The organism is Nocardia sp. NPDC058518, assembly GCF_042719655.1.
Classification (GTDB): Bacteria; Actinomycetota; Actinomycetes; order Mycobacteriales; family Mycobacteriaceae; genus Nocardia.
Genome location: NZ_JBHXNJ010000008.1, coordinates 134495 through 189516, shown reverse-complemented (window position 1 = coordinate 189516; position 55022 = coordinate 134495). Strand labels below are relative to the sequence as shown.

At 68.1% G+C, this 55022-nt stretch carries 56 protein-coding genes; 17 read left to right on the top strand and 39 right to left on the bottom strand.

All coding sequences use genetic code 11. The annotated features are described in order from the left end of the window. Positions 1-186 precede the first annotated feature (186 nt). From ACFWPX_RS16960 to ACFWPX_RS16870, 19 genes are all read right to left on the bottom strand, one after another. A complete protein-coding gene (locus tag ACFWPX_RS16960) occupies positions 187-900 on the bottom strand; it encodes an MBL fold metallo-hydrolase (RefSeq protein WP_378928145.1) in 714 nt (237 codons plus the stop codon). A gap of 133 nt (positions 901-1033) precedes the next feature. Further along, the gene (locus ACFWPX_RS16955) at positions 1034-1783 is read right to left on the bottom strand and encodes an adenosylcobinamide-GDP ribazoletransferase (protein ID WP_378928143.1); all 750 of its coding nucleotides are present in this window, start codon (positions 1781-1783) and stop codon (positions 1034-1036) included. Between the two features lie 31 nt (positions 1784-1814). Then, a complete protein-coding gene (gene cobT / locus ACFWPX_RS16950; RefSeq protein ID WP_378928141.1) occupies positions 1815-2930 on the bottom strand; it encodes a nicotinate-nucleotide--dimethylbenzimidazole phosphoribosyltransferase in 1116 nt (371 codons plus the stop codon). A 39-nt stretch (positions 2931-2969) separates the two neighbouring features. Continuing rightward, complete coding sequence (locus ACFWPX_RS16945) at positions 2970-3491, bottom strand: bifunctional adenosylcobinamide kinase/adenosylcobinamide-phosphate guanylyltransferase (protein WP_378928140.1); 522 nt, start codon at positions 3489-3491, stop codon at positions 2970-2972. Between the two features lie 97 nt (positions 3492-3588). Continuing rightward, the gene (locus ACFWPX_RS16940; protein WP_378928139.1) at positions 3589-4599 is read right to left on the bottom strand and encodes an alpha/beta hydrolase; all 1011 of its coding nucleotides are present in this window, start codon (positions 4597-4599) and stop codon (positions 3589-3591) included. 64 nt (positions 4600-4663) lie between these two features. Continuing rightward, positions 4664-5215, bottom strand: a complete 552-nt coding sequence (locus tag ACFWPX_RS16935; protein ID WP_378921803.1) for a pyridoxamine 5'-phosphate oxidase family protein — start codon at positions 5213-5215, stop codon at positions 4664-4666. After that, positions 5215-6756, bottom strand: coding sequence for a phytoene desaturase family protein (locus ACFWPX_RS16930; RefSeq protein WP_378921802.1), 1542 nt, complete (start codon positions 6754-6756; stop codon positions 5215-5217). The genes ACFWPX_RS16935 and ACFWPX_RS16930 overlap by 1 nt, the downstream gene beginning before the upstream one ends. Beyond that, positions 6749-7501 (bottom strand): SDR family NAD(P)-dependent oxidoreductase, encoded by a 753-nt coding sequence (locus ACFWPX_RS16925; RefSeq protein ID WP_378928137.1) that lies wholly within the window; start codon positions 7499-7501, stop codon positions 6749-6751. Before ACFWPX_RS16925 ends, ACFWPX_RS16930 begins: the two co-directional genes overlap by 8 nt. Then, complete coding sequence (locus ACFWPX_RS16920) at positions 7485-7877, bottom strand: lipocalin-like domain-containing protein (protein ID WP_378928136.1); 393 nt, start codon at positions 7875-7877, stop codon at positions 7485-7487. Before ACFWPX_RS16920 ends, ACFWPX_RS16925 begins: the two co-directional genes overlap by 17 nt. A 3-nt stretch (positions 7878-7880) precedes the next feature. After that, positions 7881-8048, bottom strand: coding sequence for a hypothetical protein (locus ACFWPX_RS16915; protein ID WP_378928134.1), 168 nt, complete (start codon positions 8046-8048; stop codon positions 7881-7883). 8 nt (positions 8049-8056) lie between these two features. Beyond that, positions 8057-9640, bottom strand: a complete 1584-nt coding sequence (locus ACFWPX_RS16910) for an acyl-CoA carboxylase subunit beta (RefSeq protein WP_378928133.1) — start codon at positions 9638-9640, stop codon at positions 8057-8059. A gap of 16 nt (positions 9641-9656) precedes the next feature. After that, the gene (locus ACFWPX_RS16905) at positions 9657-10514 is read right to left on the bottom strand and encodes an alpha/beta hydrolase (protein WP_378928132.1); all 858 of its coding nucleotides are present in this window, start codon (positions 10512-10514) and stop codon (positions 9657-9659) included. After that, a complete protein-coding gene (locus tag ACFWPX_RS16900; RefSeq protein WP_378928131.1) occupies positions 10511-11461 on the bottom strand; it encodes an aromatase/cyclase in 951 nt (316 codons plus the stop codon). Before ACFWPX_RS16900 ends, ACFWPX_RS16905 begins: the two co-directional genes overlap by 4 nt. A 13-nt stretch (positions 11462-11474) precedes the next feature. Next, positions 11475-12251 carry a 3-oxoacyl-ACP reductase FabG gene (gene fabG / locus ACFWPX_RS16895; RefSeq protein ID WP_378928130.1) on the bottom strand — a complete coding sequence of 259 codons (777 nt, stop codon included), beginning with the start codon at positions 12249-12251 and terminating at the stop codon, positions 11475-11477. An 11-nt stretch (positions 12252-12262) separates the two neighbouring features. After that, positions 12263-12520 (bottom strand): acyl carrier protein, encoded by a 258-nt coding sequence (locus ACFWPX_RS16890; protein ID WP_378921787.1) that lies wholly within the window; start codon positions 12518-12520, stop codon positions 12263-12265. After that, positions 12517-13761: a ketosynthase chain-length factor gene (locus tag ACFWPX_RS16885; RefSeq protein WP_378928129.1), complete on the bottom strand. Its 1245-nt coding sequence runs from the start codon at positions 13759-13761 to the stop codon at positions 12517-12519. Before ACFWPX_RS16885 ends, ACFWPX_RS16890 begins: the two co-directional genes overlap by 4 nt. After that, complete coding sequence (locus ACFWPX_RS16880; RefSeq protein WP_378928128.1) at positions 13758-15029, bottom strand: beta-ketoacyl-[acyl-carrier-protein] synthase family protein; 1272 nt, start codon at positions 15027-15029, stop codon at positions 13758-13760. The genes ACFWPX_RS16885 and ACFWPX_RS16880 overlap by 4 nt, the downstream gene beginning before the upstream one ends. Continuing rightward, entirely contained in the window at positions 15026-15646 is a 621-nt protein-coding gene (locus tag ACFWPX_RS16875; RefSeq protein WP_378928127.1) for a TcmI family type II polyketide cyclase, read from the bottom strand. Before ACFWPX_RS16875 ends, ACFWPX_RS16880 begins: the two co-directional genes overlap by 4 nt. Positions 15647-15668: 22 nt before the next feature. Next, complete coding sequence (locus ACFWPX_RS16870; protein ID WP_378928126.1) at positions 15669-17399, bottom strand: biotin carboxylase N-terminal domain-containing protein; 1731 nt, start codon at positions 17397-17399, stop codon at positions 15669-15671. A gap of 300 nt (positions 17400-17699) precedes the next feature. On the opposite strand from ACFWPX_RS16870, the gene ACFWPX_RS16865 reads away from it, so the two are divergent. The 3 genes from ACFWPX_RS16865 to ACFWPX_RS16855 are packed head-to-tail and all read left to right on the top strand — an operon-like array spanning position 17700 to position 19183. Further along, a complete protein-coding gene (locus ACFWPX_RS16865) occupies positions 17700-18158 on the top strand; it encodes a MarR family winged helix-turn-helix transcriptional regulator (RefSeq protein ID WP_378921779.1) in 459 nt (152 codons plus the stop codon). A 20-nt stretch (positions 18159-18178) separates the two neighbouring features. Beyond that, positions 18179-18667: a hypothetical protein gene (locus ACFWPX_RS16860; RefSeq protein ID WP_378928125.1), complete on the top strand. Its 489-nt coding sequence runs from the start codon at positions 18179-18181 to the stop codon at positions 18665-18667. Positions 18668-18670: 3 nt separating this feature from the next. Next, positions 18671-19183 (top strand): nuclear transport factor 2 family protein, encoded by a 513-nt coding sequence (locus ACFWPX_RS16855; RefSeq protein WP_378928124.1) that lies wholly within the window; start codon positions 18671-18673, stop codon positions 19181-19183. Between the two features lie 52 nt (positions 19184-19235). On the opposite strand, the gene ACFWPX_RS16850 is transcribed toward ACFWPX_RS16855, so the two are convergent. Continuing rightward, positions 19236-19976: a response regulator transcription factor gene (locus ACFWPX_RS16850; protein ID WP_378928123.1), complete on the bottom strand. Its 741-nt coding sequence runs from the start codon at positions 19974-19976 to the stop codon at positions 19236-19238. A 188-nt stretch (positions 19977-20164) separates the two neighbouring features. Next, a complete protein-coding gene (locus tag ACFWPX_RS16845; RefSeq protein ID WP_378928122.1) occupies positions 20165-21118 on the bottom strand; it encodes a helix-turn-helix domain-containing protein in 954 nt (317 codons plus the stop codon). 85 nt (positions 21119-21203) lie between these two features. On the opposite strand from ACFWPX_RS16845, the gene ACFWPX_RS16840 reads away from it, so the two are divergent. Then, the gene (locus ACFWPX_RS16840; protein ID WP_378921772.1) at positions 21204-21371 is read left to right on the top strand and encodes a hypothetical protein; all 168 of its coding nucleotides are present in this window, start codon (positions 21204-21206) and stop codon (positions 21369-21371) included. A gap of 58 nt (positions 21372-21429) precedes the next feature. Here the strand turns inward: ACFWPX_RS16840 and ACFWPX_RS16835 are convergent, their stop codons facing one another. Beyond that, positions 21430-22029 carry a DUF3043 domain-containing protein gene (locus ACFWPX_RS16835; protein WP_378921824.1) on the bottom strand — a complete coding sequence of 200 codons (600 nt, stop codon included), beginning with the start codon at positions 22027-22029 and terminating at the stop codon, positions 21430-21432. A 315-nt stretch (positions 22030-22344) separates the two neighbouring features. On the opposite strand from ACFWPX_RS16835, the gene ACFWPX_RS16830 reads away from it, so the two are divergent. Together ACFWPX_RS16830 and ACFWPX_RS16825 are read left to right on the top strand one after the other, a co-directional pair. Next, entirely contained in the window at positions 22345-22701 is a 357-nt protein-coding gene (locus tag ACFWPX_RS16830) for an iron-sulfur cluster assembly accessory protein (protein ID WP_056816608.1), read from the top strand. Between the two features lie 232 nt (positions 22702-22933). Continuing rightward, positions 22934-23860: a carbohydrate kinase family protein gene (locus ACFWPX_RS16825; RefSeq protein WP_378921823.1), complete on the top strand. Its 927-nt coding sequence runs from the start codon at positions 22934-22936 to the stop codon at positions 23858-23860. A gap of 58 nt (positions 23861-23918) precedes the next feature. On the opposite strand, the gene asnB is transcribed toward ACFWPX_RS16825, so the two are convergent. Then, on the bottom strand, positions 23919-25862 hold the full coding sequence (asnB, locus tag ACFWPX_RS16820; protein ID WP_378921821.1) for an asparagine synthase (glutamine-hydrolyzing): 1944 nt from the start codon (positions 25860-25862) through the stop codon (positions 23919-23921). Positions 25863-26345: 483 nt separating this feature from the next. On the opposite strand from asnB, the gene ACFWPX_RS16815 reads away from it, so the two are divergent. Together ACFWPX_RS16815 and ACFWPX_RS16810 are read left to right on the top strand one after the other, a co-directional pair. Then, a complete protein-coding gene (locus tag ACFWPX_RS16815) occupies positions 26346-27335 on the top strand; it encodes a cytochrome c oxidase subunit II (RefSeq protein ID WP_378921819.1) in 990 nt (329 codons plus the stop codon). A gap of 10 nt (positions 27336-27345) precedes the next feature. Further along, the gene (locus ACFWPX_RS16810; RefSeq protein ID WP_101463622.1) at positions 27346-27762 is read left to right on the top strand and encodes a cytochrome c oxidase subunit 4; all 417 of its coding nucleotides are present in this window, start codon (positions 27346-27348) and stop codon (positions 27760-27762) included. 136 nt (positions 27763-27898) lie between these two features. Here ACFWPX_RS16810 and ACFWPX_RS16805 read toward each other — a convergent pair whose 3' ends face one another. From ACFWPX_RS16805 to ACFWPX_RS16740, 14 genes are all read right to left on the bottom strand, one after another. Then, a complete protein-coding gene (locus ACFWPX_RS16805) occupies positions 27899-29395 on the bottom strand; it encodes an MFS transporter (protein WP_378928121.1) in 1497 nt (498 codons plus the stop codon). A gap of 293 nt (positions 29396-29688) precedes the next feature. Continuing rightward, positions 29689-30960 (bottom strand): FAD-binding oxidoreductase, encoded by a 1272-nt coding sequence (locus ACFWPX_RS16800; protein WP_378921769.1) that lies wholly within the window; start codon positions 30958-30960, stop codon positions 29689-29691. A 51-nt stretch (positions 30961-31011) separates the two neighbouring features. Beyond that, a complete protein-coding gene (locus ACFWPX_RS16795) occupies positions 31012-32565 on the bottom strand; it encodes an alkaline phosphatase D family protein (RefSeq protein WP_378928120.1) in 1554 nt (517 codons plus the stop codon). A gap of 97 nt (positions 32566-32662) precedes the next feature. Continuing rightward, on the bottom strand, positions 32663-34042 hold the full coding sequence (locus ACFWPX_RS16790; protein WP_378928118.1) for an ABC1 kinase family protein: 1380 nt from the start codon (positions 34040-34042) through the stop codon (positions 32663-32665). Positions 34043-34225: 183 nt separating this feature from the next. After that, positions 34226-34954: a lysophospholipid acyltransferase family protein gene (locus ACFWPX_RS16785; protein ID WP_378928116.1), complete on the bottom strand. Its 729-nt coding sequence runs from the start codon at positions 34952-34954 to the stop codon at positions 34226-34228. A gap of 117 nt (positions 34955-35071) precedes the next feature. Then, entirely contained in the window at positions 35072-36067 is a 996-nt protein-coding gene (locus ACFWPX_RS16780; RefSeq protein WP_378921761.1) for an ROK family protein, read from the bottom strand. Further along, positions 36064-36666 (bottom strand): hypothetical protein, encoded by a 603-nt coding sequence (locus ACFWPX_RS16775; protein WP_378921759.1) that lies wholly within the window; start codon positions 36664-36666, stop codon positions 36064-36066. Before ACFWPX_RS16775 ends, ACFWPX_RS16780 begins: the two co-directional genes overlap by 4 nt. Next, on the bottom strand, positions 36656-37906 hold the full coding sequence (locus ACFWPX_RS16770) for an ArsA family ATPase (RefSeq protein WP_378928226.1): 1251 nt from the start codon (positions 37904-37906) through the stop codon (positions 36656-36658). Before ACFWPX_RS16770 ends, ACFWPX_RS16775 begins: the two co-directional genes overlap by 11 nt. Positions 37907-37932: 26 nt before the next feature. Then, positions 37933-38370, bottom strand: coding sequence for an SRPBCC family protein (locus ACFWPX_RS16765; RefSeq protein ID WP_378921757.1), 438 nt, complete (start codon positions 38368-38370; stop codon positions 37933-37935). Positions 38371-38409: 39 nt separating this feature from the next. Further along, positions 38410-38805 (bottom strand): polyketide cyclase / dehydrase and lipid transport, encoded by a 396-nt coding sequence (locus tag ACFWPX_RS16760; protein WP_378928115.1) that lies wholly within the window; start codon positions 38803-38805, stop codon positions 38410-38412. Between the two features lie 43 nt (positions 38806-38848). After that, positions 38849-39976, bottom strand: coding sequence for a glycosyltransferase family 4 protein (locus ACFWPX_RS16755; protein ID WP_378921753.1), 1128 nt, complete (start codon positions 39974-39976; stop codon positions 38849-38851). Positions 39977-40076: 100 nt separating this feature from the next. Then, positions 40077-41084 carry a peptidase MA family metallohydrolase gene (locus ACFWPX_RS16750; protein WP_378928114.1) on the bottom strand — a complete coding sequence of 336 codons (1008 nt, stop codon included), beginning with the start codon at positions 41082-41084 and terminating at the stop codon, positions 40077-40079. A 9-nt stretch (positions 41085-41093) separates the two neighbouring features. Then, a complete protein-coding gene (locus ACFWPX_RS16745) occupies positions 41094-42158 on the bottom strand; it encodes an NlpC/P60 family protein (protein ID WP_378928113.1) in 1065 nt (354 codons plus the stop codon). Positions 42159-42382: 224 nt separating this feature from the next. Next, on the bottom strand, positions 42383-42952 hold the full coding sequence (locus ACFWPX_RS16740; RefSeq protein ID WP_378921747.1) for a C40 family peptidase: 570 nt from the start codon (positions 42950-42952) through the stop codon (positions 42383-42385). A gap of 673 nt (positions 42953-43625) precedes the next feature. Between ACFWPX_RS16740 and ACFWPX_RS16735 the strand changes: the two genes are divergently transcribed. The 5 genes from ACFWPX_RS16735 (at position 43626) to ACFWPX_RS16715 (ending at position 48781) form a co-directional block, all read left to right on the top strand. Beyond that, complete coding sequence (locus tag ACFWPX_RS16735) at positions 43626-44906, top strand: ATP-binding protein (protein ID WP_378921745.1); 1281 nt, start codon at positions 43626-43628, stop codon at positions 44904-44906. An 8-nt stretch (positions 44907-44914) separates the two neighbouring features. Further along, positions 44915-45964, top strand: a complete 1050-nt coding sequence (locus ACFWPX_RS16730) for a tetratricopeptide repeat protein (protein WP_378928112.1) — start codon at positions 44915-44917, stop codon at positions 45962-45964. A 69-nt stretch (positions 45965-46033) separates the two neighbouring features. Beyond that, complete coding sequence (locus ACFWPX_RS16725) at positions 46034-47839, top strand: DEDD exonuclease domain-containing protein (protein WP_378928111.1); 1806 nt, start codon at positions 46034-46036, stop codon at positions 47837-47839. A 110-nt stretch (positions 47840-47949) separates the two neighbouring features. Further along, a complete protein-coding gene (locus ACFWPX_RS16720; RefSeq protein WP_378928110.1) occupies positions 47950-48501 on the top strand; it encodes a hypothetical protein in 552 nt (183 codons plus the stop codon). A gap of 4 nt (positions 48502-48505) precedes the next feature. Beyond that, positions 48506-48781, top strand: a complete 276-nt coding sequence (locus tag ACFWPX_RS16715; protein WP_378921737.1) for an Lrp/AsnC family transcriptional regulator — start codon at positions 48506-48508, stop codon at positions 48779-48781. A 9-nt stretch (positions 48782-48790) separates the two neighbouring features. Here the strand turns inward: ACFWPX_RS16715 and trpD are convergent, their stop codons facing one another. Further along, complete coding sequence (trpD, locus tag ACFWPX_RS16710; protein WP_378921735.1) at positions 48791-49852, bottom strand: anthranilate phosphoribosyltransferase; 1062 nt, start codon at positions 49850-49852, stop codon at positions 48791-48793. A gap of 92 nt (positions 49853-49944) precedes the next feature. Further along, a complete protein-coding gene (locus ACFWPX_RS16705; RefSeq protein WP_378921734.1) occupies positions 49945-50361 on the bottom strand; it encodes a hypothetical protein in 417 nt (138 codons plus the stop codon). Between the two features lie 179 nt (positions 50362-50540). Here ACFWPX_RS16705 and ACFWPX_RS16700 point away from each other — a divergent pair, with 179 nt between their 5' ends. The 4 genes from ACFWPX_RS16700 (at position 50541) to ACFWPX_RS16685 (ending at position 54902) form a co-directional block, all read left to right on the top strand. Continuing rightward, positions 50541-51152 (top strand): heme-copper oxidase subunit III, encoded by a 612-nt coding sequence (locus ACFWPX_RS16700; RefSeq protein WP_378921732.1) that lies wholly within the window; start codon positions 50541-50543, stop codon positions 51150-51152. A gap of 57 nt (positions 51153-51209) precedes the next feature. Continuing rightward, positions 51210-52082, top strand: a complete 873-nt coding sequence (locus ACFWPX_RS16695; RefSeq protein WP_378928109.1) for a c-type cytochrome — start codon at positions 51210-51212, stop codon at positions 52080-52082. A 73-nt stretch (positions 52083-52155) separates the two neighbouring features. Beyond that, positions 52156-53295: a ubiquinol-cytochrome c reductase iron-sulfur subunit gene (locus ACFWPX_RS16690; protein WP_378921728.1), complete on the top strand. Its 1140-nt coding sequence runs from the start codon at positions 52156-52158 to the stop codon at positions 53293-53295. Further along, a complete protein-coding gene (locus ACFWPX_RS16685) occupies positions 53292-54902 on the top strand; it encodes a cytochrome bc complex cytochrome b subunit (protein ID WP_378921726.1) in 1611 nt (536 codons plus the stop codon). The genes ACFWPX_RS16690 and ACFWPX_RS16685 overlap by 4 nt, the downstream gene beginning before the upstream one ends. The last annotated feature ends 120 nt before the right edge of the window (positions 54903-55022 follow it).

The following is a 55022-nucleotide window of genomic DNA, read 5'->3' as shown; positions in this document are numbered from 1 at the left end:
GCGGGGCCCCCCCCCCCCTTCTGGTCTGTGGCCTTGTGCTCTTCTTTTTCTTTTTGGTGCTGGTTTTTGTTCTCTCCCCCCTCGCCCCCGCCCCCGCCCCGGCCACTTCGTGGCCGTCCCTCCCTAAGGGTCGGGAGTGCGGTGGTGGGGAGTGCGGTCATGGCGGACCTGGGTTTACGGGAGTTGTTATCCCGGCATCAACGCTTGCCATTCGCCGAGGGACTTCGGGCGCAGGACGTAGTTGCTGTCGCACACGGAAGTCAGTGCGGCGCTCGGGGCTTCGGAGTACCAGTGGCCGGGGTAGACGACTGGGTTGCCGTCGAGGGCGGCGAGCTGGCGCAGGCTGCGGAACATCTCTTCGGAGTCGCCGCCGGGGAAGTCGGTGCGGCCGCAGCCGTCGATGAACAGGGTGTCGCCGGAGATGAGGCGACCGTCGAACAGGAAGCACTGGCTGCCCGGGGTGTGGCCGGGCGTGTGGAGTAACTCGATGTCGAAGGCGCCGACCTTCACCTTGTCGCCGTGGTCGTGGCCGGTCAGCTCGCTCGGCGCGATGCCGGTGGTCTGGGCGACCCAGTCCAGTTCGAGCTTGTTGACGTGCACCGGGACGCTGGTCTTCTCGAGCAGTTCGGCCACGCCACCGAGGGTGAAACCGAGCATCGTGCCGCCCACATGGTCGGGATGATGGTGGGTGGCGAGTACGCCGGACACGCGCATGCCGTCGGCCGCCGCGACGTCGACGAGGTCGGCTGCCTGGTAGGCGGGATCGACCAGCAGGGTCTCGCCGGTCTCCCGGTCGCCGATCAGATACGCGAAGTTGCGCATCTGCGTGGCGATCGGATCGCCGACGGCGTAATCCCGGCCGGACAGCAGCTGGCGGAAGTAGAGGCGCTCGGATGACATGCGCTCCACTGTATTGCCACCGGTGTGCTGGCGACCCACCCGAGTACCGTTGACCGGACGGTCTGTGGGACCACACAACCGTCGATGTCCCGGACTTGTGGACAGTCGGAGTTTGGGGTGAGTTCGTGATCGGCTATAACGCCAGCGAGAAGCCCACCGCGGCAACCGAAACCGTGATTTCGATGACAGTTCCGAGAATATCGCCGGAGAGGCCTTCGAAACGGCGGACGCAGTGGCGGGTGATCGCGACGGTCAGCGCGAGGGCGGCGATCACCACGACGGGGCCGAGCCAGAGGTTGGCTGGGACCGCCGCGACCGCGGTGACAACCGCGAGCGCCGACCAGATCAGCACGGCGCCGCGGCGCTGAGTGCCCGCGACCAACGCGCCGAAACCCGCGTCGGGGGCGGCGGGGATGTCGGTGCGGCAGGCCAGGACGACGGCGACTCGGCCCGCGGCGACGGCGAGGACGATCGCGACCCAGCGCTGCTGATCGGCCAAGGTCGCGAAGGCGACTGATTGGACAGCGATGGCGAAAATGAGGGCGGCGACGCCGAACGGGCCCGCGCCGCCGGACTTCATGATCTCGCGAGCGCGTGCGGGTGGGCCGTAGCTCCCGAGGCCGTCGACGGTGTCGGCCAGTCCGTCGAGGTGCATGCCCCGGGTGAGCATGGCGAGCAGACCTACGGTGAGCAGACCGGCGAGCAGGCTGGTCAGGCCCGCGCCGACCAGCAGCCAGAGGCCGGCCGCCGCGGCCGCTCCCAGCGCCAGGCCGATCAGGGGGGCGAGGGTGATCGCGTGGCCGGCGGTCCGCCGGTCCACCTTCGCGGGGCCCGGCACCGGGATGACCGTGAGCCAGGAGATTGCCAGTCTCAGGGCGTTCACGGCGAGGTCTCGACCGCCGAGCCGAACCTGCTCACTTCGCGAGGTCGACGGTGTCCGATTCCGCGGCGCCCGTGCTGACGCCCGCGTCGGCGAACGTCGACATCTCGGCGAGGGTGGCGACGGCGGCGCGCAGGATCGGGAGGGCGGTGAGGGCGCCGGAGCCTTCGCCGAGGCGCATCTCGAGATCGATCAGCGGGGTCAGGCGCAGGTGCTTCAAGGCCAGGTCGTGGGCAGGCTCGGTGGAGCGGTGGGCCGGGAGCCACCAGGCTTTCGCGCCCGCGGCGATGTCTTCGGCGACCAGGGCCGCGGCGGTGACCACGACGCCATCGAGCAGAACAGGGGTGCGGCGGATGGCGGCCTGGGCGAGGAAACCGGCCATGGCGGCGAAGTCGGCGCCCGCGGCGACACGGAGCAGGTCGACGGGGTCGGTGGCGACGGGGCGGGCGCGGCGCATGCCGTCGCGGATGGCGGCGACCTTGCGAATCCAGCCCTGGTCGTCGACGCCGGTGCCGCGGCCGACCGCGGCGACGGGTTCGGTGCCGGTGAGGATGGCGATGAGGACGGTGGCGGGGGTGGTGTTGCCGATCCCCATGTCACCGGCGATGAGCAGGTCGGCGCCCGCGTCGATCTCCTCGTCGGCGATCGCGCGGCCCGCGGCCAGCGCGGCGGTGACCTCGGCTTCGGTGAGGGCGTCCTCGCGGTCGATGGAACCGCTCGACCGGCGCACCTTGTGCTGGGACACCGAGGGTTCGGTGTCCCCGTCGACGGCGATGTCGACGACGCGCACGGTCGCGCCCGCCACGGCGGCCAGTGCGTTCACTGCCGCGCCGCCCGCCAGGAAATTGGCCACCATCTGCGCGGTGACCTCGCTCGGGTACGCCGAAACACCGTGCTTCGCCACGCCGTGGTCACCCGCGAACAGCACCACCCTGGCGCGTTCGAACTGCGCGGGCGGGCACACGCCCTGGCAAGCGGCGACCCAGTTACCGAGTTCCTCGAGCCGGCCCAGCGATCCGGCCGGTTTGGTGAGCTGCGTCTGACGCTGCTCGGCCGCCGCGCGCACCTGCGCGTCCGGGGCCGCGACCGGGTCGAATCCGTGAGTCACTGGCAAGCCTTTCGGAAGTGGTACGGGGTGTTCGACGCTCATCTTGCCCGGATCACGGCGCGCGGCGCCGACCGACCCGGCTCATTTCAATCGAATCGGCAGCCCGGCGACGATGAGATACGCCTCGTCACATGCCTGCGCGAGACGCTGGTTCAGCGTGCCGATCTCGTCGCGGAACAGCCGCCCCGAGCGGGTCGCGGGAATGACGCCCATTCCCACCTCGGGCGTTACGATCACCAACCGCTCGCGGTAGCCCTCGACGGCGTCGACGAGCACATCGCAGTCGGGGCCGACGGTGCCGCGCGGCGCGTCCCAGGCCGCGCGGGCATCCAGCCGCGCGGTGAGCCAGGTGCCGATGTCATCGAGCAGGGTCGCGGGCGCCCCGGTGGCGAGGACCGTTGCGGGCTCGGTGTTCTCGACGGTCGTCCAGTGCGCGGGGCGCCGGTCGCGGTGGACGGCGATCCGGTCGGCGAAGTCGTGATCGGCGGGATCGAGGACAGCGGTAGCGAGATAGCGGACCGCGTGCGCGTCGGCCAGCAGGCCCTCGGCATAGGCCGACTTGCCGGACCGCGCACCACCGAGCACGAGGATGCGAGTGGACATCCGAGCACCGTAGCTGCCCACTGATTTCGCAAGAACATGGGTAACTCCCCAACTGCCCAGAAGTTGAACCGCATTTACCGTCGGCCCGGCACGAAACTCATCGACCACCTGCGACCGGCAAAATACCCGGAGAGGCGGAAAGAGCGTCCAGGATCATGGGGCGGGCGGTGGTGAGGGACTGTTGCCAGTACGGCCAGGTGTGGGTGCCGTTGGTGAAGTCGACGCGGGCCGGGATGCCGAGTGCGGCGGTGCGGTCGCGGAAGACGCTCGCCGTGACCACGGCGAATGCCTCGATCCCCGCCGCGTTGATCGTGTTACCGACGCCGCTCGGGAGGTCGAGGGGCCCGGGTACACCGTTGCCGCTCGTCACGTACAGCGGCAGGCCGCGCAGCAGTTCGGCCTGGACGGTGGCGTCGTTGCGGCTCCACGCGGGGTCGCCCGCGGCGCCCCACATGTCGTCGATGTTGAACCTGCCCTCATCGAGCATGGCCGCGCGCATGACCTGGTTCCACATCGGGGCCGCCGGGTTGAGGAAACCGGAGAACGACCCGGCGAACCGGAACTGGTCGCGATGGTGGGCGGCCAGTGTCATCGCGGCATTGCCGCCCATGGAGACGCCGACGATGGCGTTGTTCGTGCGGGAGACGCCGTATCCGGCCAGGAAGTCGGGCAGTTCGCGGGTGAGGAACGTCTCCCACTTGTAGGTCGTCGGTTGACCGTTGGTGCTGCTCGGCCGGTACCAGTCGGTGTAGAAGCTGGAGTGGCCGCCGACCGGGAACACCACAGTGACATCGTCACCGGCGAATTGGCGCAGCGCGTCGGTGTCGGTGGTCCACTGGCTGTGGTCGGCGGGGGCGCGCAGACCGTCGAGCAGGTACAGCGCCGAGCTGCCGCCGCGCGCGGCCCACTGCACCTGGACCTTGATCGGGCCCATGCTCGACGGCACGACCAGTTCCTCGAAACCCCCTGCGGGCGTGTGTATTACCGGTGCCGTGAACGGCACGGCACCGGCCGCGGACGTGCCGGTGAACGACACGACCACGGCCGCCGTAGCGATCGTGAGAGCTCTGCTCAGCCGACGCGAATTTCCCCACCCGGTGCGAAACACACAGCCAGCTTGGCCAGTTCCGGTTGATCGAGTCAAGCCGACTGTGTGGCTTCACAACTGGAGCTCAGCCGGTTCGGCGGGCCGAATGATAGGGACGGCATTCGGTGATGGAGCGGCCGTCGTAACTGAACTCCAGGAATACCCGCCAGAGCTGGCGGACCCGATGATCGGCCCACAATCCACGGGTCGGTTCGATGCGGTAGAACACCTGCTGGCCTTCGTCGGGGAGTTTGACATTGTCGTAGAGGGACATATCGGCGAGCCAGGGGAACTGCTCGAAGCTCAGTGTGACGGCCCGCTGGATTTCGGCGGGATCGGTGACCAGGGTGGCGCGGCCCTGGATCTGCACCGAATGAATGGCGTGGCGACCCGCGAAACCGCCGGGCGGAATATGGCTCACCACATAGCTGACATTCGGATTCTGTTGCATCTGAGCGTGTTTGCGATTGAACTGAAAGGTGTGCATGTAGGCGATGAGGCCGTCGGCGGCGATGTGCATGGCCGACGTCGACGGTGCGCCGTGCTCGTCGATGGTGGCCAGCGCGGCGAGTTCCTCGGTGCGCAGCAGTTCGGTGATCGCTTCCTGGACTTCGGCGGGGCCGGGTTCGGTGCTCATCAGGCGCCCATCCCCAGATCGCCGAGGACCGCCAGCGCGGCGGCTCTGGCACCACCGGTGACACCCTGCCCGGGATGGGTCGACGGCCCGACGAGATAGAACCCCTCGGCGGGCAGCCGGTAACCCATGTTCGGCAGCGGTCGCATCCCCATGAACTGGAACAGCTGGCAGCCGAAATGGCCGGGATCGCCGTCCACCCAGGCCTCGTTGTAGCGCTCCATGTCCAGTGGACTGTGGACCACCCGTGACAGCACCTGATCGGGACCGATGTTCGTGGTCATCCCCGCGAAGGTGGCGAAGACCTGATCGAAGATCTCCTCCTTGCGGCTGTCCCAATCGCCCTCGGCCAGCTCCATCGGGGCATAACCGAGCAGGTAGAGCGTGTGATGCGGGGCGGGTGCCCTGGTCGGATCCCAGCGGGTGGCGGTCGAGACGGTCGGGATGGTGTGCACCGGTTCGCCGTATTTGAGCTGGTCGAAGGTGCGCAGCAAGTCGGGCAGATCCAGGGCGACCTCCTGGAATCCGGCCTCGGTGACCTCGGGCCCCGCCCGGAATTCGGGCGCCTCGCTCAGCACGAGATGTCCCGCGACCAAACGGAAACTGGCCGATTTGATCCGGTCGACCTTGCGCTCCCACTCGGCGCCGAACCGGTGGTCCACCATCGCGGGCAGCTGCTTGATATTGAGGTCGGCCAGCACGGCGCGGCGCGCGGTGAACTCGGTGCCGTCGGCGCAGCGCACCCCGCTCACCCGGTCGCCGTCGAAATGGAACTGCTCGACCTTCGCGCCGGTGTGGATGGTGCCGCCGTAGCCACGCAGCGCCGCGGCGAGCGCGTCGGACAACGACTGCGAGCCGCCCACCGCGAAACCCATGCCGTAGCGGTGGATGAACGGGACCATCAGCAGCAGGAACGCGCCGGTGCCGCCCTCATCCGGCGAGATGAGCAGCTCCGAGACCCAACGGCACAGGGCCGCTTTGACTTTCGGGTGCACGAACCATTCGTGGCAGACGTCGAGGTAGCTCATCATGAGCACCCGCATCGTCTCCTGGCCGACCTCGGACTGTTCGAGCTGTGCGAACAGCGCACCGAGCGGAGCCGGTGGATTGAACATCGCGGGCAGCAGCTGGTCGAGCAGCGGACTGGCGAATGCGTAGAAACGCAAGTAGTTCTCGGCGTCGACGGGGGAGATCCGCGCGATCGTCTCGGCCGTTTTGTACACGTCGTGATAGAAGGCGATGAAGTCGTCGTCGGGGAACACCACCGACATGCTGGGGTCGGGATAGACATAGCTCAGCCCGTGCTCGGCGAGCAGGCCCAGTTCGTCGTCGACGATCATCGGGTTGCCGTGGATGAAGATGTGCGCGGCGGCGTGCAGGTCGTGCTGGTGACCGGGCAGGGTCACCGCTTCGCTGACGACGCCACCACCGATCTCCGATTTCGATTCCAGCACCACCACATCCAGGCCCGCCTTGGCGAGGTAGGCAGCGGCGGTCAGGCCGTTGTGGCCCGCGCCGACGACGATCACGTCATGTTCAGCCATGGTGTGCTCCCAGTCCGTAGCCGCCGTCGATGTCCCAGATGGAGCCGGTGACGAAACCGGCACCGGCGGAGTCGAGCAGAGTCAGCACCGGCGCCGCGACCTCGTCGGCGGTCGCGATGCGTTTGATGACATTCGTGGCGACGACGCCCGCCTCGAGTCCGGGAATCGCCTCGGCGCCCGCGCGGAAACCGGGGGTCTCGGTAATGCCGGCGCACACACTGTTCACCCGAATTCCCATGGGGCCCAGCTCACTTGCCCACGTCGGAACGAGGTACTGCAACGCGGCCTTGGTAGCGCCGTAGATCCCGGTGCCGGGTCCGGGTTTGCGGCCGATGGAGGAGGAGATGACCGCGATCGACGAGCCGGTCTGCTCGGCCAGCACGGGCGCCGCCGCGGCGACGGTGGCGATGGTGCCGCGCAGGTTGACGTCGATGATCCGGTTGACCTGCTCCATCGGCTGGGCGAAAACCACACCGGGAATGAGGATTCCGGCATTGCACACCAGTAGATCCAGCCCACCGAACTGCTCGACCGCGTGGTCGACGGCCCGGTGCGCGGTGTCCGGGTCGGCGATGTCACCACTGATCCAGGCCGCGTCGAGGGTGCCCGCCGCCTCGGCCAGTTCCTTCTCGCGGCGTCCGGTGAGCACCACCTTGGCGCCCTCGGCGACCAGCGCCGCCGCGATCGCGTAGCCGATGCCTTCGCTCGATCCGGTGATCAGAGCGGTCTTACCTTCGAATCGCATGCTTCTCCTGTGCTGCTTCGGCCTTGCGCCACTGCACAATGCGGCCGTTGTCGGGGGTGGTGCGGATGGTGAGCAGACCGTCGGTCAGCTCGGCGATGCGGACTTGTTCCTCGCCGACCCAGTCGGTGCGCGAGCAGACGAGGATGTGATGGCGCAGCACACCGTCCTCGATGCGCCAGGTACCCGCGTAACCCATGAACGCGGGTTCGCCAGGGGCGGTGCGCATCATCGCGACCGAGAGGTGCCCGGACGCGGTGTAGGTGAGGAACCCGGCGGGCTCGGCGCCGAGTGGGCCTGTCGTCGGCGCGCCCGTGGGATCGGTGTCGTGGAACGACGCGAGTTGCCAGGTGCCGATCAGGTCGTCGGGCCGGGGCACGGGCTACCGCCAGCCACGCGGATTGCGAAACCTGGTGTAAGGCGCCGCAACCCGGCGGATGGATAGCTCCGCTGCCGGCTCGTCGTAGGTGAGCAACACCGCGGCGACGGCGGCGATCATCTCTTCGCTCAGCTCGATCCGCGGATCGACCAGTGCTATGGAATCGGACATGGGTCCTCCTACTGGGGTGGGTTGCCGTGTTTGCGGACCGGCGGCTCGGAGTGCTTGGCGCGCAGCATGTTCAGTGACCGGATCAGGATCGAGCGGGTATCGGCGGGGTCGATCACGTCGTCGACCAGGCCGCGCTCGGCGGCGTAGTAGGGGTGCATCAGCTCGCGTGCGTACCGGGCGACGAGCTCGGTCCTGGCCGCGTCGGGGTCGTCGGCGGCGGCGATCTGTTTGCGGAACACCACATTCGCGGCGCCCTGCGCACCCATCACCGCGATCTCGTTGGTCGGCCAGGCCAGCGCCAGATCGGTACCGACGCTGCGCGAGTCCATGACGATGTAGGCGCCGCCGTAGGCCTTGCGCAGCACGATCGAGATCCGCGGCACGGTCGCGTTGCAGTAGGCGTAGAGCAGTTTCGCGCCGTGCCGGATGATGCCGTTGTGCTCCTGTCCGACACCGGGCAGGAACCCCGGCACGTCCAGCAGCGTGATCAGCGGGATATTCATCGCGTCGCACATCTGGACGAAGCGCGCCGCCTTCTCGCTGGCGCTGATGTCGAGCGTGCCCGCCAGGCAGTTCGGCTGGTTGGCGACGAAACCGACGGTGTGACCGTCCATTCGGGCCAGGGCGATGACGATATTGCCTGCCCAGCGTTCCTGGATCTCCAGATACGCACCGTCGTCGACGATTTCGGCGATCACCGCGCGGATGTCGTAGGGCGTGGTCCCGGTGTCGGGGACGAGGTCGCTGAGCGCGGGGCAGGATCGGTCGACCGGGTCGTCGGTCGGCACCAGCGGCGGCAGTTCCCGATTGTTCTGTGGCAGAAAGGAGAGCAGATAGCGCACATCGGCGAGGCAGGTCGCCTCGTCATCGTGGACGAAATGCGCGACACCGGAACGCTCGGCATGGATGTCGGCGCCGCCGAGCCCGTCGAGGGTCACCGATTCGCCCGTGACCGCGGTGACCACGTCGGGTCCGGTGATGAACATCTGCGCGGTGCCGCGCACCATGAGCACGAAGTCGGTCAGCGCGGGGGAGTAGGCCGCCCCGCCCGCGCAGGGGCCGAGCATGACGCTGATCTGCGGAATCACTCCGGAGGCAGCGGTGTTGCGCCGGAAGATGCCGCCGTACCCCGCCAGCGCGGCGACACCTTCCTGGATCCGAGCGCCCGCACCGTCGTTCAGCGATACCAGCGGCGCTCCCGCGCTGATCGCCAGATCCATGACCTTGTGGATCTTTTCGGCGTGCGCCTCGCCCAGCGCACCACCGAAGATCCGGAAGTCGTGGGCGTAGACGAAGGTGGTCCGCCCGTCGACGGTGCCCCAGCCCGCGACCACGCCGTCGGTGTAGGGCCTGCTGTGCTCGAGGCCGAACCCGGTGGCCCGATGCCTGCGCAGCGGTTCGAGTTCGGTGAACGAGCCCGGGTCGAGCAGCAGCGAGATACGTTCGCGGGCAGTGAGTTTGCCTTTGGCGTGCTGGCGCTCAGTCGCGGCCGGGTCGGGCCCGAGCTCGGCCAGTTCCTTGCGCAGACGTAGTTCGTCGAGCCGGTTCACGTCACCCTCGGAGGTGAACGGAAGCGTGTATTCCTCGGTCACAGCGGTGTCCTCTCACTCAGGCCGCGGCGCGGTCGAGCAGGCAGGTTTCGAAGAAGGCCAGCGCGCTCGTGTGATAAGCCCGTGCCGCCCAGCCCAGGCTGATGTTGTGGCCGGCCTGCGGAACACGGGTCAAGCCGCGGCGGGGTGCCGAGGCCAGCAGGGCGGCCAGGTCGGCGAGCGCGACATCGTCGGTGCGCCACCACTTCTCCTGCTCGGCGAAGCTGAACCGCACCGGAATCCGGATGCGATCGGCCAGTTCGGCGAAGGTCTGTGGCCAGGCGGCGGCGTCGACCAGTTCCAGGATCGGTGTCGAGTCCACCGCCGCGCCCGCCCTGGCGAAGGTGCCGGGCGGATACAACTGGAGGTCGCCCCAATTGCGTTGCCACATCTTGGTTTCGGTGTCCTCGTTGTAGAGGTGCCCACAGCCCGAGACGTCGACGCCGCGGAACTCGCCCTCGGTCGCCAGGGTGAGGGCGAGCTTGCCGCCGAAGGAGTGGCCGAGCAGGAACATCCCGGCGCCGGTCTCGTTGTCGGTGGTGAAGTCGGCGAGCGCGGCACGCACGGTGTCGGCCTGGTCGGTCAGGGATTGACCGTCCGGCAGGGCGTCGGCGGAGGCGCCGTAGCCGGGACGGTCCAGTGCCAGCACCGCGTAGCCCAGCCGGGTGGCGGTGCTGAGCAGCGAGACGTCCGGGTGGGCGCGGCCGTGGAAATAGGCGGCGGACATGCCGGCCCCGTGCAGCGCGACGATGGTGGCCCGGGGCAGGGCGAGCGCGGGTGTGCTGAGCAGCCCGGATATCGGAATTCCCGCCGCGTCCAGGGTTATCCGGTGCACGCCCGGCGAGAGGACCGCCGCACTCGCCTCGACGGAGCTCATGACCGTTCCTCGGCGAATTTCTTGGCGTGGCGCAGGGTCGCCATGCTGTTGGTGCTCAGCGCCCGCTGCACGTACTCCCGCGCCGTCGCCACATCGGCATCGGGACCGAGCACCGCGGTGATGTTGTCGGTGTTGATCACCACGCTGTGCTGCGACGACACCGCCACCCCGCCCTCGGTCGGCCGCACCGTCCAGTACCCGGTGTGCAGTGTCATCAGCGCGGGCATGGTGAGCTGCTTGTAGGCGATCATGGTGTCCGGGAACACGATTCGATACGACATCGTGCGGTGCTGGGAACCGTCCATCGCCACCGTGTCCATCGCCAGTGACTGGATGCCGGGGCCCGGTTCGATCAGCTCGACCCCCGCCACGTGCGGCAGCCGCTCGGGCCACAGCTGGGCCTCGCTGATGAACCCGAACACGTCGGCGGCGGTACCGGCCACCTCGACGGTGTCGGTGAAGGAGAACGTCGCGTCGGTGCCCGCGTCACCGAGTTCGATATTGCGCTTCAGCGCCGCGAGCTCGGTGCGCGAATTGCGGTCGACCACCTGGTCGATCCAGCTCAGCTGGTCTTCGTCGGTGGCCTGGTAGTCGTGCAGCAGCCGGACGTTGCTCTGGTTCACCGACAGCGCTTCGATGATCCAGGTACCGCCCATCGCGGCGATCGGCGGGCTGCTGACCTCCTGGCGGAACTCGATGCGGCGTTGCTCGGGATCGAGTACCCGCCGCGACACCCAGTGCTTGACGTCCTCGCCCGCCGTGGCCCAGATTCGGATGCGCTGTTCGCGTTCGTCGTTGTCGAGGTAGTCGGCGAAGATGGTAGGCGGGAACAACTGTGGCCAGTTCTGCACCTCGGCGAGCAGCCGGTAGACGGTGGCCGCCGACGCGGCGATCTCGATCGAGTGCTCGGCACGGCCGGTAGCGGTGACGGATACGGATGCGGACATGATCGATCCCCTTTCAGTAGTTCCCGAGTCCGCCACAGACATTCATCGCCTGGGCGGTGATGGAGGCGGCGGTGTCGGAGGCGAGGTAGCCGACCAGGCCCGCCACTTCCTCCGGAGTGCAGTAGCGGCCGAGCGGGATCTTGGCGGTGAACTTGGCCATCACCGCGTCCTCGGTGCTCTGCTGCAAGCTGGCGTAGTTGCGTCGAACCTGTTGCGCCATCGGCGTTTCCACGTAGCCGGGGCACACCGCGTTGACGGTGATGCCGGTCGGGGCGAGCTCGTTGCCGAGCGCCTTGGTGAACCCGACGACACCGTGCTTGGACGCCGAGTACGGCGCACCGAGGACCACGCCCTGCTTGCCCGCGGTCGAGGCGATATTGATGATCCGGCCGCGACTGCGGTGCCGCATCCCGCCGGTGTTGAGCACCTCACGCGTCATCCGGAAGACGCTGTTGAGGTTGGTGTCGATGACGTTGTCCCAGATCTCGTCGAGCAGGTCGGCGGTGACGCCGCCGCCGCTGATGCCCGCGTTGTTGACCAGCACGTCGACCGGGCCGAACCGGGCGGTGGCGGCCTCGATGAACTCGTGCACCGACTCACCCGAGCGCACGTCGACGGCGCTGCCGTCCACCTCGAGGCCGGCTTCGGTGAACTCCTTGACGGTGGTGGCCACGTTCTCCGCGGTGCGTGCGCCGAGGTAGACGGTGTGTCCGTTCGAGGCGAGCAGCCGGGCCACGGCCAGCCCGATACCACTGGTGGCGCCGGTGACCACTGCGTGTGCTTTCGACATGATGACTCCTGCTAGGGGGTGCGAACGGGGAGGAGGGCGTTCACCGCGTCGAGGAAGGCGCGCGGTGTGGTCGCTTCGATGACGGTCGAATCGTCGAGGGTCACCCCGAATTCGCGTTCGACGCGACTGGCGGTCTCGAGCATGGCCAGCGAGTCGTAGCCGAGGTCGTCGAAGGTGAGGTCGAGGATGTCGGATTCCAGGTCGACGTTCTCGGGTTCGCCGGAACCTTCGAGGAGGATCCTGGTCAGGTCGTCGAGGGTGAATGTCATGAGATTTCCCTTCCTTCGGGTGCGGTCAGGACCATGGCGGAGTTGAATCCGCCGTAGCCGCGTGCCAGGACGAGTGCGGCACGCACCGTCGCGTGCCGCACCCCACCGACCACCAGGTCCAGTGGTGAGTCGGAGTTCGGGGTGACGTTGATCGTCGGCGGGATCTCGCCGGTCGACATGGTGAGCAGGGCGGTGGCGACATCCAGCGGGCCCGCGCCCGAATACAGCCGTCCTGTCATGGTTTTCGGTGCGGTGACGGGAACGCCGCGGTGGCCGAAGACCGCGGTGATCGCCTCGGCCTCGATCTGGTCGTGCTCGGGCAGGCCCGCGGCGTCGGCGAACACCACGTCGATATCGCTGGGTGCGAGTCCGGAATCGGCGAGCGCCCGCTCGATCGCGGCGCGCAGGGCCGGTTCGCGGCCGGTGCTCGGTGCGGGATCGAAAGTGGCCGCGTATCCCGCGATTTCGCCGTAGCTGCGGGCGCCACGCGCGGTGGCGGCGGCCGCGGACTCGAGGATCAGGATCGCGCCGCCCTCACCCGGAACATGGCCCGCCGCACGCGAATCGAACGGCAGATAGGCGGCTTCGGGATCGGTGCCCGCGTGCAGCCGGCCGCTCGTCCACAGCGCCGCCCACCCCCACGGGCACAGCGTGGCGTCCATCGCGCCCGACACCATCAGCGCGGTGCCTTTGCGAATCTGCCTGCGCGCGTGCGCGATCGCGTCGAGCCCGCCCGCCTGGTCACTGACCAGGACACCGCTGGGCCCTTTCATACCGTGACGAATGGAGATCTGACCGCTGTTGACCGCGTAGAACCAGGCGAAGGACTGATACGCGCTGACGAAGCGGCTACCCCGGCTCCACAGATTGCCGAGCTCCTTCTGCGCGAATTCGAATCCACCCGACGACGAGGCGGTGAGCACGCCCATGTCGAAGTCGTCGAGTTTGTCGGTGTCGACACCGGCATCGGCCAGTGCCCATTCCGCCGCGACGAGAGCGAGGCGGGTCACCTGATCTGTCTGGGGGAGAAGGCGATTGGGCAGGTACTGCTTGGGATCGAAGTCGTCGATCTCGCCTGCCAGGGTGGCCGGATAGCCCGCCGGATCGAAGCGGGTGAGCCGGCCGATGCCGCTGCGGCCCGCGCGCACCGCGTCCCAATAGGGCTGGGTGCCCAGACCATTGGGTGCGGTGATGCCGATGCCGGTGACCACCGCGCGGGTGTCGTCGAGTACCGCGGTCATGCCGCCACTTCCTTCGGGGTCGTCAGGACCATCGCGCTCTGGAAGCCGCCGAAGCCGCTGCCCACCGTGAGGACGGTGTCGGTGCGGTGCTCACGGGCGGTGATCGGCACGTAGTCCAGGTCGCATTCGGGGTCGGCGGTGTGCAGATTCGCCGTCGGCGGCACCACATCGGCGCCGATCGCCAGGACCGAGGCCGCGATCTCGATGGAGCCGATCGCGCCGAGCGAATGCCCGACCATGGACTTGATCGAGCTCACCGGGGTGTCATAGGCGTGCGAGCCCAGACTGCGCTTGAACGCGGCGGTTTCGTGCCGGTCGTTCTGTTTGGTGCCCGAGCCGTGCGCGTTGATGTAGTCGATCGAGTCACCGGGCATCCTGGCCTCGCCAAGCGCCACCCGGATGGCCTCGGCCATCTCGGCGCCGTCCGGGCGCAAGCCGGTCATGTGATAGGCGTTCGCGCGGGTGGCGTAGCCGGCGATCTCGGCGTAGATGTGCGCACCGCGCCGCCGGGCCGCGGACAGTTCCTCGAGGACGAACAGGGCCGCGCCCTCGCCGAGGACGAAACCGGTGCGCGAGGCATCGAAGGGCCGGGACGCGGTTTCGGGGGCATCGTGGCGCGGGGTGGTCGCCTTGATCGCGTCGAAGCAGGCCATGGTGATCGGCGAGATCGGCGCGTCGGAGGCGCCGGTGACCATGATGTCCACCGAGCCCTCGGCGATGAGCTGGGCGGCGTAGCCGACCGAGTCGAGACCGGAGGTGCAGCCCGAGGACACCACGGTCGCAGGGCCCTGGGCACCGACCGCGAAGGCCACCTCGGCGGCGAACGAGCCGGGGGACAGGTGATGGTAGAGGTGCTGGTCGGCGTACTTCTGGTCGACCAGTTCCAGCCGCCCGCCATTGCTGATGACGCGGTAGTCCTGCTCCAGGCGCATCGTCGCGCCGACCGCGCTGCCCAGCGCGACCCCGATCGAATACGGGTCGATGCTGTCGAATTCGAGTCCGCTGTCGGCCACCGCGCTGCGCGCGCCGACGACGGCGAACTGTGCGGCACGGTCGAGCCGCTGGATCTCGTGGGGGGTCAGGCCGTGCAGTTCGGGGTCGAAGTCGACCTCGGCCGCGACCTTGGACCGGAACTGTTCGGGATCGAAGAAGCTGATCCGCCGGGTGGCGGTGCGGCCGGCGGTGAGCAGTTCCCAGAACTGCTTGGTGCCGACTCCGCCGGGGGCGATCACCTCCATTCCGGTGATGACGACGCGCCGGGTGTTCACTGTGCCTCCCAGTGGTAGAAGCGGTGTGCGACCGCGTCGGCCGGCTTGCGCCAGCTCGTCGAGTCGTACTTGTCGATCAAGGGGTCGAGGTCGTCGCAGATCTGGATGAAGCGTGGGTCGGCCTGCTTCCAGGCCTGCGCGATCACCTCACCGCCGTCGGGGGTCTCGAAGTCCTGCAGGTGGAAATAGACGCCGCCGAGAGCGAAGAGCTGCCTGCGCCGGGTGCCCATCCGATGCGGGACGTCGGTGGTGTCGAAGTCGGCGAACAGCTGCGCGACCTGCGGGCGGCGTTCGGGGACGAGGCGATTCACGACGAGGGTGCTGAACATGGCGGGGTCCACCGGGCCGGGCAGCCAGTGGTAGTAGCGCTGGGCACGCGCCGTCGTGTCGAACGGTGCGATGTCGCCACCCACGTCGGGGCCGTCGGGCTCGCCGGACAGGGGCGTATCGCTGTCGACGATGTGGATGAACAGGTCGTCGTGATAGTGGAACAGCTGGCGGCGAACGATTTTCGCGTCCGTCGGGGTGGCCGCGGCATCGTGCTCGGCGAACTTCGCCGCCAGGCGGTCGCGGGCCGCGGTGGTGGTCGTCCTGGCGACCGTGACTGTCGTATGCATCCGGTGTCGGCTCCTCTGCGGTTCAGTTCTGGATCCGGCACAGCACGGCGCCGCTGCCGATGCTGGTGCCGATGTCGGTGATCAGGCCGACGACAGTGCCTGCCTTGTGCGCGGTGACCGGTTGTTCCATCTTCATCGCCTCGATCACCGCGATGAGCTGCCCGGATGCCACGGAATCACCTTCGGCGGCAGCAATTTTCACGAGCGTCCCGGCCATCGGGGCGGTCAGTGAGTCGCCGCTCGGTGTCGTGGTGGCGTTCGCGCGGTTGGGGCGGGGCGAGGGCCGGGACGCCGGTTTGTGGCCGCGCGCGGGCAGGGTCACCTCCACCCGCTTGCCCCGGACTTCGAGCACCACCGTCTCGCGCGGCGCCGAGGCACCGGGCGTGGCGGCGGTATCCGGGTAGGGCTCGATGACGTTGTCGAACTCGGTCTCGATCCAGCGGGTGTGCACGCGGAAAGGCGCGTCGGTGAAGTCGGGGTCGGTGACCACCGCGCGGTGCAGTGGCAGCACGGTCGCGATGCCATCGATCTGGAACTCGCTCAACGCGCGCGCCGCCCGTTGCAGCGCCTGGGTCCGGTCCTCGCCGGTGACGATGAGCTTGGCCAGCAGCGAATCCCAGTTCGCACCGACCGTGGTGCCCGCCTCGACCCCGGAGTCGACCCGCACCCCCGGCCCGCTCGGGGTCCGGTAGCCGGTGATGGTGCCCGGCATCGGCGTGAAGTTGCGCCCGGCGTCCTCGCAGTTGATACGGAATTCGATCGAGTGACCACGCGTGGGGGGATCGGGGTAGTCGAGGAGACCACCCGCGGCGATGCGCAACTGCTCGCGGACCAGGTCGATACCCGTGACCTCCTCCGAGACCGGGTGCTCCACCTGCAATCGGGTGTTGACCTCGAGGAAGGACAGGGTGCCGTCGGCGCCTATCAGGAACTCGCAGGTGCCCGCGCCGCGGTAGCCCGCGGCACGCAGGATTGCTTTGGAGGACTCGACCAGCGCACTGTGCTGCGCGGGCGTGAGGAACGGCGCGGGCGCCTCCTCGACGAGCTTCTGATGACGGCGCTGGAGCGAGCAATCCCTGGTCGAGACCACGACCACGGTGCCTGCCTCATCGGCAAGGCACTGGGTCTCCACGTGTCGCGGGGAATCCAGATAGCGTTCGACGAAGCATTCGCCGCGACCGAACGCGGCCGTGGCCTCGCGGACCGCCGAGGCGAAGCACTCCGGGATCTCCTCGAGCGTGCGGGCCACCTTGAGCCCGCGACCACCGCCGCCGTACGCGGCTTTGATGGCGACCGGCAGCCCGTGTGTACGGGCGAACGCCACGACCTCGTCCGGATCCGACACCGGGCCGGGAGTGCCCGCCACGATCGGTGCCCCCGCCGCGACCGCGATCGTGCGGGCGGTGACCTTGTCGCCGAGATCGCGGATCACCGAGGGCGGCGGACCGATCCAGATCAGGCCGGCCGCGAGGACCGCGGCGGCGAAATCCGCGTTCTCCGACAGGAAGCCGTAGCCGGGGTGTACCGCGTCGGCACCCGCGGCCCGTGCCGCGGCGAGCACGGCCTCGACATTCAGATAACTGGACTGCGCGGTGTCGCCGCCCAGTGCGTAGGCTTCGTCAGCGGTGCGGACATGCAGTGCGTCGCGGTCGGGATCGGCGTACACCGCCACTGCGGTGATCCCGGCATCGCGGCAGGCTCGTGCGATTCTTACGGCGATCTCACCGCGGTTGGCGATCAACACTCTACGCACGGTGCCTCCTGAAAGTTGTTGGGACGCTTCACCAATCGTCCGTAGCGAAGATCACCACATGGTGAACGGAACCTCCGGGAATCTTCAGGAGCTGCCCGGTCATGGCCCCGCACTCTGTGGGATTCGTCCAATTCATCCGGGCTGGTTCAGGTTTCGCTCCGCCCGGTTGCCTGCCGCCCGCGCCGGCCTTAGCATCGCGCGCTGTCACCGGGTCGACCGGGGGTCGGCTACCGGTCGCGATTACATGGCTTGCCATGTAATCTGGCGGTAGCCGCAGATCAACGACGATGGAAGGTGGGTATGGAACCGCTCGAGACGCTACCGATGGATCGGAGCAACTCCCTGGGGTACGTGATCAACCATCTGGCGCGGCTTATGGAACAGGCACTGCGCGATCGCATCGCCGGGCACGGCGTGGTGCCCGGGCAGTTCGCACAACTGCTCGCGCTGTACGAGGAGGAGGGGATCTCGCAGCTGCAACTCTGCGAGAAGGTCCGGATCGACCAGTCGACGATGGCCCACACGCTCAAGCGGATGGAGCGCGACGGCCTCATCCAGCGCACCGCCGACCCGCAGGACGGCCGGCGAGCGCTGATCTACCTCACCGACCGATCCCGTCGATTGCGCACCGCGCTGATCGATGCGGCTGGGGAGGTGAACGGCATCGCGACCTCGGGGTTCCCCGACGTCCGCGGTGACGACTTCATCCGCATGGTTCGACAGGCGATCGGCAACCTCGAGGCCGATCGGGCCACATGACCATCGAAGAGAGGTAAACCATGCTCTCCCGCATCCATCCCGTCGCGGGCACGATCGGATTACTCACCATCCTCACCTTCTGGACCTCGACGGTGGTGAGCGAGCTCAGTGGTTCCAAGGACGCGATCATCGCGGTGAAGCAGACCATCCCGTGGGCCCTGCCGATCCTGGTTCTCGCGCTCGCCGCCACCGGCGGCACCGGCTTCCGGCTGGCAGGCGACTCGACGATGCCCGCCATCGTCGCGAAGAAGCACCGGATGCCCTTCATCGCAGGCAATGGGCTGCTCGTGCTCATTCCCTCGGCGATCACCCTTTCGGTCCTCGCGGGCCGTGACGAGTTCGGGCCGTTGTTTTACGGCGTGCAGGCGCTCGAACTCGTCGCCGGTGCTACGAATATCGTGCTCATGTCACTCAACATTCGCGACGGCTTCCGCATCACGGGCCGTTTCGACAAGCCGAAATCGGAAAATCCAACCGCTACCATCGGTAGCGAGGAATCTCAGGGATAAATGATGAACGACACCATTCTCCGTGCCGAGCTGGAATCGCTGCGCGCGGAAGTCCGTGAATTGCGCGACCATCGTGAGATCGCGGCCCTCTTCGATACATTCTTCTTTTTCGAAGATCGCAAATCGATGGACGACGCGTGGGCGGAAGCCATTTTCACCGACGATGTCCTGCTCGAATTGCCGCCCGAGGATTATCGGGGCATCGAGGGAATTGCCGCACACATGACCTATGTGGTCAATCTGTTCGGCCCGACGCATCACACCACCACCGATTGCCACGCCGATATCGACGGTGATTCCGCCGCGGTGCGGCTCAATCTCACCGCCACCCATAAGCACGTGGTGCCGGGTGAGGCGCCGCTGCTGGTGTGGGGCTACCTCGATGCCGATGTCCGGCGCACCGCCGTCGGCTGGCGGATCGCCCGGATGAAGTTCATCAAGGTGCTGCGCACCGGCGAGGCGCCTCCCGGATTCGCGTTCGACGAGAACCTGAACGTGGTCGCGGTCAGCAGCTGAGTCAGCGAAGCCGCCGGCTCCTCGGGAGCCGGCGGCTTTCGTCGTACCTCGCTCAGGCTCGCGGCATCAGCTTGAAGCCGACACCGCGGACCGCGACGATCCAATCGCTGGCTCCCAGCTTCGCCCGCAGGCTGCTGACGTGCGTGTCCACCGTGTGCTGCGACCAGGAACCGTCCCAGACCTCACCCAGGATCTGCTTGCGCGACACCACGATTCCCGGCCTGCGCGACAGCATCAGCAGCAGGTCGAACTCTTTCCTGGTGAGTGCGAGCGCGCGGCCGTGCAGGGTCGCCTCGCGGGCACCCTCGTCCACGCGCAGCGCGCCACAGTTGGTGGTGGTCCGGCCGCTCTCCGGCTGCGGGCTGACCCGTCGCATGAGCGAGTCGATGCGGGCCATGAGTTCCCTGATGCCGAACGGGCGGGTGACATAGTCGTCGGCGCCCGAGCGCAGGCCGAGTACGCAGTCCAATTCGGAATTGCGATCGGTGACAACGATGATCGGAATCGTATGTCGCGCCCGGATGGAACGGCATACCTCGAATCCGTCGAAATCGGGGAGATCGGGATCGAGCAGAACCAGATCGGCGCGATCGAACAGCTTCAGCGCCATTCTTCCGGTGTCGACGGTGGCGACCTGGTGGCCATATCGGGGGAGTTCGCTGTCGAGCGATCCGACGGCATCCGAACCCGCCGCGATAAGAATTCGCCACGAGCGATCCGCGGCTATGAGATGAGGCTCGGGGAAATTCGGGGCGAGCTCGGTATCGGCTTCCTTGAGTTCGCTGCTACGCATGGCTCGAATACCCTACCGTCCAGGGCATCGAAATGCCGCGCTGACGACCACACTGCTACGGGCGGCCGGGATTTCACCTGTCCTTCTCAGGGTAGCCGACTCGTTTCATTTGTGCACTGTGGAGTTCGGCGCCTTTTTTGCGGAAAAGCGTTCAGATCGGTATTCCACACAAAATAATGGACGGTTGCTCAGCTGGCCGCGCCGAAGCGGCGCCGGTATTCGGTGGGAGCGATGCCGACGTGGCGCTGGAAGTGGTGGCGCAACAGGGCACCGGAGCCGAAACCGGACTCGTCGGCGATCCGCTCCAGGGCCATGTCGGTGGTTTCGAGCAGGTGCTTGGCGAACAGCACGCGCTGGGTGGTGAGCCACTTGACCGGAGTGGTGCCGGTCTCGGCGGCGAAGCGGCGGGCGAAGGTGCGGGTTGACATGCTGGAGCGGGCCGCGAGTTCGTCGACGGTGTGCGGGTGGGCGAGGTTCTCGGTGAGCCACGCCAGGGTGGTGGACAGGCCAGCGGAGCTGCACTCGGGGACCGGCTGTTCGATGAACTGACGCTGGCCGCCGTCGCGTTGCGGCGGGACGACCATGCGGCGCGCGATGCCGTTGGCGGCGGCGGTGCCGATCTCGCGGCGGACCAGGTGCAGGCAGGCGTCGATGCCCGCGGCCGTGCCCGCGCTGGTGATCAGGTTGCCCTCGTCGACGAACAGGACGTCGGGGTCGACGGTGGCCTCGGGGAACATCGCGGCGAGTTTGTCGACATAACGCCAGTGGGTGGTGCACTTGCGGCCGTCGAGCAGACCCGCCGCGCCGGCCAGGAAGGCACCCGAGCAGACGGTGAGGACGGTCGCGCCCGCGTCGGCGGCGTCGCGCACCGCTTCGAGAACCCGGTCGTCGTACCGGCCGATCGGGGAGGCGGGGATGGCGACCAGGTCGGCCTTCGCGAGTTGGTCGAGGCCGAAGTCCGGGGTTACGGAGATGCCGGGGGTGGTCGAGCGCAGTGGCTTGCCGGGCTCGGCGCCGCAGACCCGGAAGTCGAAGCCGGGTAGGCCGTCTGCGGTGCGGTCGAGGCCGAAAACCTCACAGACGACACCGAATTCGAACATGGCGAGCCGGTCGTTGAGGACCACGGCGACGTTCGAGAGCATTCCTCATCGTAGCTGGCTGAATCTTTACGCACAATGACAGAACAGCCACTTTCGGCTGAAAATCATCGAGCGCAAAATTACTGCCATGCTTACTTTCCTGATCGTCCTCGCCGCCATCATCGGACTCGCCGTACTGATCGGTCGCGGCACCACCGGAACCACCGGAATCATCGACCGCGACGCCCAGCGCATGGACATCGAACTCAAGGCCATCGCAGGCTACGCCGACTACATCCGTCCCAGTCATCACTGAAAACACGAATGCCGCCCCATCCGGGTGGATGAGACGGCATTCGAGGTTCGGGGAGAAATCAGACCGCGTCGCCGGGGCCGACTCGGGGCTTCGGGGCGCGCATCTTGCGGATTTGGGAGGCGCGGACGAAGGCGTACCAGCCGAGCTTGAAGCCGGTGTCCGTCGTGTCGGGGAAGCGCTCGATCACCCGGTTGTTCACGATCTTGCCGAGGACGAAGCCCTCGATGATCATGAAGACCATCATCACCAGCATGGCCAGGGTGACGATGGTCTGCAGGCCGGGGGCCACGAACATCGACAGGATCAGCACCAGCGCCATCGGCATGAACAGGCCGACCAGGTTGCGGCGGGCGTCCACCAGGTCGCGCACGTACGCGCGGACCGGGCCCTGATCGCGCGGCAGCAGGTACTTGTCCTCGCCGGCCAGCATGCGGGCACGGCGGTCCTGCACGGCGGCGCGGCGGTCGGCCGCGGCGGCCTTGCGGTCCTGTTTGGTGCCCTTGACGGCCTTGCGGCGAGCGCGGGCTTCCTTGGCGGTCAGTGGGGCGGGCGCGACAGGGCCGCGCCGCTTGCCTTCGGCCTCACGCCTTTTCGGCGTCGGCTTGCCCTTACCGGGGGTGGTCGAAGTGGTGGCGGCGGCCTGTTCGGAGCCGGACACCGACGGGTCGACGGACTCGTCGGTGGTGCTGGACTCGTCGCGACGGAACAATTTCACGTTCACCAGGCTATTCGATGATGCCGACCATCGGGAAATGCGGTCCGCTCAGCGGTGGGCCCGATCTCATACCAGGCGGTCTGCGACGCAGATCACGCCGTTATAGGGCGTACTGTGGGCGCAAGCACCCAGGTGGCGTCTACTCGGCTGCGCCGAGGGTGGCAAAATAGGAATAGCAGTTGCTGCGACAGCGTTGAAATCAGTCGTGCGCTGTGCACCTGAGGTCCGTTGACGGGCTGAGTCGAACTAGGAGTGTCCATGACTGTGCAGAACGAGACCGCCACCGAGACCCACGGTGCGACGCTGACCGACGCTGCCGCCATCAAGGCGAAGGCGCTGCTCGACCAGGAGGGCCGCGACGACCTGGCCCTGCGGATCGCTGTGCAGCCCGGTGGCTGTGCCGGTCTGCGCTACCAGCTGTTCTTCGACGATCGCATCCTCGACGGTGACATCGTCGTCGAGTTCTCCGGCGTGAAGCTGGCTGTCGACCGCATGAGCGCCCCGTACATCGACGGCGCCTCGATCGACTTCGTCGACACCATCGAGAAGCAGGGCTTCACCATCGACAACCCGCAAGCCACCGGCTCTTGCGCCTGCGGCGATAGCTTCAACTGATGTTCGGCGCCGCGAGTTAGCGGCGCCGTAACCTCGCGCTCCAGGTCACGGCCGTGAACATTGTGGTTGCGTGGCGAGGTAGCGAACAGGTGAACCACAGGCGGTAGCGCTTGCTAACGTTGAAGTCCGGGATCCGGTGATCCCGGACTTCTTTGTCTTCCTACCTCTAGCGTCGAAGGGGCCATGCCTCGTGTCTGTTGCCGTGTCCGCATCCATCGCCACCGACCACCTCATGCGCTTTCCCGGCCGGTTCGCCGATGCGCTGCTCGCTGATCAACTCGATCATGTGTCCCTGAGCTTTCTCGTCGACGATCTGCAGATCCGCCGTGGCGGAGTGGCGGGCAACATCGCCTACGCGATGGGGCTGCTGAAGCAGCGTCCGGTGCTCGTCGGTGCCGTCGGCGCCGATTTCGCCGAGTACCGCCAGTGGCTGGAAGCCAGCGGCGTCGACTGCTCGGCGGTGCACGTCTCCACGACGTCGCACACCGCGCGGTTCGTGTGCACCACCGATGAGACGATGGCGCAGATCGCGTCGTTCTACCCGGGTGCGATGAGCGAGGCGCGCGATATCGACATCGCCGCGATCGCCGCCGCGCACGATATCGACCTGGTGCTCGTGGGCGCGAACGATCCGGAGGCGATGGTCGCGCACACCCGCCAGGCCAAGGCGAAGGGCATCGCCTACGCCGCCGATCCGTCCCAGCAGCTGGCCCGCCTCGACGGCGAGCAGGCGAGCGAACTGGTCGACGGTGCGGCCTACCTGTTCACCAACAAGTACGAGTGGGCCCTGCTGCAGCAGAAGACCGGCCTCAGCGAAGCCGACATCACCGCCAAGGTCGGCATCCGGGTCACCACGCTGGGCTCCGAGGGTGTGCTCGTGGTCGACGCCGACGGCACCGAGGTCCGCGTCGGCGTGGTGCCCGAGGTGGCCAAGGTCGACCCGACCGGTGTCGGCGACGGTTTCCGCGCCGGCTTCCTCACCGCCCACCGCGCGGGCCTGAGCCTGGAGCGCGCCGCCCAGCTCGGCTCCCTGATCGCCGTCCTCATCCTGGAGACCACCGGCACCCAGGAGTGGACCCTCAACACCGAAGACGCACTCGAGCGCCTCACCAAGGCCTACGGCACCGACGCCGCCGACGAACTGGCCTTCCTGCTCTGACCTACGGAACACGAACGCCCCCTGGACTCTTTCGAACCAGGGGGCGTTTTTCCGTGGGTTACAGCGAGACCGGGTAGACCGGTTCTTGGATCTCCGGCTTGATGCGGTCTTCGACGAAGATGCCGTGCCAGACCATGAAGACCAGGACGGTCCAGAGGCGGCGGCTGTGGTCCGACAGGCCTGCCTTGTGGTCGCGGAGCATCTGGAGGATGGCCGGCTTGTTCAGCAGGTGGTCGGTCTGGGACTCGGCGATCTGGGTTTCGGCCCAGTCGTAGAGTTCGGTGCCGCGCAACCAGTGGCGCAACGGGACCGGGAAGCCGAGCTTGGCGCGGTGGAGGACGTGGTCGGGGACGATCCCGTCCAGGGCCCGGCGCAGCGCGTACTTCGAGGTTTCCTTGGTGATCTTCTGGTCGAAGGGGATGCCTTCGGCGACGCGCATGACCTCGTTGTCCAGGAACGGCACGCGCAGTTCCAGTGAGTTGGCCATGGTCATCTTGTCGGCCTTGACCAGGATGTCGCCGCGCAGCCAGGTGAACAGGTCGAGGTGCTGCATGCGCGCGACCGGGTCCCAGCCCGCGGACTGGGCGTAGATCGGGGCGGTCACGTCCTGGTGGGTCCACTCGGGGCGGAAGTCGCGCAGCACCGCGCGCAGCTGGGCGTCGTTGAAGCTGCGGGCGTTGCCGTAGTAGCGCTCTTCGAGCGACAGCGATCCCCGGTGCAGCAGCGACTTGCCGCGCCTGCCGTCGGGGATCTTGTCGCTGAGTTTGCCGACGAGCTTGCGCACACCGCTCGGCAGGTACTCGAAAGGCTTGAGCGACAACGGTTCCCGGTAGATCGTGTAGCCGCCGAACAGTTCGTCGGCGCCCTCGCCGGAGAGCACCACCTTGACGTGCTTGCGGGCTTCCTTGGCCACGAAGTACAGCGGGACGAGGGCAGGGTCGGCGACCGGATCGTCGAGATACCAGACGATCTCGGGAATCGCGGCGGCGAACTCGGCGGGGGAGACCACCTTGACGATGTGGCGGGCGCCGATCAGCTCGGCGCTCTCGGCGGCCACGTCGACCTCGGAGTACCCCTCGCGCTCGAAGCCGGTGGTGAAGGTGATCAGCTTCGGGTTGTGGCGCATGGCCAGCGCGGCGATAGCGGTGGAATCGATGCCGCCGGACAGGAACGAACCGACGGTGACGTCGGCGCGCATGTGCTTGGCGACCGAGTCCTCCAGCGCGGCGGCGATCTCGGCGTAGCGGGCCTTCTCCGAACCCTCCGCGAACGGGCGAACCCGGAAGTCGGGGCGGAAGTAGCGGGTCGTCACCGGCTCCTGGCCGAGCTTCACCGTGGCGTAGTTGCCGGATTCGAGGCGGCGGATGTTGCGGTGCAGCGACTCGGGCTCTGGCACGTACTGCAGCACCGTGTAGTGCTCTAGCGCGCGCGGATCGAGCTCGTCGGACAGGTCGAGTGGGCTCAGCAGTTCCAGCAGGCTCTTCTTCTCGCTGGCGAAGGCGGTGCCGCCGGGGCCGGTGGCGATGAACAGCGGCTTGATGCCGAACGGATCGCGCGCCAGGAACAGTTCCGAAGTCTCGGTGTCCCAGATCGCGAAGGCGAACATGCCGCGCAGCTTGCGCACGGCCTCGGGGCCCCAGAAGTGGAAGGCGGCCACGATGGCCTCGCCGTCACCGTCGGTGGCGAAGATCTTGGCATCGGGGAATTCGGCGCCGTGCTCGGCGGCCAGCTGCTCGCGCAGCTCGAGGTAGTTGTAGATCTCGCCGTTGAAGGTCATCGCGTAGCGCTGCGGGTTGTCCGCGGGGCCCCAGCGCAGCGGCTGGTGCGAGTGCTCGATATCGATGATGGACAGGCGGTTGAACCCGAAGATCATGTGATCGTCGTGCCAGGTGCCCTTCTCGTCCGGGCCACGATGCCGCTGGCAGTGCAGCGCGTCGTACACCTGATCGACCACCGCGGTCGTCGCGGAATCAGCTGTCAGGAATCCGAGCAGTCCGCACACGGTGTCGACCAACCTTCTCTCGTTCGATGATGGGTGGCCACAAACGGGCCGAAACGCTGTGTCCGAGTATGCCGCACACCTGCCCGACACGCCGCGCTCGCCCGCTCGCGCAGGGCACCCGGGGACCAGACGGGGGTCAAACCGCAGGTCGCGATGATCGGTGACGTCACGGCGGAGTGTCGAAAGTGACCCCGCGACAAGACAGTGCCCCCTTTGGTCTACGCTGCGTAGTACTCAGGTCCTTCTCAGGTGTGCAGGCGTCACAGCGGCAATACTTCGGGACGGCCTGAAACTGCTTTGAAGAGGTGTCGGAACGGGCGAATCGCCGCCCGGACGACGCAATGTGTCGGAATGTGTGGCGACCAGGAAGGCGTGAGCGTGGCGCACAAGGCGAGCGAAGAGATCGGGGCACGACCCGTCAAGGGTCGGCAGGGCCGGATCCTTCGGCGGGCCGGGCTGGCGGTGTCCTTGGGGATCACCGCGATGCTCGTCTCGGGCTGCTCGATCGACAATGTTTGGCTCCGGTTCGGCTGGCCATCGGGTATCACCCCGCAGGCCACCCGGATGCGTGAGCTGTGGACCTGGTCGGTGCTGGCCGCGCTCGCCATGGGCGTGCTGGTCTGGGGTCTGACCTTCTGGACGGTCATCTTCCACCGCAAGCGCAAGAACTCCCCGGAGTTCCCGCGCCAGACCGGGTACAACGTGTCGCTGGAGCTGACCTACACGGCGATCCCGTTCGTGATCATCGCGGTGCTGTTCTACTTCACCGTGGTCGTGCAGAACTACGTGCACGAGAAGACCGACAACCCGGATGTCACCGTCGACGTGACCGCCTTCCAGTGGAACTGGAAGTTCGGCTACCGCAACATCAACAACGTCGGCGGTCTCACCTGGAACGGCATCGACACCGAGCGAGAGCTGCTGAACGAAGAGCAGCTCGCCGAATACCGTGAGCTGAAGAACGAAAAGGGTCACCCGCAGCCGGGTCCGTTGCACGGCAAGCCGGCCAACGACATCCTCTCGTACCTGCACTACGACAAGGTCGAGACCTTCGGCTCCAGCGAAGAGATTCCGGTCCTGGTGCTGCCGACCGGTAAGCGCATCGAGTTCCAGCTCGCCGCCGCCGACGTGATCCACGCCTTCTGGGTGCCGGAGTTCATGTTCAAGCGCGACGTGATGCCGAACCCGAAGGAAAACCAGTCCGACAACGTCTTCCAGATCTCGGAGATCGAGAAGGAAGGCGCGTTCGTCGGCCGCTGCGCGGAGATGTGCGGCACCTACCACTCGATGATGAACTTCGAGGTCCGCGCGGTCTCGCCGGAGAAGTACGCCAAGTACATGCAGGCGCGCATCGAGGGCAAGACCAACGGTGAGGCGCTGGCATCGATCGGCGAGTCGCCGGTGGCCACCTCCACGTACCCCTTCAACACCAAGCGCGATGCCAAGAGCGCTTCGGTGAACGAGAGCAAGTGAGGATTCTGATATGAGGATCGAAGCGCGGATCTTCGAACTGCTCACGGCCTTCTTCATCCTGGTGGGCATCGTCTACGGGTTCTTCACCGCGCAGTCGCGCACCGGCATCGAGTGGGCGGGCACCACCGCGATCGTGCTGACCGCGGGCCTGTCGCTGATCATCGGCACCTACTTCCGGTTCGTCGCGCGCCGCATCGACCTGCGGCCCGAGGACTACGAAGAGGCCGAGATCGTCGACGGCGCAGGCGACCTGGGCTTCTTCTCGCCCGGTAGCTTCTGGCCCATCCTCCTGGCGGCCGCTGGTTCGGTCACCGCGCTGGGCCTGGCGTTCTTCCAGTTCTGGCTGATCGGTCTCGGCGTGGTGCTCGTGCTCGCCGCCGCAGCCGGCCTGGTGTTCGAGTACTACCTGGGTGCCGAGAAGCACTGACACCGCACGACACGGTCGTCGCGACTCCCTCGAGGTGAGGGGGTCGCGGCGACCGTTTTCGTTGCCGGAAGAGGTGCCTTCGAGAACGACCGAGCCGGCCGTGCGACCGCACGACCGGCTCGTGGCATCGAATGCCTCAGTGCGCGAACACCAGTCCTTCCTCCTCCGGCCCTTCCACCTTGCGCGGAGCGGACAGCTGCACGATCCGGCGGGGCAGCGCCGCGGCGACAATCGCACCGATGAGCGCGGTGACGGCGCCGATCAGGAAGGCGATCGTGAAGCCGCGGTCCAGATAGAACACCGCGCCCTGCGTCATCTCCGGCGGGATCGGCGCGATGTAGGAGTTGTTCATGATCGTGAACGCGATGACCGGCAGGACGGCGGGGAACACGCTCTGCGAGACACCGACGATGCTCGCGGTGCCCGCCTGCAACTGCGGCGGCACTGCCTCGATCAGCAGATTCGGGATCGCGGCGTAGGCCATACCCATGCCCGTGCCGAAGATGCCCGCGAAGACGATCAGCAGCGGCTTGCTGTCGTGCACGGCGGCGGTCAGCGTGAATCCGATGGCCATCAACAGCATGCCGCAGGTCATCAGGATGCGGGGGCGGACGTCGCGGCGGCCGACCAGCACACCGACGAGCACACCGCCGACCACCACCATCAACCCCACCGGCGCCTGGAAGATCGCGAAACCCTCGGCGGTGACGCCGAATCCGTAGTCGAGCCCGAACACGGCGGGTGTCATGGCCATCATCGGCAGCAGGATGGTGAACAGCCCGCTGGCGCCGTAGCAGAGTCCGGCGCCGATGGTGGTGAGCAGTACCGAACGACGGCCGAGCACATCGAGGTCGATCAGCGGTTCCCGGATCATTCGCGCGCTCACCAGCCACACCAGCAGCAGCACCACGCCACCGGCGAGGTATGCCAGGGTCGAGCTGTCACGCCAGCCCCAAGTCGGCCCGAAGCTGACCGCGATGAGTACGCCGGCGATACCGCCGCCGAGCAGAATCGCGCCGAGCGGATCGATCCGTGAGCGCAGCCGCACCGACGATTCGGCCGTGGTGGCATAGATCAGCGCGCCCAGCACGGCGAGACCGATGACGAAGAACCAGAAGATGCTGCGGAACCCGTGATTGTCGATCAGCCACCCGGTGAGGAACGGCGCGGGAATCGCGATCAGCCCCATGCCGCTGGTCGCGATGCTGACCGCCAGCGCGATCGTCCTCGCCGGGAACACATCCCGGATCAGCGAATAGCTCAGGAACAGGCAGGGGATGAGCAGGCCGGTCAGCGCACGGCCGGCGATCAGGACCGCGTAGCTGCCCGCGATCGCGGACAGCAACGATCCCGCCGCGGCGACGGCCACACAACCGAGCAGGGCTTTGCGCTTGCCGTACATGTCGGCCAGCTTGCCGATCAGCGGTGCGGTGACGGCGCCGACCAGCAGGAACGACGTCAGCAGCCAGGCGCCCTGGGTGGTCTGGTAGTGCGCGGCGATCGAGGGTAGGGCCGTCGAGATCATCATGTAGCTCACCGCGAGCATCTCCAGGAGGAGCACGATCGAGGCGAGCGAGAAGATCAGGCGTGGGGTCCAGCGGTCCGCGGCGGGCGTCGGAGTGGAAGCGACCATCGGAGGTCCTTTCGAGGATGGGGCTCGCATCCGAAGAACGATCGGAATGCGTAACCGACATCACACTTTCTCCGAGTGATTCGTAGAGCCGACTATCCCATCCACTGGGAGACGGATATGCCTGATAGTCAGATCGCCGCTGTCGAACCCTGCATGACCAGCAGATACGCCGGTATCACATCGCGCATACGCGCGCAGATGGGTGCCCGAAAGCGTGAACTCCACGGCGGGAAACGAGAAACGCACGACGGGATGAATCATCCGTCGTGCGTTTCCCGTCGAGGAATCCGGCCTCAGACGCTGTAGCGCAGGGCCTGCTCCGAGCGGCAGATGTCGTCGATGCCTGCGACGATCTCGCGCAGCTGCTCCGAGGGCAGGGCCGAGGGGCGCAGGCGGCAGGTGAAGGTGATCAGGCCGTAGTCGGCCGGGGTGAGGCCGCGGGCGGCGGCTTCGGCGCGCAGGTACTCCGAGCGCACGCCGTAGGTCATCGCGGAGATGACGGTGAAGCAGCCCGAGCGTTCGCGGTGGGCGGAGAACAGGTCGTGCAGGCCGTAGAAGACCGAACCGTAGTTGGCCAGTGGGGCGAACACGCCGACACGGTAGGCGGGGCCGCGCTCGGAGGAGTTGATGACGGTGTCGGCCAGGTACTCGGCGTCGCGCATGGTGAGCACCTTCGGCGCGAACATCAGCGCGCCCGCCGCCGCGTTGCGCACCGGCATGCCCGCGCGCCCGCCCGCGGCGGAGGCGATGGCGCCCAACGACTTCCGGGTCCGCGTGCCGACCTCGCGCCGGGCCCGCAGGCCACGGGTTGGTGCGGTGGGGTACAGGCTCGACCACTGACCGAAGCGGACGGCGCCGAGGGTCACCTGGCCGGTGCCGACGGGGCGCGCCACCTTCAGCGGGGCGGTGTCGACCCAGCGGCCGACCTGGAGCGCCGCGCTGCCGGGGTTGGTGATCTCGTTGGTCGCGTGCTCGACGAAGGAGTCGAAGTCGAGGAACCGGTCGGCGTCGGTGGTGAGCATGGTGTGGTCTTTGTCGACCTCGACCACATCGAGAGTCAGCGCGGTGATGATGCCCGCGCGACCACCCGCGCCGAGGATGCGGTGGAAACGCTCGGTGTGGTGACCGCGCCCGCAGGTGCCGATCCGGCCGTCGGGGTCGACGTACTCGAGGTCGACGATCTGGTCGATGAACATGCCGTAGCGGTGCGAGGCGGTGCTCACCCCGCCCACGGAGGCGAAACCGCCCGCGGTGATGTCGCGATGATCGCCGACCACCGGCAGGCCGAGGCTGTGCGCGCCGAGGCGGCGGTCGATCTCGGACAGCTTCGCGCCCGCCTGCACGCGCACGGTGCGCCGGCCCAGGTTGATGTCGAGCACCGAGTTCATCTTGCGCAGCGAGAGCACGCCGCGCTGATCGGTCAGACCATAGGACTCTTCGGTCTGTTCACCGCCGCGCACCGTCAACCGTTCCGACCGGCCGCGCGAATCACGCACAGTGCGAACGACATCCGCCGTGTCGGTGGGGAGATATTCTTCGGAGATGACGGTATGCGGCGTGCCCATGACCGCATAGCTAACCACAGGTGCGCGGTTCTTGCGCAGGGTACTTCGCACCTATTTCCGCGTGGGCGCGAGTTGCTTGGTGAACAGGACTTTTCCGGTCGCGTCGCACAAGTTGACGGTCATTTCTCCGGTGCGGCCGTCGATCTTCACCTCACCGAAGTGCTGGTACTCCGGGTCCATCGGGGAGGTGTTGGCCGTGGGCGGCGCGTGGACGTACACGGCTTCGGGCCCGAAGGTGGGGTCGAGGGGGTTGGGGCCGAACGCGCCCGCGTTGAGCGGGCCCGAGACGAACTCCCAGAACTCGTCGAAATCGGTGAAGGCGGCGCGGGTGGGGGAGTAGTGGTGCGCGGCCGTGTAGTGGACATCCGCGGTGAGCCAGACGACGTCGGCGACCTTGTTCGCCTTGATCGCCGAGAGCACCTGGGCGATCTCGGTTTCGCGGCCGGAGGGTGCGCCGGGGGCGGCGTTGGCGGGGCCTTCGAAGGCGGTCTTGCCGTCGGGGACGATGACGCCGAGCGGCAGGTCGGCGGCGACGATCTTCCAGGTGGCCTTGGAGTCCTTCAGGCCGTCGGTGAGCCACTTGGTCTGGGCGGCGCCCAGGATCTGGCCCTTGGCCGCGGTATTGGCGGTGTTGGCGTCCTTGTAGGCGCGCATGTCGAGGACGAACACGTCCAGCAGCGGGCCGTAGGAGATCTTGCGGTAGAGACGGCCGTCGACGGCTTCCTTGGGCTCCAAGGGCATCCACTCGTGGAAGGCCTGCCAGGCCCGCGTCGCGAGGGTGTCCATGCTGCGCTCGGTGTAGCCCTTGTCGGCGGCGACCGTGCCGCCGGGGGACCAGTTGTTGGTGGTCTCGTGGTCGTCCCACTGCACGATCTGGGCGACGGCGGCGTTGAACCGGCGGTAGTTGTCGTCGGTGAGGTTGTAGGCGTAGTTGCCGCGGAACTGGTCGAGGGTTTCCGCGGGCGCGTTCTTCGCCTCGGCGGTGATGTTGCGCCAGATCCGGCCGTCGGGCAGTGTCACCGACTCTTTGAGCGCGTTGTCGGCGTAGATGCAGTCGCCGGAGTGCAGGAACAAGTGCGGGTCGCGAGCGGCCATGGCGGAGAACACCTTCATACCGCCGAGGTCGGGGTTGATCCCGAAGCCCTGCCCCGCGACGTCACCGGACCACAGCAGCGAGATGTCGGCGGGCGCGGTCGGCGCCGTGCGGAAGACACCGGTGAGTGCCTCCGAGCTCGCACCGTCTTCCCCGTCCAGGCGCACCCGGTAGTGCACGAGTTGCCCCGCGGGCAGACCGTTCACCCGCACGCGCCCGGTGCCATCGGTCGCCGGGGTGAGCAGCGGTCCGGTGAATCGCTTGACGTCACTGAACTTCTCGCTCGCCGAGGTCTCCACCACCAGCGTCGCGGGCCGATCCGACCGAGCCCAGATCAGCGCGCCATCGCTACGCGGATCCCCGACCGCGACCCCGTGCGTGAGTGCGGGCCTGGCCCGCACCAGCGCGGGACCGTCGTCACCGCAGGCCACCAGGGCAGGAGCAGTCACCACACCGAGAGCGGTTGCGCGCAGCAGCGTGCGCCGAGACATCGCGAAATCCGAAACAGCCATAAGCCTCACGGTGCGCCACCGGTCGTAACACGCGGTCGTTAGCAAGGCAACGGAGCGTGAACGATGCCGTACGACGGGCCGAACTCGGGTGCGGTGTCTAGAGCCCTGCGGCGGCGGCGGTTTCGGGGTACCAGCGGGTGCATTCGGAACGGAGGGGAACGGCGGTGTGGAGTTGGCAGAGGACCGCCACACCGCCGAGGAAGGAGCGGAGGATGGGTGTGTGGCCGGGGGGCATCGTCAGCTGGCGTAGGACGTTCGACAGGCGCAGGTCGGTGGCCAGGCGGACCTGTTCGCGCAGCCAGGCGGCGGAGAGGGGGTAGGTGGGGGCGAGGAGGGCTTCGCGGACCGGTTGCAGGCGCGCGGCGACGGTGGCGATGTCGAGGTCTCGGGTGGGGGCGACGAAGCCGTGGCGGCGCATGGCGGCCTCGAGATCGGCGGGGGAGTCGGCGATGACGGCGGCGCCGATATCGCTCGCCACGTCGAGGAAGGTGGCGGGCCATGGGGTGCAGGCGCCGAAGTCGACGACACCGAGGCGGCCGTCGGGCATGCGCAGGAAGTTGCCGGGGTGGGGGTCGCCGTAGACCAGGGCGGCGCGGGCGGGAGCGGAGAACAGGAAACGCATGATCAGCACACCGAGGCGGTCGAGTTCGTCGGCGTTGCCGCGAATGATCAACCGGGACAGGGGAGCACCGTCGAGCCATTCGGTGACCAGGACGTCGCCGCGCTGGGCGATCACCCGGCTCACCACGACGTCGGGGTCCTCGGCGAAGGCGGCTGCGAAGGCGCGCTGGTTGACGGCCTCACGGGCGTAGTCGAGTTCGTCGCGGATCTCGTCGCACAGCGCCTCCACCACCGGGCGGGTGTCGGCGCCGGGCAGCAGCGCGGTGAACAGCGGGGTCGCGCGACGCAGGGCTTGCAGGTCGGCCAGTACCGCGCGCCGGGAACCGGGGTACATGACCTTGACCGCGACCTGGGTGCCGTCGTGCCAGCGGGCGCGGTGGACCTGGCCGACCGAAGCGGCGGCCGCGGCGCGGTCCTCGAATTCGAGGAACAGTGAGCGCCAGTGCGGGCCGAGATGGGTGGCCAGTTCCGCGTGGACCGCGCCGGGCAGCATCGCGGGCGCCGAATCGTGCAGTCGGGCAAGGGCTTGGCGATACGGTTCGGCCAGGTCGGGAGCCAGGCCGAGTTCGAGCAGGCCGAGGAGCTGGCCCAGTTTCGCGACGCAGCCCTTGAGTTCGCCGAGCACCTGGAAGAGGTGTTCGGCGGTGCGGACGCGGATGTCACGGTCGACGTCGGCGGGGTCGCGGCCGACGGCGCGTTTGCCCAAGCCCGCGATGCGCCTGCCCGCGTAGGCGACCGGTACCGCGGCCAAGCGGGCGCCGCGGACTACCCGGCCGGTGGGTGGATTGCCGTCGCGAGGTGCCGCCCGCCGGGTGAACGGCATCACGCGACCCTCGTCGGATTCGCCTCCGGCCATGCACACCTCGCCCTCTGCCGCCGCCCGCCACCTCTGGTGGCCCACCCGCCCTCGGCCTTTGCCCGGCAAAGGTTACCAATCGGGCGCGCGGGTGTCCGGGCAACGACAGTCGATCGCGCGGAAGTCCGGTCGAGGGGGCTGACGCTGCGAGTCAGCTCACCGTGCGGCGCAGCGGGTTTCGGCTCAGCTCGCCTTGGTCTCGGGGATGCGGGTGGCCTCGAGCTGGTGGTCGGTCGCGGCGACGCCCTTCTTGAGGCTGTGCGCGTAGACGTCGACGTATTCCTGGCCGGTGAGGCGCATCAGCTCGTACATCACCTCGTCGGTGACGGCGCGTTCGACGAAGCGGTTGCCGCTCATGCCCTCGTAGCGCGAGAAATCAAGGGGCGCACCGAACTTCAGGGTGACCTTCTGACGACGCCACTTGAACGGTCCGGGCGGGCTCACCTTGTCGGTGCCGATCACCGCGACCGGGATCACCGGGACGCCGGTCTCGAGCGCGAGCCGCGCCATGCCGGTCTTGCCCTTGTAGAGGCGGCCGTCGGGGGAGCGGGTGCCCTCGGGGTACAGGCCGACCAGGCGGCCCTCGTTGAGGAGTTTGGTGGCCGCGTTGAGCGCGTCGTCGGCGGCCGAGGCGCCGCTGCGGTCGATCGGGTACTGACCGGTGCCGCTGAAGAAGAACTTCTGCAGGCGTCCCTTGAAGCCAGGGGTGGTGAAGTATTCGGCCTTGGCGAGGTAGTTGATCCGCCGCGGGCTCAGCAGCGGCGCGAACAGCCAGTCGGAGAACGACAGATGGTTACCCGCCATGATCGCGGGCCCGTCGGTCGGAACGTTCTCGACGCCCTCGACAACGGGCCGGTTGTATAGATGCATGAACGGTCCCGGGAAGACGAACTTGAGCAGCCAGTAGAACATGGCGTCCTTTCCTCGGAACCGGGATCGTGGTGTGCAGCCTCGTCGAAAAACGACTTTACCGCTGGTCGCAGGTCACAACCAACCCAGGACGGTAGCCGCTGCGCATGGATGTGACGCTCATCTCGCGATGTGGCCGACGACCGGTGTGTCGAGCGCGGCCCTCGCCAACCCCGCTGCCCCGATCATGCCCGCGGCCTCACCCAGCTGCGTGGTGCGCAGGCGGGCCAGCGGCCGATGCCCCGCGCCGGTGACCGCGGCCGCGTAGTGCTCGCGGGCCTCGTCGAGGAACAGCGGCGCCGAACTGCTCACCCCACCGGCGATCACCACGAGGTCGGGATCGAACAGATCGCTGACGAAGGCCAGGCCAAGGCCGAGCCAGCGGGCGAAGTCGGCCATCACCCGGACCGCGAGTGGGTCGCCGTCCTGGGCCGCGCCCGCGACCCGGCGGCCGGTGAGCGAGCCGGGATCACGGAGCACGTCGCGGGCCAGCACCGAACGCACGGGGTCGGTGGCGAGCATTTCGATGGCGGTCTCGGCCAGTGCCGTTCCGCTGCAGTAGCGCTCCCAGCAGCCGTGTTTGCCGCACGCGCAGGCACGCCCCTCTGGGACGACCTGGAGGTGGCCGAGTTCGGGGGCGATGCCATGGCTGCCGCGGTAGAGCCGGCCGTCGATGAGCAGGGCGGCGCCGATGCCGGTGCCGATCGCGATGAGCACCACCGTGCTCCCGCCCGCCGCCGCGCCGAAGCGGTACTCGGCCCAGCCCGCGGCGTTCGCGTCGTGTTCGAGGATCACCGGCAGGCCCAGGCGCGCGGTGAGTCGTTGGGCCACAGGGGCGTTCTGCCACGGCAGGTGCGGGGCGAACAGGACCGTCGACTGATCCGTCGAGATGAAACCGGCGACGGCCAGCCCGACCGCCGCGATGGGATGGCGCCGGGCCAGCTCGCGCACCGAGCGGTCGATCGCGTCCTCGAGCGCACGCGCCGAATGCGGGGTCGCCGCCTGTACGGTGTCGAGCACCTCGCCCTCGGCGTCGACCACCGAGGCGCGAATGTTGGTGCCACCTACGTCGATGCCGACGGTGAGCAGGTGTTGAGGGTCGATCCGGCTGGTCATCCCCGGATCGTCACCGGAATGTCGACATATTGCGAGCGCGGCGCGCGGGCGGTGGCGAAAGCGTCGGTACCCGAGCTCGGTTCGGGCGTGACAGTGGGAGGTGTCGTGCGCGGGGGCGGACCCTGCTGGTGCGGTTCGGTGAATTCGTCTACGCGGCGGGGGCGTGGTGCGCCCGGCTGGCGTGAACGGGTCGTACCCCAGCTCGGGTTACCGGTGGCATCGGCGGCGCTTGTCGATTCGCGCGGTGCGCTGGGACGCTCGGTCGAATCCGGGTGTCCCGCAGCGTGATCGGCCCATTCCTGGGGCAGGACCGGTTCCACGGGGATGCCCGCGAGGGCCTCGCGCAGGACCGTCACCATGGAGGTGCCGTGTTCGGCGAGGGCGGCGACGACGTCATGGTGGTCGCCGCGTACCAGGGCGGCGGCCGCGCAGACCGGGCACCACGCGCAACCGCCCAGGTCGGCTCTGCCGTCGGCGGCGGTGCGGCGCAGCACGGGTTCGACCCGGGCCAGGAGGACTTCGGAGAGTAGGCGCAGCTCCTCGGTGAACTCGGCGAAGCCGTCGTGGCCGTGGCGCTCGGACTGGCTGTCAGTGCTCATCTGCGGTGGCCTTCGTGTAGTTCGGATCGGCGGGCCACACCCGTGGATCGGGCCGGAAGCGGACTACGAGGTGACCGGTGTCGAGTTCGGCGCCCGCCACCGTGCAGCGGCGCAGCACCGGCGCGAGCCGCACGCGTGTGCGTACCCCGTCGGCTCCCACGATCAGATCGTCCTCCACTCGGCCCAGCCGCAAGGTGCCGGGATCGACCACCGGCAGCCGCATCCGCATCGCGTACACGGAGTCGACACCGGAGCCGGACTCCCATCGAACCATCGGTTCGCCCGATTCGGCGCCCTGAGCGTGCGGGGCGGGCAGCGTGTCGACCGAATGCGAGAACATCGACAGCGAATTCACCCCCACCGGTTCGGCACCGGCGTGCTGGGCGATCAGGATCGGGACATCGGTGAGTTGTTCGTGCAGCCGGGCCACCACTTCGAGCTGCTCGGCGCGGCGGTTGAGATACCAGTGCACGGCCGGGTGGGCGTTGTCGCCGGGCGGGGGCACCGGGGCGAGCACCTTGTTCACCACCACCGCGTCCATCCGCAGGCCGAGCAGCGCGGCCGCCGAGCGCACCCGCCGGGCCTCGGCGACGGCGACCTGTTCGGGGCCGGTGATCAGGCGGGCGCTGGTGCGGGTGCGGTCGGCGAGCAGGTCGCGGACCTGTGTCACCGCGACCACGATCCGTTCGACCGCGGCCGCGAGCACCGCCTTGCGCAGGTCGAGGCCGATCGCGCTCATCGTGCGCGCGTGCTTGGGCCAGAGGCGTTCGAGGTAGTTGAGCATTGTGTCGGGGGCGGTGACGATGCGCAGCATGTCGGCCGAGGGCGGGCAGTCGACGACGATGACGTCCCAGTCGTTCTCCTCGGCGTACTGGGCGATCTCGACCAGCATCAGCAGTTCCTGCACACCGGGCAGCCCGGTCAGCTCGGCCGGGTCGAGCGCCGCCAGATCGAAGCCGTGATCGTGGCCGCCGCCCTTGGCCAGCATCGCCACCACATCACGGAAACGGTCCTCGAGCAGGGCGAGCGAGTCGATCTCGATCACCTCGATACCGGGTGCCACCCTGGCCACCCCGGCGACGGTGCCCGGATCGTGCGGGAAGCGGAAACCGAGCGCGTCGCCGAGCGAATGGGCCTGATCCAGCGAGGCGATCAGCACACGCTGACCCGAGCGGGCATAGGTCATGCTCGTCGCGCAGGCCAGCGTCGTCTTCCCGACACCACCCTTGCCGACGAACAGTTCGACGCGGGTACCGCCCGGGGCGCTCAGCCTTCGACCCGCTTCTTCAGCTCGTTCAGCGCCGTGTCGGTGATGACCTTCTCGGCTTTGCGTTTGAACATGCCGATCATCGGGATGTTCAGGTCGACGGTGAGTTCGTAGACCACCTCGGTACCGCCGCCGGGCCGGTCGAGCAGTTCGTAGCTGCCGTCCTGGGCTTTCTGCAGGTCACCGCTGAGCAGGCGCCATGCCACGGCTTTGCCGTCGGCTCGCCAGGTGTAGGACAGCACGTAGGTGTCCTTGACGACGCCCGCGTCGAGCACGAACCGGGCGGTGGCCGCGCGTCCATCGGCGTCACGCTCGATGACCTCGACCGACTTCGCGGCAGCCACCCACTCCGGGTAGGACTCCAGATCCGCGATGACGGCCATCACCTGCTGCGACGGTGCGTCGATCAGGATCGATCTCTGAGTCCGGTCGGCCATGGCAGCCAAGCCCTACTTTCTGTCTGGGAACGATGCCTGTCAGGGGGCAGCGGCGACCGCGGGTGCGACGCCTGCGGGTCGACCGGCTTCGAGCCGTGCCTTGAGTTCGAATGCCATGTTCCGGCCCGCGACCCGGCGGGCCCGATTGGCCGCGGCCAGCGCGCGCGCCGACTTCGATTCGGCCCCGGTGGGTTCGGCGTGCAGGAAGTAGTGCAGGATCGCCCCCTCGGGGACGGCCTCCAGCCACACCTCCATGGTGCCGGTCAACGCGCCTTCCACCGTCCAGCGGATGCCTTTGTCGCCGCGATCCTCGCGCACGTCCAGGCGCAGGTCGGGCCACCAGCGGCGCCAATTGTTCGCGGCGCTCAGCACGTCGGCGATCGCGGCGCCCGGTGCGGCGAGGAAGGTCTGATCTGCGACCTGGATACTGCTCACCCGGCTGAGCGTAGTGGACGCCACACCGGGCCCGGCCGGGGTGTCACCGCAGCAGTTCCCGCAAGCGGGCACCCTGGCGGTCCCAATGCCAGTTCTGTTCCACCCACGCCCGGCCCGCGGCGCCCATCTCGGCCGCCTTGTCCCGGTCGGTGAGCAGCTCGACGATGGCATCGCTGATCTGCGGGACCGACCGGCCGTGCACGACGATGCCGGTCTCGCCCTCGCGCACGGTCTCGGGGGCGCCACCGGAATCACCGGCAACGACCGGGACCCCGGTCGCCGACGCCTCGAGGAACACGATCCCCAGACCCTCGACGTCCAGGCCCGCCCCGCGCGTGCGGCACGGCATCGCGAACACGTCGGCGATCGTGTGATGGGCGGCCAGCTCGCCGGAGGGCACCCGGCCGGTGAACACCACGCTGTCCTGCACGCCCAGCGCCTCGGCCAGGGCGCGTAGGCGCGGCTCGTACGGTCCGCCGCCCGCGATCACCAGCACCGCGCCGTCGACGCGCTCACGGATCTCGGTCATCGCCACGATCAGCATGTCCTGGCCCTTGCGCGGGACCAGCCGCGACAGGCACAGCACGGTCGGGCGCTCGCCGAGTCCGTAGCGGGCGCGCAGCTCTGCCCTGGCGGCCGGGTCGGGCCGGAACTCGGTGGGGTCGACGCCCGGCGGCAGGTGCTCGAGTGCCGCGCGCGGACCGAAGGCCGAGGCGAAACGGCCACGGGTGTACTTGCTGACGTAGGTCACCACATCGGTGTGCTCGCCGATCGAACGCAGCACCTGCCGCGATCCCGGCAGCATCGACCAGCCGACCTCGTGACCGTGGGTGCTGGCCAGGATGCGCTCCGCGCCCGCGCGCCGCAGCATCGGCGCCATCACCGCCAGGGGCGCGGCCGCGCCGAACCACACGGTGTCGCAGCCGTGTTCGCGCAGCAGCGCGCTCGCCCGCTTGATGACCGCGGGGGTCGGCAGCATCAGCGTCGTCGGATGACGCACCACCTGGAACTTCTGCGCCGCGTCGAACTTCTCGTGGCTGTCACCGCGCCAGCGCGGCGCGTACACCACCAGGTCCTCGGGCGGCAGCTGATTCGACAGCGCCTGCAGATACGACTGGATTCCGCCCGGCCGAGGCGGGAAATCGTTGGTAACCAGCAGAGTTCGGGCCATAAGAGAACAACCTAATCGGTCGGCTGAGGGGTGGGCGGACGTGGTCAGGCGTACCTGCGCCTTCGCTGCGGCCGTGCGTGTCCGGGAAGCGCTGCGCCCATCATGCAGCGTGACCGCGCAACCAGGCCCGCCACCCGTCCAGCAGCTCGGCGCGCGAGGCCCCGAGCACGGCGGTGAACGCGGCGTCCTGTGCCGCGGGAGACTGCGGGCCGGTCGCGAGCCGCTTGTACAACGTGGTGAGCGTGCTCGTGCCGTAGCGATCGGCCAGGAACGCGCAGGTGCTCCACGCGCTTTCGTAGGCGTAGGCCGCGTCGACACCGGTGAAATCGGTATCGGCGACGAGCTCGGTAGGCAGGGTGCCCGCGCGCAACCGGGTGGTCAGCGTGGGCGCGATCTGGGAGAAGGTGGTGTCCTGATCGCGCTGAGCGACGAACTCGGCGAAGCCTTCCAGCATCCACAACGGCGCGCCGTCGGTGGTGGCGGCTCTGGTGGCGATGTGGGTGAGTTCGTGGCGCAGCAGGGTGGCCAGGCCCTCGTTGCCGACTCGCCTGCGCGCGTCGGGGTTGAACACGATGCGCTGGTCGGTGGGCTGGGTGCCAGGGGCGTAGGACCCGGTGAGCGACACGGCGGCCACGTCGGCCCCGGTGGTGCCCGCGGACCTGGTCAGCGCGGTGAATTCGGCAGGCGTGCTCGCCACGACCACGACCGGCGCGCGGTTCCAGTCGGTGCCCCACACCGCGCTCACATCCGAAATGGCTTGGCCCAGTTGATGTTCGAGGACATCGAGGTCGGCGCGATGGCTGGGATGGGCCACCAGCAGTGCCTCGGACGCGGCACCGTCGGCGACCTCACGCACCAGGATCGGGCCATAGGGTTGCAGCTCGCGGCGCACCGGACTCAGGCGCGGATTGTCGATGCCCTCGGACGTGTCGAGCACCTCGGCCTCGTCGGTGGCCAGCTGCAACGAACCCGCGTTGCGCGGCACCAGGATCAGTGCGACGCAGGCCCCGGTCAGCAGCGTGACCGAGGCGAGCGTGATGCAGAACTCCAGGCGGCCGTTCGACGAGAACCACGAACGCAGGCCCGAGCGGGGGGACGGATCGGTCACCGGTCTTGCTCAGTATCGCCGGGCCGAGTGGTACGGAGTGGTGTTGATCGGCGCGACAGCGACCGGCACGCCGAACGTGGAGGCGTGCACCATCATTCCGTTGCCCGCGTAGATGCCGACGTGGGTGATGTCGGGATAGAACAGGATCACGTCGCCGGGCAGCAGTTCGTCCTTGGACACCGGCGTGCCGTAGCCCGCCTGCTGGGAACTGGTGCGCGGCACGCTCTTACCGACCTGCTTGAACGCCCACTGCACCAGACCGGAGCAGTCGAACCGGTCGGGTCCGGTGGCGCCCCAGACATACGGATCGCCGACGCGGGTGAGGGCGGCGGCCAGCGCGCTGGTGCCGCTGCCGGGAACCAGACCGGCCAGCAGCGAATCGCGGTCGAAGCCGGGCGGGAACGGCGAACCGGCCAGGGTCGACTTGTCGCGGGCCGAGAGCTGGCTCCATGCCTCGACCACGGAGGTTGTCGAGGTGGCGAGATCCTGGCGTTTGCGTTCGACATCGGCGCGCACGGCGTCGGCGGCGGTGGTCGCGGCATGCGCGGCCTCGGCGGCGGTGCGGGCGATATTGTCGGCCGCGGTGGCGGCGTCGGCGGCCTGTTTGAACTGGCGGAGCGTGTCGGTGGTCTGCTGGGCGAGCACGTCCAGAGTCGACATCTTGTCCAGCAACTGCTGCGGTGAACCGCTCGACAGCACGGCGAACATGCTGTTGGTGCGCACGCCGGTGTAGGCGGCCACGGCGGTGCGGTCGATCATCGGCTGGAACTTGCGCACTTCGGCGCGGGCGGCCTCGACGACCGCGGAGGTGGCGGCGACTTTGTCGTCGGCCTCGCGTTGCACCGCGAGCTTGGCGTCGAGATCGATCTGGGCGGTGAGCGCGAGCTGGTTGAGCTGCTCGGACTGGCGCGAGAGGTCGACCATCCGGGAGATCGCGTCGGTCGCGGTGGTCGGCAGGGCTACCGGGTCGGCGCCGGAGGGACCGGCGGTGTAGATCGCGCACACCAGCATCGCGGCGGACAGGGTTCCGGCGAAACCACGCGTTGCGTGCGCATTCCGGTGGTGTGCAGTCACAGTGGCCCGTGCCCCGTTCTCTCGTTGTCCGCCGATGCAGCGCAATACCTGAGCGCGAACTTCTCGTCAGCCGAGAAGGTCTCGATCAGGTTACGGAACGGCATGCATCTGTGTCCAGTAAAGGTACGTGCGCCGTCCAACCCAGTGGACGGCGCACATACCCGGACGATCACTGCGGCTACGGTGCGCCCTTCCCCGTGGACGACGCACCGTGCCCGGCTGGATCAGAAGCGGCGAGCGCCCGCGAACGGCATCGACGACAGCGACGCGATCTGGACCGGGGTGCCCGCGGTAGAGGCGTGCACGACGTTGCCGTCGCCCGCGTACAGACCGGAGTGGCCGCCGCCGTAGAAGGACACCATGTCGCCGGGCTGCAGGTCGTCGAACGAGACCGGGGTGCCCGCGCCCAGCTGGGCGCCACTGGTGCGCGGAATGTCCATGCCCGCCTGGGCGTAGGCCCACTGGACCAGACCCGAGCAGTCGAAGGCGTTCGGGCCCGCGGCGCCGTAGACGTAGGGCGAGCCGATCTTGCTCAGCGCGGCATCGAGGGCGATGTCGGCGGCGGTGGCGCGCGGCGCGGTGAAAACCTGCGGCGCGGCCGGGATCTGGATACCGGGGACACCCTGGGGCAGCGGAATCTCGTTCGGCACCTCGAATGTGCCGATGCCGGGCACGGTCACCGGCGTGGCCGATGCCGGGGCGGCCGGCAGGAGGAACGCGCCGATGGTGGCAGCGCCGACGGCTCCGACGGCAACGGCACGCTGCGCCTGACGCTTGACGGTGTTGTTCGCCATGATGCGGAACTTCCAATCTGCCCCACGACGCAGTGTCCGTATGACGCGGCGGGCTTCGTCTCGCCGGCCGTTTCCGGTCAGCGGGACTCCGTGAGGTCTCAAAAAGGTTACGAAGACATCACGGGGGTTTGTAAAGTCGGACATCGGTCCAAAGTGGGTTTCGGGTGATATCACCGAGGAAAGTGTGCGAGCTGGATCACACCCGATCACGAAACGATAACGCCAGGTCACGTCGACCGAGATTTCGGAGTGCTACCGGCGCGTCGCCAATAAGCCTGGCGGGGCGATTTTCGCTCCCTGAATCGGTGAACCCGCAGGTCGCGCGCGCTCGGTGTCGGTCTCGACGGTTCGCCGGACGGTCCGCCTCGCGGGCGGCGCGCCGTAAGCCGCGACGCGCTCAGAGCGGTAAGGCCGATTACCCATTGAAATCTGGCGGACTCATGTGAATTTCATAAGTATGTGAGCCCGGTCACGATTGAGTTTGATCTCGGTCATTTTGTTCGCACCAGAACGAAAGTCTCGCGCCGAATTATCGGCCAGGAAGATCACGTACTCGTGTTGTGTCGGGGCGCGGCACGGGTCGCCGAGTGGATCGGTGTGCTCGCCGCTTGGCGGGAAAGCTGTTGTGCCGGTTAGGGTACGGCCGAATGTTCGCAGTTCGAAGGGGGCGCGGGTGGCCGACGACCAGGTTTTGACCGACATGCTGACGATGCTGGATCGCAGTCCGGGGGTGCTCGCGCTGCGCGTGTGCGTCATCGAGCTACTGATCGAGCGGCAGCGCTATGCCGATGCGCTCGCCCACTGTGGGACCGCGCTCGGCCACGATCCGGGGAATGCCCAGGTCCTCGGCCTGATGACGCGCTGCACGGCCGCGTTGTCCGGCGGTTCCCCCGCGCCCGCGGCGGCACCTGCCCCCGCGCCTGCCGTGGCACCTGCCCCCGCGTCGACGGCCGCGGCGACACCCGGTCCGCCGTCGGACTACGACTGGGCGGCGGCCGAGGATCAGGTCGGCGACATCATCGAACCGGCCTTCGTCGAGGGCGTGCCGTCGGAGTTCGTCACCGATGACGATGCCGCCACCGTCGAGCGCCCGACCCTGCGCCTGGCCGATGTCGGCGGCATGTCCGAGGTGAAACAGCAACTCGACCTCACCCTGCTCGGTCCGCTGCGCAATCCCGAACTGGCCAAGGCGTTCGGCACCTCGGCGCGCGGCGGCCTGCTGCTCTACGGCCCGCCCGGCTGCGGCAAGACCTTCATCGCCTCGGCGGTCGCGGGCGAGCTCGGCGCCAACTTCTACCCGATCGAGATCACCGACATCCTCGACATCTACACCGGTGCCAGCGAACGCAACGTGCACAGCATCTTCGAGATGGCCCGTCGCAACGCCCCCTGCGTGCTGTTCCTCGACGAGGTCGACGCGCTCGGCCACAAACGCAGTCAGATGCAGGCGTCGACGACCATGCGCACGGTGGTGAACCAGCTGCTCACCGAAATGGATTCGGCCACCCACAGCAATGAAGGGGTGTTCGTGCTCGGCGCGACCAACCACCCGTGGGATGTCGACGTCGCGCTGCGCAGGCCCGGCCGCTTCGACCGGATGATCTTCGTGGGCCTGCCCGATCTGGCGGCCCGCAAGTCGATCCTGCACTACCACCTGCGCGACCGCCCCGTGGCGGGCATCGACCTCAACGCCCTCGCCGCCCACACCGACGGCCTCTCCGGCGCCGACCTCGCCCACGTGTGCACCTCGGCCACCCAGCTGGCCATGGCCGACTCGATGCGCTCGGGTGAGGTACGCCCGGTCGGCATGGCGGACGTGCAGGCGGCGCTGGCCCAGATCCGGCCGAGCACCGGCGCCTGGTTCGAATCCGCCCGCAATGTGGTCGAATTCGCCAACGGTGACGGCAGCTATGACGACTTGGCGAGATATCTGAAGCAGCTCAAGCGACGCTGACCCGACAGATGACCGACACACAATTCGATAGGGCGATCGTTCTGGTGAAGCTCGGGCGCCTCGACGCGGCGCGCGAGGTTCTCGGGCGGATCCTGGCCGCCGAGCCCGACAACGGCGAAGCCCGTACCGTGCTGGCGTTCACGTGGTCGCAGTCGGGCGACCACACCCGCGCCGCCGAATCGGCACGCGAGACGCTGCACCGGTACCCAGAGCACCTGCCCGCGTGGAAACTGCTCGCGACGGCCGAGAACGCGCTGTCGGAGTCGATCGCCGATGCCGACCCGCGCTTGTGCGCAGAACACGAGGACGCGGCGTTGCGGGCCGCGCAGCGGTGCCTCGAACTTGATCCGTTCGACGCCGGTTGCCATCGCGTCGCGGCGATCGCATTGCGTCGCCGCGACCGGCCCGCGGCACTGGCGGCGATCGAACGCGCCATCGAATTGGAGCCCGACGACGCCGAATTGCGGCTGGTCCGCGGCCGGGTGCTCTGGCTCGGTGCGCAGCTCGGATCGTCCAGGGCGGCGGCTGGGCGGGCGGCGTTCGCGGACGCCCTGAGCCTCGACCCGGCCAACACCGAGGCGCAGTTCCTGCTCGGACACGATGCGGCGCTGCACGGGGACTGGGAACTGGCCGAACAGCGCCTGCGGCGCGTCGCCGAACTCGACCCGGAGTACGGATCGGCGGTGCGCGAGGTGCTCGCCGGCAAGCCGGCGCCGTCGGCACGGCGCTCCCGTCAACCCGTCTGGCAGCCGGAACCGCACCGGCCGAGCAGCAGCACCGGCGGTATCGCAGGGCGGGTCGCGATGGGTATCGCGGTGGTGGTGGTGCTGATGGCGTTGCGGGGTATCGCCTCCGTTGTCGACGGTTCGGATTCGCCGTCGACCCGACCGACCTCCCGACCAGCGGTGCCGTCGTACTACCCACCGATGACGTACTTCAAGCCGCCGCTGACGCGCCCCCAGTTCCCGATGGACCGATTCCCGACGGGAAACCTCTGGCCGCCGTCGGGCCCTCGTCCGACGCTCCCGCCGAACTGGACACCGCCGGGCGGCAATTGAGCCGGTCGGGCGAGCGGCGGCGGGTTCGGCGCGGCGAGCTTGTCGGACCCCCGTCCTACGCTGCTCGCCGTGCCCGATCCCGTTCCGCTCCCGGCTGCCGCTCGGCAGCTGGCCTTCGATGAGCTCGATACCCCTCTGTATGCCACCACTTTCGTCGTCGTCGACCTCGAAACGACCGGGACCAGCGCGGATCGGGACGCGATCACCGAGATCGGGGCGGTGAAGGTGCGCGGGGGTGAGGTGCTGGGGGAGTTCGCGACATTGGTGAATCCGGGGTACGCGATTCCGCCCGCCATCGTGCAGATCACGGGGATCACCACGGCGATGGTGTACGACGCGCCACGGATCGAGGGAGTGTTGCCGGGGTTCTTCGAGTTCGCCGCCGGGGCGGTGCTGGTGGCGCACAACGCGCGATTCGACACCGCGTTTCTCAAAGCCGCCGCGGCGCGTCAGGACATCACGTGGCCCAATCCGCAGGTGTTGTGCACGGTGAAACTTGCGCGGCGGGTACTCACGCGTGACGAGGCGCCGTCGGCGCGGCTCGGGGTACTCGCGCAGATCCTCGGCGCGTCGACGACACCCACGCACCGCGCGCTCGATGACGCCCGCGCCACCGTCGACGTGCTGCACGCGCTGATCGGGCGGGTCGGCAATCAGGGTGTGCACAGCCTGACCGAGCTGCTCGACTATCTGCCCGGCGTCACCGGAACCCAGCGCGCCAAGCGCACTTTCGCGACCGACCTGCCTGCCGCGCCCGGCGTCTATCTCTTCCGTGGACCGTCGGAGGAAGTCCTCTATATAGGGACGGCGGTGAATCTGCGTCGTCGCGTGCGCAACTACTTCACCGGCTCGGAGACCCGTGGCCGGATGAAAGAGATGGTGGCACTGGCGATTCGGGTCGATCACGTGGTGTGCGCGCACGGCCTCGAAGCCGGGGTCCGTGAGCTGCGGTTGCTCGCCGCGCACGCGCCGCCCTACAACCGCCGCTCGAAGTTCCCGAAGCGAGGGTGGTGGCTCACGGTCAGCGACGAAGCCTTTCCCCGGCTGATCGCCGTGCGTACCCCGACCCGAACTGCTGTGGGGCCGTTCAATTCTCGTGTCGACGCGGTAGATGTGGCGTTGACGATCGCCGAATTCGCCGGGCTGCGGACCTGCGCCACCCGCCTCACCCGCACGGCGAAACACACCTGTCCACCCGCCGTCGTCGGCGGCTGCCCCGCCGCACGTCACGACGGCGACCTCGACGCGCCGAGCTACGCCCCGGCCGTCGACGCGGTCCTCGACCTGTTCACCGGCCGCGCCGACACCCTGCTCCGCACGATGCTCGATCGCATCGAAACACATTCCGCCGCGCAGCATTTCGAGGCCGCCGCCCGCTTGCGCGACCGCACCGCCACCGTCGTCACCACGCTGCACCGCACCCAGCGACTAGCCGCCCTCGCCCGCCTCGCCGAACTGATCATCGCCCTGCCCGACGGCGCGGGCGGCTGGGAATTCTCCGTGATCCGCTACGGCCGCCTCGCCGCCGCGGGCACCGCGGCGCGCGGCACCCCACCGATGGCCGTCGTCGACCAGATCGTCGCCGCCGCCGAAACCGTGATCCCCGATCGGGGGGCCGCGACCACCTCGTCGGGCACCCACAGCGATCCGCCCGTGGAGCCCGACAACGACATCCCACCGCTGCGTGGGGCACCCCCGGAGGAGGTCGGAGTCATCGCTCGGTGGCTCGCCAAACCCGGTGCGCGGATCGTGCGGACCAGCGACGGCTACCGCGAGCCGCTGCACGGTGCCGCGCGGTGGGTGGGCTGGGCACAGCTCGCGCGCACGGCGGCGACCACCAGGAGCGAGCAGGAACAGTATCTGGCCGAACGCTGAACGAGCGTGTGCCGCGGCGGCAGCTGGCCGAACGGGCGCGGAGCCGGTCCTGGATCATGGACCCCGACGTCGCGCATGGTGGCGGAGCCGAGGGACAAGGAGTGCGGCCGATGTTCGTGAAGGTGTGCGGTCTGACCACCGCGGAGCAGATCGACTGGGCGGTCGAGCTCGGGTACTCCGCGATCGGCGTCATGCTGACGACCAAGAGCAAGCGGTACCGCACCCCGGAACAGGCGCGCGCCCTCGCCGATCACGCGCGCGGCCGCATCACCACCTTCGCCGTCGCGCTCGAGGCGAGCGAAGTCGCCGAGGTGGCCGACGCGTTCGACATCGTGCAGCTCTATCGGTGGGCCGACCTGCCGAACCTGGCCTTCTGCTCGTCGAACCCCCCGGAGCCGGGGCAGACCAGCGAATACTTCTTCTACGACGCCAGCGCGGGCTCCGGCGTCTTCGAGGAATTCCCCGACTGGGTGCGCGCGCAGCCCGGCCGCGTCGTGCTGGCGGGCGGCCTCGACCCGGACAACGTCGCCGATGTCATCGCCCGGCACCGGCCCTACGGCGTCGACGTGTCCAGCTCGGTGGAAACGGCACCCGGTGTGAAGAGCCGTGAACTGATGCGACGGTTCAAAGCGGCCACCGAGCGTCCCGAAGTTCTAGAGTGATCCCATGATTACCGCGATCGTGATGATCCAAGCGCAGAACTCTCGCATCCCCGAGACCGCGCAGGCCCTCGCCGACACCGAAGGAGTCGCCGAGGTGTACTCGTGCGCGGGCGACGTCGACCTGATCGCGATCGTGCGCGTCCGCGACCACGCGCACATCGCCCAGGTGGTCACGGCGGGTATCGACAAGGTGGACGGGGTGGTGCGCACCACCACCCACATCGCCTTCAAGTCCTATTCCAGCGCCGACGTGGAAGCCGGATTCTCGCTGGGGGAGTGAGCCCGCGGTTCAGCGCTCGTCGAGCACCTGGGTGAGTTCGGCCCAGCTCTGCAGCAACTTGCCCGCCGCCCCGCTGTCCACCGCGGCGGCGGCGCGCTCGAGCCCGCCGGCCAGCGCCGCGTCCAGGTCGAGATCCACATCGCCGACCCCGCGGGAGAGGTCGTAGGCCACGATCGCCGCGGCCGAATTCAACAGCACCGCATCACGAACAGGTCCGGCCGTCCCGGCGAAGACATCGCGCGCGACCTGGGCGTTGACCTGGGCATCCCCACCGCGCAGGTCGTCCAGATCCACCCGGGGGATGCCGAGCCGCGTCGGATCGATCAGCGTGTGCCGGATCCGCCCACCACTGACCACCCACACGTCGGTCAGATCCGAGGTGGTGATCTCGTCGAGCCCGTCGCGTCCACGCACCACCAGCGCACTCGCCCCACGCTCCGCGAACACCCCCGCGATCACCGGCGCGAGATCGGCGAACGCGCACCCGATCAGCCCGGCCCGCGGCTGGGCCGGATTGGTCAGCGGCCCCAGCACGTTGAACACGGTCGGAATGCCGATCTCCTTGCGCGCGGCACCGGCGAAACGCAGCCCGGAGTGGAACAGCGGCGCGAAACAGAACCCGATCCCCGCCTCGCGCACCGACCGCGCCACCGACTCGGGTCCGAGCGCGAGCTTGACCCCCAGCGCTTCGAGTACATCGGCACCACCGGACTTCGACGAAGCCGCCCGGTTCCCGTGCTTGACCACCGGCACCCCGGCCGCCGCCACGACCACCGAGGACATGGTCGAGATGTTCACCGACCCCGAACGGTCGCCGCCGGTGCCGACGACATCGACCGCGTCGCCTTCGATGCGGACCAGTCGCGCGTGCCCGAGCATCCCGGCCACCATGCCAGCCAGTTCGGTCGGCGTCGGGCCCTTGATCTTCATGGCCACGCCGAACGCCGCGATCTGGGCCGGGGTGGCGTTGTCGGTGAAGATCTCGTCGATCACCCAGGTGGTGTCGTCCGCGGCCAGGTCGCCACCGTCGGCGAGGGTTCCGAGCACCTGGGGCCAGCTGCGCACGCTCATCTGCTCTGCTTCTCCTTCGACGAGACCGGTGCGCCACTCCTGGATCGGGCGCGCGGAGGTGGCACAAGCTCTTTTTGCGCCGTCGGGCAAGTTTACGGGGCGGTGCGTGGCGGCTGCAGCGCGTCCCAGCCGTCGGCCACGCCGTCGTGGCGCTGCGCGAGTCCGGCCATCCGCGAGCGTTCCTGCGAACAGGTCAGCGGATCGAGCCGCTGTACCCGCTGCAAGATGATCGGAACCAGCTCCTGCGCGGGGTCGGCGGCCTCGGCGCGTTCGTATCCGTCGTACCCGGCGATCTCGCACGCGGCCTCGATCTGCCCCGCGGGTAGCCGCAGATGATGACGCAACACCGCGTCGGCTTCCCGATCCAGCTCGCCTGCCCGGTCCAGCGCGGTCGAACAAGCCTCGACATCGTCGAAACTCGATGCGACCACGACGAGATCGTCACGCCTGGGGTCCAACTCCCGCGCCGACCCACCGAACAGTCGCCGCCACATCCGCACCACGACCATCGCCGCCTCCTCGTCTCAGCCTATCCACATCCAACGCTGTCACAATGAGTTGTCGCGCGATCGTCGCCAACACGCCGACGGAAGTCGTGGACCCCCTCTGTGCGTGGGTTTTCCGACTCACGCCACAAACTTTCGTACCCGGGTACATGTGTCGTACTACGAAGAGTCATACTTACCCCGTGACGACCGCAGTAGGCACCCCAGGATCGGCCATTACTCAGCGTGTGCATTCGCTGAACCGGCCCAACATGGTCAGCGTCGGAACCATCATCTGGCTGTCGAGCGAGCTGATGTTCTTCGCCGGCCTGTTCGCCATGTACTTCGTTGCGCGCGCGCAGGCGCAAGGCAGCTGGCCCCCGGAGCCGACCGAGCTGAACATGACGCTCGCGATCCCGGTGACGGCCGTGCTGATCGCGTCCTCGTTCACCTGCCAGATGGGTGTGTTCGCCGCGGAGAAGGGCGATGTGTTCGGTCTCCGTCGCTGGTACACGATCACCCTGCTGATGGGCGCGTTCTTCGTCGCCGGGCAGGGCTACGAGTACTACCACCTGGTGGAGGAGGGAACTTCGATCGCCGGCAGCTCGTACGGCTCGGTTTTCTACATCACCACCGGCTTCCACGGTCTGCACGTGATCGGCGGTCTGATCGCGTTCGTGTTCCTGCTCGTCCGCACCACGCTGAGCAAGTTCACCCCCGCCCAGGCCACCGCCGCGATCGTGGTGTCCTACTACTGGCACTTCGTCGACATCGTCTGGATCGGGCTGTTCGCCACGATCTACTTCGTCCGCTAGCGCGCGGCGCACACAGCATTTGCACAAGTCGGTTCCGTCTACTCCAAAGGGACACAGATGAGTTCATCTCCCCCGTCGGCCCCCGAGCCCGCCGGCCCCGGCGCCGGGCAGGCCGCACAGGCCGCCAAGGCGCGTAAACAGCGTCGCGCCCGCCGTCGTATCGCGGGTGCTCTCGCGCTGATGATCGGTTTGGTCGGAGCCGGCTTCCTGGCTACCGCGCTCACCCCCGAGCCGCAGGTCGCGACCGCGCACGAGGACCAGTCCGCGCTCATTCGCGAGGGCAAGCAGCTCTACGACACCTCCTGCGTCACGTGCCACGGCGCGAACCTGCAGGGTGTCGCCGATCGTGGTCCGAGCCTGATCGGCGTCGGCGAGGCCGCGGTCTACTTCCAGGTCTCCACCGGTCGTATGCCGATGGCCGTGAACGGCGCCCAGGCGCTGCGCAAGCCGGTGAAGTTCGACGGGCACCAGACCGACGCGCTCGGCGCCTACGTCGCCGCCAATGGCGGTGGCCCCTCGGTGATCCGCGATGCCAACGGTGAGATCGCCCAGGAATCGCTGCGCGGCAACGACATCGCCCGTGGTTCGGAGCTGTTCCGCATGAACTGCGCCTCCTGCCACAACTTCACCGGTCGCGGTGGAGCGCTCTCCGGCGGCAAGTTCGCGCCGCCGCTGGCCGAGGCCAACGAGCAGCAGATCTACGACGCGATGATCACGGGCCCGCAGAACATGCCCAAGTTCTCCGACCGGCAGCTGACGCCGAACGAGAAGCGCGACATCATCGCCTACGTCAGGAACTCCGCCGAGGAGAAGGCGCCCGGCGGCTGGGATCTCGGCGGTTTCGGTCCGGCCACGGAAGGCCTCGCCATCTGGGTCATCGGCATCACCGCCGTTGTGGGCGCAGCGATGTGGATCGGATCTAGGTCATGAACCGTCAGCGCCCGGAGGCGGCAGCTCGCGTAACCACGCAGGGCGCCGGGGCATGGCCGATTGGATACAGCTCATGAGTGGACAGGAGCACAGCGACATGGGTCGCGAACCCACCGAAGACGAACTGGACGCGATGACGCGTGACGAGCTGGTCGAGCTCGGCACCAATCGCGACGACGTCGATGTCGTCTACCGCAACGAGCGGTGGCCGGTGCCCGGCACCAAGGCCGAGAAGCGCGCCGAACGTGCGGTCACGTTCTGGTTCGCCATCTCCGGCCTGGCCGCCGCCGCGCTTATCGGTGTCTTCCTGTTCTGGCCGTGGGAGTGGAAGGGCTACGGCGACGAAGGCCATGCCGCCTACTCGCTGTACACCCCGCTCGTCGGCCTGACCTTCGGCATCTCGGTGCTGGTCATCGGCATCGCGGTCGTGCTGATCCGCAAGCGGTTCATCCCGGCCGAGATCTCCATCCAGCAGCGCCACGACGGCCCGTCGCCCGAGGTCGAGCGCCGTACCCTGGCTGCCGAGCTGGGCGACGCGCTCGAGACCTCCACCCTCGGCCGTCGCAAGATGATGCTCGGTACCGCGGGTGCCGGTGTCGGTGTGCTCGGTATCGGTGCCGCGCTGGTGTTCATCGGCGGCATGGTGAAGAACCCGTGGGCCAAGCGCGACAAGTCGCCGCTGTGGGTCTCGGGCTGGACCCCGGACTACCCGGGCGAGACCATCTACATCCGCCGCGACACCGGTCGCCCCAACGACATCGTGCTGGTGCGCCCGGAAGACCTGGACGCGGGCTCGATGGAAACCGTGTTCCCGTGGAAAGAGAAGTGGCGCGGGGATGCGCACGAAACCCTGCAGTCGTTGCGCGGTATCCGTAACGCGGTCATGATGATCCGCCTGCGCACCGAGGACGCCGAGAAGGCGATCAAGCGCAAGGGCCAGGAGAGCTTCAACTTCGGCGACTACTTCGCCTACTCGAAGATCTGCACCCATCTCGGCTGCCCCACCTCGCTGTTCGAGCAGCAGACCAACCGCATCCTGTGCCCCTGCCACCAGTCGCAGTTCCTGGCGACCGAGTGGGGTAAGCCGGTCTTCGGTCCTGCCGCCCGCGCACTGCCTCAGCTGCCGATCACCGTCAACTCCGAGGGCTTCCTGGTCGCCGCGGGCGACTTCATCGAGCCGCTCGGCCCGGCCTTCTGGGAGCGTCGTTCATGAGCCAGGTAAACGAGCTGGACGAGCGGTATCGCGCCGCCGCGTTCGTGAAGCGCTCGATCAACAAGGTCTTCCCGACCCACTGGTCGTTCCTGCTGGGTGAGATCGCGCTCTACGCGTTCATCATCCTGCTGCTGTCGGGTGTGTACCTGACGCTGTTCTTCGACCCGTCGATGACCCACGTGGTCTACGACGGCGCCTACCAGCCGCTGCGCGGTGTCGGTATGTCGCGGGCGTACGAGACCGCGCTCAACATCTCCTTCGAGGTGCGCGGCGGTCTGTTCGTCCGGCAGATCCACCACTGGGCGGCCCTGCTGTTCGCGGCGTCGATCATCATTCACCTGTTCCGCATCTTCTTCACCGGCGCGTTCCGCAAGCCGCGTGAGGCGAACTGGGTGATCGGCTCGCTGCTGCTGATCCTGGCGATGTTCGAAGGCTTCTTCGGCTACTCGCTGCCCGACGATCTGCTCTCCGGTACCGGCCTGCGTGCCGCGTTCTCGGGCATCACCATCGGTATCCCGATCATGGGTACCTGGATGCACTGGCTGATGTTCGGCGGCGACTTCCCCGGCGACATCATCATCCCGCGCCTCTACATCGCGCACGTGCTGCTGCTGCCCGGCATCATCCTGGCGCTGATCGGCGCGCACGTCGCGCTGGTCTGGTACCAGAAGCACACCCAGTTCCCCGGACCGGCCCGCACCGAGCACAACGTGGTCGGCGCGCGCATCATCCCGGTGTTCGCCGCCGACCAGGGCGCGTTCTTCGCGTTCACCCTCGGCATCGTGGGCATCATGGGCGGTGTCCTGCAGATCAACCCGATCTGGAACCTCGGTCCGTACAACCCGTCCCAGGTGTCGGCGGGTTCACAGCCCGACTTCTACATGATGTGGACCGACGGCATGGCGCGTCTGATGCCGCCGTGGGAGATCTACATCGGCAACTACACCATCCCGGCGGTGTTCTGGGTCGCGCTCGTCATGGGTCTGGTGTTCACGCTGCTGATCGCCTACCCGTGGATCGAGAAGCGCCTCACCAACGATCACACGGCGCATCACAACCTGCTCCAGCGTCCGCGCGACGTGCCGGTGCGTACCGCGATCGGCGCCATGTCCATCGCGTTCTACGTGGTGCTCACGCTGTCGTGTGTCAACGACATCATCGCGCTGAAGTTCGACATCTCGCTGAACGCCACCACCTGGATCGGTCGGATCGGCGTGCTGTTGCTGCCGCCGATCGCGTACTTCGTGACCTACCGGTTCTGCATCGGTCTGCAGCGCAGTGACCGGGCGGTGCTCGAGCACGGCATCGAAACCGGTGTGATCAAGCGGCTGCCGCACGGCGAGTACATCGAGATCCACCAGCCACTGGGTGGGGTCGACGCACACGGCCACGCCATCCCGCTGGAATACCAGGGCGCCCCGGTGCCCAAGAAGATGAACAAGCTGGGTTCGGCGGGCAAGCCGGGCATCGGCAGCTTCCTCAAGGCCGATCCCAAGGCCGAGGGCGAGTCGTGGGCCGAGATCGAGGAGAACGAGGAGCACCGGATGCTCACCGTTCTCGCCGAGCAGCAGGCGATCGCCAACAGCAGCGAGCCGTTCGGGCACTGACCCGACAGCGCGAAGCACGAAGGCCCCGAGTCGAATTCGAAAACGGGGCGTTGGGGGTGGGGGGGTTAAAGGGCGGGGGGGGGCGGGTGGTGTGGGTTGGCGAGAACATTGGGCGGTTGT

Coding starts and splice junctions, on each gene's coding strand:
- ACFWPX_RS16865 (WP_378921779.1), top strand. CDS start 17,700: ATGGAACCGCTCGAGACGCTACCGATGGATCGGAGCAACTCCCTGGGG.
- fabG (WP_378928130.1), bottom strand. CDS start 12,251: ATGTCGAAAGCACACGCAGTGGTCACCGGCGCCACCAGTGGTATCGGG.
- ACFWPX_RS16900 (WP_378928131.1), bottom strand. CDS start 11,461: ATGTCCGCATCCGTATCCGTCACCGCTACCGGCCGTGCCGAGCACTCG.
- trpD (WP_378921735.1), bottom strand. CDS start 49,852: ATGAGCGTGCGCAGCTGGCCCCAGGTGCTCGGAACCCTCGCCGACGGT.
- ACFWPX_RS16740 (WP_378921747.1), bottom strand. CDS start 42,952: ATGGCGAACAACACCGTCAAGCGTCAGGCGCAGCGTGCCGTTGCCGTC.
- ACFWPX_RS16830 (WP_056816608.1), top strand. CDS start 22,345: ATGACTGTGCAGAACGAGACCGCCACCGAGACCCACGGTGCGACGCTG.
- ACFWPX_RS16930 (WP_378921802.1), bottom strand. CDS start 6,756: ATGGCTGAACATGACGTGATCGTCGTCGGCGCGGGCCACAACGGCCTG.
- ACFWPX_RS16885 (WP_378928129.1), bottom strand. CDS start 13,761: ATGACCGCGGTACTCGACGACACCCGCGCGGTGGTCACCGGCATCGGC.
- ACFWPX_RS16845 (WP_378928122.1), bottom strand. CDS start 21,118: ATGCTCTCGAACGTCGCCGTGGTCCTCAACGACCGGCTCGCCATGTTC.
- ACFWPX_RS16780 (WP_378921761.1), bottom strand. CDS start 36,067: ATGACCAGCCGGATCGACCCTCAACACCTGCTCACCGTCGGCATCGAC.
- ACFWPX_RS16935 (WP_378921803.1), bottom strand. CDS start 5,215: ATGAGCACCGAACCCGGCCCCGCCGAAGTCCAGGAAGCGATCACCGAA.
- ACFWPX_RS16720 (WP_378928110.1), top strand. CDS start 47,950: ATGTTCGTGAAGGTGTGCGGTCTGACCACCGCGGAGCAGATCGACTGG.
- ACFWPX_RS16795 (WP_378928120.1), bottom strand. CDS start 32,565: ATGGCTGTTTCGGATTTCGCGATGTCTCGGCGCACGCTGCTGCGCGCA.
- ACFWPX_RS16800 (WP_378921769.1), bottom strand. CDS start 30,960: ATGGGCACGCCGCATACCGTCATCTCCGAAGAATATCTCCCCACCGAC.
- ACFWPX_RS16755 (WP_378921753.1), bottom strand. CDS start 39,976: ATGGCCCGAACTCTGCTGGTTACCAACGATTTCCCGCCTCGGCCGGGC.
- ACFWPX_RS16875 (WP_378928127.1), bottom strand. CDS start 15,646: ATGCATACGACAGTCACGGTCGCCAGGACGACCACCACCGCGGCCCGC.
- ACFWPX_RS16890 (WP_378921787.1), bottom strand. CDS start 12,520: ATGACATTCACCCTCGACGACCTGACCAGGATCCTCCTCGAAGGTTCC.
- ACFWPX_RS16840 (WP_378921772.1), top strand. CDS start 21,204: ATGCTTACTTTCCTGATCGTCCTCGCCGCCATCATCGGACTCGCCGTA.
- ACFWPX_RS16855 (WP_378928124.1), top strand. CDS start 18,671: ATGAACGACACCATTCTCCGTGCCGAGCTGGAATCGCTGCGCGCGGAA.
- ACFWPX_RS16790 (WP_378928118.1), bottom strand. CDS start 34,042: ATGGCCGGAGGCGAATCCGACGAGGGTCGCGTGATGCCGTTCACCCGG.
- ACFWPX_RS16730 (WP_378928112.1), top strand. CDS start 44,915: ATGACCGACACACAATTCGATAGGGCGATCGTTCTGGTGAAGCTCGGG.
- ACFWPX_RS16815 (WP_378921819.1), top strand. CDS start 26,346: ATGCTCGTCTCGGGCTGCTCGATCGACAATGTTTGGCTCCGGTTCGGC.
- ACFWPX_RS16915 (WP_378928134.1), bottom strand. CDS start 8,048: ATGTCCGATTCCATAGCACTGGTCGATCCGCGGATCGAGCTGAGCGAA.
- ACFWPX_RS16690 (WP_378921728.1), top strand. CDS start 52,156: ATGAGTGGACAGGAGCACAGCGACATGGGTCGCGAACCCACCGAAGAC.
- ACFWPX_RS16705 (WP_378921734.1), bottom strand. CDS start 50,361: ATGGTCGTGGTGCGGATGTGGCGGCGACTGTTCGGTGGGTCGGCGCGG.
- ACFWPX_RS16960 (WP_378928145.1), bottom strand. CDS start 900: ATGTCATCCGAGCGCCTCTACTTCCGCCAGCTGCTGTCCGGCCGGGAT.
- ACFWPX_RS16810 (WP_101463622.1), top strand. CDS start 27,346: ATGAGGATCGAAGCGCGGATCTTCGAACTGCTCACGGCCTTCTTCATC.
- ACFWPX_RS16805 (WP_378928121.1), bottom strand. CDS start 29,395: ATGGTCGCTTCCACTCCGACGCCCGCCGCGGACCGCTGGACCCCACGC.
- cobT (WP_378928141.1), bottom strand. CDS start 2,930: ATGAGCGTCGAACACCCCGTACCACTTCCGAAAGGCTTGCCAGTGACT.
- ACFWPX_RS16825 (WP_378921823.1), top strand. CDS start 22,934: ATGCGCTTTCCCGGCCGGTTCGCCGATGCGCTGCTCGCTGATCAACTC.
- ACFWPX_RS16945 (WP_378928140.1), bottom strand. CDS start 3,491: ATGTCCACTCGCATCCTCGTGCTCGGTGGTGCGCGGTCCGGCAAGTCG.
- ACFWPX_RS16850 (WP_378928123.1), bottom strand. CDS start 19,976: ATGCGTAGCAGCGAACTCAAGGAAGCCGATACCGAGCTCGCCCCGAAT.
- ACFWPX_RS16715 (WP_378921737.1), top strand. CDS start 48,506: ATGATTACCGCGATCGTGATGATCCAAGCGCAGAACTCTCGCATCCCC.
- ACFWPX_RS16785 (WP_378928116.1), bottom strand. CDS start 34,954: ATGTTCTACTGGCTGCTCAAGTTCGTCTTCCCGGGACCGTTCATGCAT.
- ACFWPX_RS16765 (WP_378921757.1), bottom strand. CDS start 38,370: ATGGCCGACCGGACTCAGAGATCGATCCTGATCGACGCACCGTCGCAG.
- ACFWPX_RS16925 (WP_378928137.1), bottom strand. CDS start 7,501: ATGCGATTCGAAGGTAAGACCGCTCTGATCACCGGATCGAGCGAAGGC.
- ACFWPX_RS16775 (WP_378921759.1), bottom strand. CDS start 36,666: ATGAGCACTGACAGCCAGTCCGAGCGCCACGGCCACGACGGCTTCGCC.
- ACFWPX_RS16695 (WP_378928109.1), top strand. CDS start 51,210: ATGAGTTCATCTCCCCCGTCGGCCCCCGAGCCCGCCGGCCCCGGCGCC.
- ACFWPX_RS16860 (WP_378928125.1), top strand. CDS start 18,179: ATGCTCTCCCGCATCCATCCCGTCGCGGGCACGATCGGATTACTCACC.
- ACFWPX_RS16905 (WP_378928132.1), bottom strand. CDS start 10,514: ATGAGCTCCGTCGAGGCGAGTGCGGCGGTCCTCTCGCCGGGCGTGCAC.
- ACFWPX_RS16685 (WP_378921726.1), top strand. CDS start 53,292: ATGAGCCAGGTAAACGAGCTGGACGAGCGGTATCGCGCCGCCGCGTTC.